At 63.0% G+C, this 56051-nt stretch carries 51 protein-coding genes and 2 pseudogenes (2 of these 53 cut by a window edge); 23 read left to right on the forward strand and 30 right to left on the reverse strand.

Going from position 1 to position 56051, the window contains the following annotated elements; translation table 11 throughout:
• The 4 genes from LOL23_RS10770 to LOL23_RS10785 all read right to left on the reverse strand — a co-directional run.
• Positions 1-605, reverse strand: partial view of an NAD(P)/FAD-dependent oxidoreductase gene (locus LOL23_RS10770; RefSeq protein WP_160981483.1) — the 5' portion only. 517 nt of this gene lie to the left of the window's left edge; only the first 605 of its 1122 coding nucleotides appear in the window; it begins with the start codon at positions 603-605; the stop codon falls past the left edge of the window.
• Between the two features lie 141 nt (positions 606-746).
• Positions 747-1271: a flavin reductase family protein gene (locus LOL23_RS10775; protein ID WP_160981481.1), complete on the reverse strand. Its 525-nt coding sequence runs from the start codon at positions 1269-1271 to the stop codon at positions 747-749.
• Positions 1272-1297: 26 nt separating this feature from the next.
• Positions 1298-1927, reverse strand: coding sequence for a pyridoxamine 5'-phosphate oxidase (pdxH, locus tag LOL23_RS10780; RefSeq protein ID WP_160981479.1), 630 nt, complete (start codon positions 1925-1927; stop codon positions 1298-1300).
• 76 nt (positions 1928-2003) lie between these two features.
• Positions 2004-2642, reverse strand: coding sequence for a gamma-glutamylcyclotransferase (locus LOL23_RS10785; protein WP_160981477.1), 639 nt, complete (start codon positions 2640-2642; stop codon positions 2004-2006).
• Between the two features lie 205 nt (positions 2643-2847).
• On the opposite strand from LOL23_RS10785, the gene LOL23_RS10790 reads away from it, so the two are divergent.
• Positions 2848-3774: a tRNA threonylcarbamoyladenosine dehydratase gene (locus LOL23_RS10790; RefSeq protein ID WP_160981475.1), complete on the forward strand. Its 927-nt coding sequence runs from the start codon at positions 2848-2850 to the stop codon at positions 3772-3774.
• Between the two features lie 113 nt (positions 3775-3887).
• Here LOL23_RS10790 and LOL23_RS10795 read toward each other — a convergent pair whose 3' ends face one another.
• From LOL23_RS10795 to LOL23_RS10805, 4 genes and pseudogenes are all read right to left on the reverse strand, one after another.
• Entirely contained in the window at positions 3888-4547 is a 660-nt protein-coding gene (locus LOL23_RS10795) for an aminotransferase class IV (RefSeq protein ID WP_160981473.1), read from the reverse strand.
• Positions 4548-4806: 259 nt separating this feature from the next.
• Positions 4807-6003, reverse strand: coding sequence for an aminodeoxychorismate synthase component I (gene pabB, locus LOL23_RS10800; protein ID WP_160981471.1), 1197 nt, complete (start codon positions 6001-6003; stop codon positions 4807-4809).
• 7 nt (positions 6004-6010) lie between these two features.
• Positions 6011-7915: pseudogene (locus LOL23_RS19150) on the reverse strand (excinuclease ABC subunit UvrA); the annotation flags it as partial.
• Positions 7916-8004: 89 nt separating this feature from the next.
• A pseudogene (locus LOL23_RS10805) lies at positions 8005-11926 on the reverse strand (excinuclease ABC subunit UvrA); the annotation flags it as partial.
• Between the two features lie 256 nt (positions 11927-12182).
• Here LOL23_RS10805 and LOL23_RS18975 point away from each other — a divergent pair.
• Positions 12183-12311, forward strand: coding sequence for a hypothetical protein (locus LOL23_RS18975; protein WP_017525512.1), 129 nt, complete (start codon positions 12183-12185; stop codon positions 12309-12311).
• Positions 12312-12556: 245 nt separating this feature from the next.
• A complete protein-coding gene (locus tag LOL23_RS10810; protein WP_160981467.1) occupies positions 12557-13489 on the forward strand; it encodes a glycosyltransferase family 2 protein in 933 nt (310 codons plus the stop codon).
• A gap of 112 nt (positions 13490-13601) precedes the next feature.
• Here the strand turns inward: LOL23_RS10810 and LOL23_RS10815 are convergent, their stop codons facing one another.
• A complete protein-coding gene (locus LOL23_RS10815; protein WP_160981466.1) occupies positions 13602-14090 on the reverse strand; it encodes a hypothetical protein in 489 nt (162 codons plus the stop codon).
• Between the two features lie 199 nt (positions 14091-14289).
• On the opposite strand from LOL23_RS10815, the gene ettA reads away from it, so the two are divergent.
• The 3 genes from ettA to LOL23_RS10830 all read left to right on the forward strand — a co-directional run bounded on the left by ettA (position 14290) and on the right by LOL23_RS10830 (position 17081).
• A complete protein-coding gene (ettA, locus tag LOL23_RS10820; protein ID WP_160981464.1) occupies positions 14290-15963 on the forward strand; it encodes an energy-dependent translational throttle protein EttA in 1674 nt (557 codons plus the stop codon).
• Between the two features lie 170 nt (positions 15964-16133).
• Positions 16134-16676 carry an isochorismatase family protein gene (locus LOL23_RS10825; RefSeq protein ID WP_160981462.1) on the forward strand — a complete coding sequence of 181 codons (543 nt, stop codon included), beginning with the start codon at positions 16134-16136 and terminating at the stop codon, positions 16674-16676.
• Positions 16677-16853: 177 nt separating this feature from the next.
• Positions 16854-17081, forward strand: coding sequence for a YMGG-like glycine zipper-containing protein (locus LOL23_RS10830; protein WP_160981460.1), 228 nt, complete (start codon positions 16854-16856; stop codon positions 17079-17081).
• Positions 17082-17395: 314 nt separating this feature from the next.
• Here the strand turns inward: LOL23_RS10830 and minE are convergent, their stop codons facing one another.
• From minE to LOL23_RS10850, 4 genes are all read right to left on the reverse strand, one after another.
• A complete protein-coding gene (minE, locus tag LOL23_RS10835) occupies positions 17396-17659 on the reverse strand; it encodes a cell division topological specificity factor MinE (protein ID WP_160981458.1) in 264 nt (87 codons plus the stop codon).
• Position 17660: 1 nt separating this feature from the next.
• Positions 17661-18476 (reverse strand): septum site-determining protein MinD, encoded by an 816-nt coding sequence (minD, locus tag LOL23_RS10840; protein ID WP_160981456.1) that lies wholly within the window; start codon positions 18474-18476, stop codon positions 17661-17663.
• A gap of 159 nt (positions 18477-18635) precedes the next feature.
• Complete coding sequence (minC, locus tag LOL23_RS10845) at positions 18636-19445, reverse strand: septum site-determining protein MinC (RefSeq protein WP_237173579.1); 810 nt, start codon at positions 19443-19445, stop codon at positions 18636-18638.
• Positions 19446-19514: 69 nt separating this feature from the next.
• Positions 19515-21281: a glutamine--tRNA ligase/YqeY domain fusion protein gene (locus tag LOL23_RS10850; protein WP_237173580.1), complete on the reverse strand. Its 1767-nt coding sequence runs from the start codon at positions 21279-21281 to the stop codon at positions 19515-19517.
• Positions 21282-21426: 145 nt separating this feature from the next.
• Here LOL23_RS10850 and LOL23_RS10855 point away from each other — a divergent pair, with 145 nt between their 5' ends.
• Entirely contained in the window at positions 21427-22767 is a 1341-nt protein-coding gene (locus tag LOL23_RS10855) for a cytochrome ubiquinol oxidase subunit I (protein ID WP_237173581.1), read from the forward strand.
• The gene (locus LOL23_RS10860; RefSeq protein WP_160981449.1) at positions 22764-23891 is read left to right on the forward strand and encodes a cytochrome d ubiquinol oxidase subunit II; all 1128 of its coding nucleotides are present in this window, start codon (positions 22764-22766) and stop codon (positions 23889-23891) included. The genes LOL23_RS10855 and LOL23_RS10860 overlap by 4 nt, the downstream gene beginning before the upstream one ends.
• Here LOL23_RS10860 and LOL23_RS10865 read toward each other — a convergent pair.
• The gene (locus LOL23_RS10865; RefSeq protein WP_237173582.1) at positions 23872-25311 is read right to left on the reverse strand and encodes a HAMP domain-containing sensor histidine kinase; all 1440 of its coding nucleotides are present in this window, start codon (positions 25309-25311) and stop codon (positions 23872-23874) included. The two genes, LOL23_RS10860 and LOL23_RS10865, sit on opposite strands and share 20 nt — an antisense overlap.
• 3 nt (positions 25312-25314) lie before the next feature.
• Positions 25315-26016 (reverse strand): response regulator, encoded by a 702-nt coding sequence (locus LOL23_RS10870; protein ID WP_237173583.1) that lies wholly within the window; start codon positions 26014-26016, stop codon positions 25315-25317.
• A gap of 84 nt (positions 26017-26100) precedes the next feature.
• Between LOL23_RS10870 and LOL23_RS10875 the strand changes: the two genes are divergently transcribed.
• From LOL23_RS10875 to recQ, 3 genes are all read left to right on the forward strand, one after another.
• The gene (locus LOL23_RS10875; protein ID WP_237173584.1) at positions 26101-27888 is read left to right on the forward strand and encodes a ClcB-like voltage-gated chloride channel protein; all 1788 of its coding nucleotides are present in this window, start codon (positions 26101-26103) and stop codon (positions 27886-27888) included.
• A 138-nt stretch (positions 27889-28026) separates the two neighbouring features.
• Positions 28027-29259 (forward strand): fimbria/pilus outer membrane usher protein, encoded by a 1233-nt coding sequence (locus LOL23_RS10880; protein WP_160981443.1) that lies wholly within the window; start codon positions 28027-28029, stop codon positions 29257-29259.
• Positions 29260-29367: 108 nt separating this feature from the next.
• A complete protein-coding gene (gene recQ, locus LOL23_RS10885; protein WP_160981441.1) occupies positions 29368-31191 on the forward strand; it encodes a DNA helicase RecQ in 1824 nt (607 codons plus the stop codon).
• 111 nt (positions 31192-31302) lie between these two features.
• Here the strand turns inward: recQ and ruvB are convergent, their stop codons facing one another.
• Positions 31303-32370, reverse strand: coding sequence for a Holliday junction branch migration DNA helicase RuvB (gene ruvB / locus LOL23_RS10890; RefSeq protein ID WP_160981439.1), 1068 nt, complete (start codon positions 32368-32370; stop codon positions 31303-31305).
• 345 nt (positions 32371-32715) lie between these two features.
• Here ruvB and LOL23_RS10895 point away from each other — a divergent pair, with 345 nt between their 5' ends.
• Entirely contained in the window at positions 32716-33684 is a 969-nt protein-coding gene (locus tag LOL23_RS10895; protein ID WP_237173585.1) for a threo-3-hydroxy-L-aspartate ammonia-lyase, read from the forward strand.
• A gap of 31 nt (positions 33685-33715) precedes the next feature.
• Here the strand turns inward: LOL23_RS10895 and ruvA are convergent, their stop codons facing one another.
• The 6 genes from ruvA to LOL23_RS10925 all read right to left on the reverse strand — a co-directional run bounded on the left by ruvA (position 33716) and on the right by LOL23_RS10925 (position 39087).
• Positions 33716-34297 (reverse strand): Holliday junction branch migration protein RuvA, encoded by a 582-nt coding sequence (gene ruvA, locus LOL23_RS10900; RefSeq protein WP_160981435.1) that lies wholly within the window; start codon positions 34295-34297, stop codon positions 33716-33718.
• A 66-nt stretch (positions 34298-34363) separates the two neighbouring features.
• Positions 34364-34906 carry a crossover junction endodeoxyribonuclease RuvC gene (gene ruvC / locus LOL23_RS10905; RefSeq protein WP_160981433.1) on the reverse strand — a complete coding sequence of 181 codons (543 nt, stop codon included), beginning with the start codon at positions 34904-34906 and terminating at the stop codon, positions 34364-34366.
• Positions 34906-36498, reverse strand: coding sequence for a bifunctional phosphoribosylaminoimidazolecarboxamide formyltransferase/IMP cyclohydrolase (gene purH, locus LOL23_RS10910; RefSeq protein WP_160981431.1), 1593 nt, complete (start codon positions 36496-36498; stop codon positions 34906-34908). Before purH ends, ruvC begins: the two co-directional genes overlap by 1 nt.
• Positions 36499-36531: 33 nt before the next feature.
• Complete coding sequence (locus LOL23_RS10915; protein WP_160981429.1) at positions 36532-36771, reverse strand: helix-turn-helix domain-containing protein; 240 nt, start codon at positions 36769-36771, stop codon at positions 36532-36534.
• Between the two features lie 56 nt (positions 36772-36827).
• Positions 36828-37844 (reverse strand): tRNA dihydrouridine synthase DusB, encoded by a 1017-nt coding sequence (gene dusB / locus LOL23_RS10920; RefSeq protein WP_160981427.1) that lies wholly within the window; start codon positions 37842-37844, stop codon positions 36828-36830.
• Between the two features lie 16 nt (positions 37845-37860).
• Entirely contained in the window at positions 37861-39087 is a 1227-nt protein-coding gene (locus tag LOL23_RS10925; protein WP_237173586.1) for an FAD-dependent monooxygenase, read from the reverse strand.
• A gap of 122 nt (positions 39088-39209) precedes the next feature.
• Here LOL23_RS10925 and LOL23_RS10930 point away from each other — a divergent pair, with 122 nt between their 5' ends.
• The 4 genes from LOL23_RS10930 (at position 39210) to LOL23_RS10945 (ending at position 42881) form a co-directional block, all read left to right on the forward strand.
• Positions 39210-39755 carry a hypothetical protein gene (locus tag LOL23_RS10930; RefSeq protein WP_369414116.1) on the forward strand — a complete coding sequence of 182 codons (546 nt, stop codon included), beginning with the start codon at positions 39210-39212 and terminating at the stop codon, positions 39753-39755.
• A 319-nt stretch (positions 39756-40074) separates the two neighbouring features.
• Entirely contained in the window at positions 40075-40410 is a 336-nt protein-coding gene (locus tag LOL23_RS10935; protein WP_160981608.1) for a hypothetical protein, read from the forward strand.
• A gap of 30 nt (positions 40411-40440) precedes the next feature.
• Positions 40441-41304, forward strand: coding sequence for a cytochrome c oxidase assembly protein (locus LOL23_RS10940; protein WP_160981425.1), 864 nt, complete (start codon positions 40441-40443; stop codon positions 41302-41304).
• 26 nt (positions 41305-41330) lie between these two features.
• The gene (locus LOL23_RS10945) at positions 41331-42881 is read left to right on the forward strand and encodes a M48 family metalloprotease (protein WP_237173587.1); all 1551 of its coding nucleotides are present in this window, start codon (positions 41331-41333) and stop codon (positions 42879-42881) included.
• Positions 42882-43006: 125 nt separating this feature from the next.
• Here LOL23_RS10945 and LOL23_RS10950 read toward each other — a convergent pair whose 3' ends face one another.
• From LOL23_RS10950 to LOL23_RS10965, 4 genes are all read right to left on the reverse strand, one after another.
• Positions 43007-44101 (reverse strand): YheT family hydrolase, encoded by a 1095-nt coding sequence (locus LOL23_RS10950; RefSeq protein WP_160981423.1) that lies wholly within the window; start codon positions 44099-44101, stop codon positions 43007-43009.
• An 8-nt stretch (positions 44102-44109) separates the two neighbouring features.
• The gene (locus tag LOL23_RS10955; protein WP_160981421.1) at positions 44110-44532 is read right to left on the reverse strand and encodes a YybH family protein; all 423 of its coding nucleotides are present in this window, start codon (positions 44530-44532) and stop codon (positions 44110-44112) included.
• A gap of 61 nt (positions 44533-44593) precedes the next feature.
• Positions 44594-44806 carry a zinc-finger domain-containing protein gene (locus LOL23_RS10960; RefSeq protein WP_160981419.1) on the reverse strand — a complete coding sequence of 71 codons (213 nt, stop codon included), beginning with the start codon at positions 44804-44806 and terminating at the stop codon, positions 44594-44596.
• Positions 44807-44850: 44 nt separating this feature from the next.
• Positions 44851-45771 carry a branched-chain amino acid transaminase gene (locus LOL23_RS10965; RefSeq protein ID WP_160981417.1) on the reverse strand — a complete coding sequence of 307 codons (921 nt, stop codon included), beginning with the start codon at positions 45769-45771 and terminating at the stop codon, positions 44851-44853.
• 192 nt (positions 45772-45963) lie between these two features.
• Here LOL23_RS10965 and LOL23_RS10970 point away from each other — a divergent pair, with 192 nt between their 5' ends.
• From LOL23_RS10970 to LOL23_RS10980, 3 genes are all read left to right on the forward strand, one after another.
• Entirely contained in the window at positions 45964-46707 is a 744-nt protein-coding gene (locus LOL23_RS10970; RefSeq protein WP_160981415.1) for an AzlC family ABC transporter permease, read from the forward strand.
• Positions 46704-47033 carry an AzlD domain-containing protein gene (locus tag LOL23_RS10975; RefSeq protein ID WP_160981413.1) on the forward strand — a complete coding sequence of 110 codons (330 nt, stop codon included), beginning with the start codon at positions 46704-46706 and terminating at the stop codon, positions 47031-47033. The genes LOL23_RS10970 and LOL23_RS10975 overlap by 4 nt, the downstream gene beginning before the upstream one ends.
• Before the next feature lie 116 nt (positions 47034-47149).
• Complete coding sequence (locus LOL23_RS10980) at positions 47150-48526, forward strand: DEAD/DEAH box helicase (protein WP_202411795.1); 1377 nt, start codon at positions 47150-47152, stop codon at positions 48524-48526.
• A 126-nt stretch (positions 48527-48652) separates the two neighbouring features.
• On the opposite strand, the gene LOL23_RS10985 is transcribed toward LOL23_RS10980, so the two are convergent.
• On the reverse strand, positions 48653-49045 hold the full coding sequence (locus LOL23_RS10985; RefSeq protein ID WP_237173588.1) for a thioredoxin family protein: 393 nt from the start codon (positions 49043-49045) through the stop codon (positions 48653-48655).
• Positions 49046-49142: 97 nt separating this feature from the next.
• Here LOL23_RS10985 and LOL23_RS10990 point away from each other — a divergent pair, with 97 nt between their 5' ends.
• The 3 genes from LOL23_RS10990 (at position 49143) to LOL23_RS11000 (ending at position 51792) form a co-directional block, all read left to right on the forward strand.
• Complete coding sequence (locus LOL23_RS10990) at positions 49143-49952, forward strand: EI24 domain-containing protein (RefSeq protein ID WP_237173616.1); 810 nt, start codon at positions 49143-49145, stop codon at positions 49950-49952.
• 1 nt (position 49953) lies between these two features.
• Positions 49954-50754, forward strand: a complete 801-nt coding sequence (locus LOL23_RS10995; RefSeq protein ID WP_160981409.1) for a competence/damage-inducible protein A — start codon at positions 49954-49956, stop codon at positions 50752-50754.
• A gap of 315 nt (positions 50755-51069) precedes the next feature.
• Positions 51070-51792, forward strand: coding sequence for an IclR family transcriptional regulator (locus tag LOL23_RS11000; RefSeq protein WP_237173617.1), 723 nt, complete (start codon positions 51070-51072; stop codon positions 51790-51792).
• A 229-nt stretch (positions 51793-52021) separates the two neighbouring features.
• Here LOL23_RS11000 and LOL23_RS11005 read toward each other — a convergent pair whose 3' ends face one another.
• The gene (locus LOL23_RS11005) at positions 52022-53002 is read right to left on the reverse strand and encodes a tripartite tricarboxylate transporter substrate binding protein BugD (protein ID WP_160981405.1); all 981 of its coding nucleotides are present in this window, start codon (positions 53000-53002) and stop codon (positions 52022-52024) included.
• 486 nt (positions 53003-53488) lie between these two features.
• Here LOL23_RS11005 and phaP point away from each other — a divergent pair, with 486 nt between their 5' ends.
• Positions 53489-54061, forward strand: a complete 573-nt coding sequence (gene phaP / locus LOL23_RS11010; protein WP_160981403.1) for a phasin family protein — start codon at positions 53489-53491, stop codon at positions 54059-54061.
• Positions 54062-54300: 239 nt separating this feature from the next.
• Here the strand turns inward: phaP and LOL23_RS11015 are convergent, their stop codons facing one another.
• The gene (locus LOL23_RS11015; RefSeq protein WP_160981393.1) at positions 54301-55338 is read right to left on the reverse strand and encodes a quinone-dependent dihydroorotate dehydrogenase; all 1038 of its coding nucleotides are present in this window, start codon (positions 55336-55338) and stop codon (positions 54301-54303) included.
• Positions 55339-55364: 26 nt separating this feature from the next.
• A protein-coding gene (locus LOL23_RS11020; protein ID WP_160981391.1) for an arginyltransferase crosses the window boundary here: on the reverse strand, positions 55365-56051 show its 3' portion. Its footprint extends 90 nt past the window's final position; only the last 687 of its 777 coding nucleotides appear in the window; the start codon falls outside the window, past its right edge; the stop codon is at positions 55365-55367.

Raw genomic sequence — 56051 nt, forward strand, 5'->3', positions numbered from 1 at the left:
ATGACGCAATTTGCCGTGAGCGTCATGGCTTCGGCGCCAGAGAACGCCAGCTCAAAAGTGCCGTCCGGCAGTACGCGCCCGCTGCTGAAGGCGGTGTGGAACACGCATTGCGCCCCATGGTTTTCGGCGTCGCCCTGCAGGGCCAGCATCAGACCGTGGCTGTCGACGATGCCAGTGGAGGGGGAAACCAGCGCAGCATCGCAGCGCAGGGCAGGCTCGAGTTCACGCGCCTGCGCGCCGCTGATGCGGTACAGATCGTCCACGCCATTCAGACGCGCGCGTTCGGCGATTTTGTCCAGGCCGGCGCTCTGCTCAGGCGTGGCCGCCACGATCAGCTTGCCCAGGCGCTTGTGCGGGATGCCGCGTTCGGCACAGTAGTCGTACAGCATCTGCTTGCCTTCGACGCACAGTCGGGCCTTCAAGCTGCCCTGGGGATAGTAAATGCCTGCGTGGATGACTTCGGAATTTCGGGAGCTGGTGCCGGTGCCGATGGCTTCGGTTTTCTCGACAACCAGCACTTCGCGGCCCGCGAGCGCCAGTTCGCGCGCGATGGCAAGGCCGACAACACCGGCGCCGAGAACCACGCAATCTATATCTGTTGCCATAATATTGATAATGAGCAGTCTGAGCTGAGTCTGAAAAGTTTATAGGGGTTGAAGTGTCTGCGTTCTGAAGGCTCGGAAAGCGCTGCAGTAAAGACGGAAAACCGCTGCAGCGTGCACCGCGCATGGGGTGGACATTGGCGGTTAATGGCTGGACAACGGCTCGCTCGATGGCGTGAGATCGAAATCGCCTGCATGGTACACCAAGGGCTGGCTGAAACCGCGTTCGCAGCGCTCAACCTGCCCGATGAAAACAATGTGGTCGCCCGCTTCGTAGTGTGTGAGGTTGTAGCACTCAAACCAGGCGGCCGTGTCGGGATCGGCGAGCATAAGTGTGCCGCCCGGCGCGCGCTTGAGCGCCAGGCCCTTGAAACGTTCGGCCTGGGGGCCTTGGGCGAAGCGCCGCGCCAGCGCCAGTTGGCTGGCGGCCAGTACGTGCACAACGTAGCGCTGCGCGCCAAGAAAATGCGGCAGCGTCGAGGCTTTGCGCGTGAGTGACCACAACACCAGCGGCGGATCCAGCGACACAGAGTTGAAGGAGCTGATCGTCAGCCCCAGCGGCCGGGCGTCCGGCTGCGATTCAGCGGTGATGACCGTGACACCTGTGGCGAAACGGCCCAGTGCGGACCGAAAGTACAAGGTGTCGAAATCATGGGGGATAACTGGCATGCGCGGTACCGGGTGATGGCCGGGCGTCAGGGCGCGAGGCGCTGCAGTGTCCAGTTGCCCTCATCGCGCCGGAAAGCGATGCGATCGTGCAGCCGCGAGGGGCGGCCTTGCCAGAACTCCATGTAGTCTGGAACAAGCCGGTAGCCGCCCCAGTGGTCGGGCCGGGTGGGGTGCTCGCCCAGAGACACGCTCAGTGATGCAAGGCGTGCCTGGAGTGCTTCGTGCGAAATGGGCTGGCTTTGCGGCGACACCCAGGCACCGATGCGGGAGCCCAGCGGCCGGCTGTTGTAGTATGCGTCGGATTCTTGTGCGCTGACCTTGTCAACCACGCCTTCGATACGCACCTGCCGCTCGAGCGCGGGCCAGAAGAACAGCAGGCTGGCCTTCGGGTTGTCGTCGAGTTCGTGCCCCTTGCGTGACAGATAATTGGTATAGAAGACGAAACCGCTCGGGTCGAAGCCCTTGAGCAACACGATGCGTGCCGAAGGCCGGCCATCGGCCGTGGCAGTGGCCAGCGTCATGGCGGTGGGCTCGGGTACCTGCGCCTGCAAGGCCTCGTCGAGCCAGAGGGAGAACTGATCGAACGGAGTGCTTGCCAGATTGCTTTCGAGCAACTCGAATTTTTCGTACTTCTGGCGGATATCTGCGACGGACATGATAGTGGCGGCAAGTTGTGTCAACGCTATAGTTTACCCGCATGCCGGCCCTGGGGGGCGATAGAGCAACGGTGGGTTACACGGCTGCGTGCAACTGCCTGACAAGTGCCTGCAGCCGCTTGTCGTGGATGTTCGATCGCTGCAGCGCCTGTGCGGTTTCGATTACGTATTCCATACAGGGGCCGTAACTGCCATGGGCGCTGCGCACAATGTGCAGCAGATGCTCATCGGACAGACCGCGTACATAGGCATCTGTATTGCGGTTCATCACAAAAGCCAGCGCTGTGACATGGCCGGCGTCGGTCCGGCAGGTGATCCACTTGGGCAGATAAGCGCCGCTGGGCATTTCGCGTCGCCACAGGGCCTCCATGTCTTCGCGCACCCGTTCGGCGGGGATGCGGAATACGACCCCGCGGCACGAGCCGCCAGTATCCAGCCCAAACACCAGTCCGGGCCGGTCAGGTGTGCCCCGGTTGACGCGTGACCACAGGCATAGCGCGCGGTGATAGCCGTGCAACAGGCCAATGCGTTTTTCGGCGAAGTCGAACTCGGGCCTCCAGATCAGCGAGCCGTAGCCATATACCCAGACATCCTGGTCGGGATCCCACTGCGAAAGTGAGGCCTGGAGTGAAGCGTGGCGCTCGGCGTCGGTGAGCAGACGAAAACTGCCGGCGCAGGGTATGGAAGGCGTAGCTGAAACAGAGATCGTGTCCACGTTGCGAAATACCTCGTTGAAAAGAGGCCTATGCGATAACTGTTGATCACAACCGCCGCCAATATGGCGACACGTTGCTTGAAGACGGGATGTTTTCTATTTTAAGACAGCCGTGCCGCGCGTATCGTTCCCGCGTCAGCAGTGTTGCTTTTTTGCTTATGCCGCGCTGCGAGTCGCATGCGGGGTTGGCAGTAAACTCTGTCCTATGACCGCCCCTGACGCCTTATTTAATACGACCGGCATCGCCGGCGCCGCAAACACTGCTGACATTGAGCGCCGCTTCGGCGGCCTCGAGCGCTTGTATGGCCCCATGGGTGTCGCGCGCCTGCGCGGCGCCCGCATACTGGTGGCCGGCATCGGCGGTGTGGGTTCCTGGTGCGCCGAGGCGCTGGCGCGGTCGGGCATCGGCGGCCTGGCGCTGGCCGATCTCGATCATGTGGCCGAATCCAACGTCAATCGCCAGATCCACGCCCTGACCGAAACGCTTGGCCAAGCCAAGATCCTGGCCATGGCGCAGCGCGTGCACGGCATCAACCCGGCCTGCACCATGCAATTGATTGACGATTTCGTTGAGCCGGGTAATGTTGCCGAACTGTTTGCGGGCGGCATCGACATGGTGATCGATTGCACTGACCAGGCCCAGGCCAAGATCGCAATGATTCTCGAAGCCCGGCGCCAAGGCCTTCCCATCGTGGTGTGTGGCGGGGCGGGCGGCAAGACCAATCCGCTCACCCTGCGGGCCGGAGATCTCTCGCAAGCCGTCAACGATGCTTTGCTGGCCAAGCTGCGCAACACGCTGCGCCGCCAGCATGGTTATCCCAAGGCAGCGCCGGCGGCGGGCAAGGTAAAAAAACGTGTGCCGCGCATGGGGGTGCGGGCCCTCTGGTTCGACCAGCAGGCCGTGTTGCCTGAGCTATGGCTGCGGCCGGTCGAAATCACGGCCCTTGCGGAGGCGCCTGCGCATGATCGCGACGAGCTGGGCCAATTGGCGGCCCATGCGCCACAAGGTGCGGCGCTGCAGGGGCTGTCGTGCGCGGGGTATGGCTCGGCCGTGACGGTCACTGCCACCATGGGTATGGCTGCGGCGCACGAAGCCATTCATTATTTGCTGCATGGGCGTTTTGCGGCATGAAAACACGCGGGACGGCAGCGGGGGCGTTGTCCGTGTGGGCGTTCGGCGTCGGCCAGCAAGCACGATGAAACAGTGAGCAGGCAAGAGCGGAGGCTTGCCTGCGCCTGCAGTGCTCACCGCCAGCGCGTCGTGGCGCGGATGAGGCGTGCGGTCAGCCAGCCGCGCAGGGCATTGGATACACGCAGCGCAGGCGCGTTTTCGAGGTCGTCGCGGCTGATGCGCGCCTCGCGCACCAGGCCCTGGTCCAGCAGGCTCTGGCGCATCACACCCGGCAGCAGGCCGCACGACACCGGCGGCGTCAGCCAGTTGCCTTCATCGTCCTGCACGTAGATGTTCGACCGGCTTCCTTCGCATACCTCACCGTGCGCGTTGCAGAAGATCACGTCGAACACATTGGGGTGTACGGCCAGCCACTCCTGGGCCTCTTCGTACCATGGCCGGTACGTGGACTTGTGGGCGAGATAAAGCTGTTCTGCCTTGCGCGGCCGCGTGTCCAGGCGCAGTTGGACGGGCTCGGGCGTGGGCGGAAGTGGGCCGAATGTCAGGGAGTACACGCCGTTGCGGTCGACCAACAGGCGCAGCCTGTGCGAGGAGGTGGGGTCGAGGCCGGCGGACAGGCGGCCGATGTCCATGAACAGCCGCTCGCCGGGCCAGCGATAGCCAAGCGCCGCACAGGAGGCTTCGAGCCGCTTGCGATGCCAGGGAAGTAGCGGCAACGACGGGCCCGGATCGACCCGCATGGTTTCGATGAGCTGGATGTCCGCGTCGTTCATGGCAGAGGCCTTCCTCGTTATGCGTGAGAGTCCGCTGGGCAGGTATATTTATCATACTGTATCCGCATGGTGGGTACATGCTCGTGTGGTCGTAAGCCGGGGTAATTCCGGGGGCGCTAAGCCTGGGCATTGATGGGCCGATCGACTCGGCCCGCTGTCTGCCGACCTGCAAGCGGTTCTGGCCAAGGCGGCATTTGGATAGCGTGCCGGCTTGCATGCTGCGCGCATGTGCGCCGATCACGATTGCGGGGGCACCTGCTCAATCCACAAAGGCGATGGGTGTGGGCCTGGCGGCCCCCAGCCCCAGCACCCGCGCCTTCCACAGGCACTCTTCCCATTCCTGGGCGGGGTCAGAGTCGTATACGATGCCGCCGCCGACACCCAGCACGCCATGGCCCGGGCGCTCATTCGGCATCTCGATGGTGCGGATGGCGACGTTCAGGGAACAGTCGCCATCGGGCGCCAGCCAGCCAATGCTGCCGCAGTAAATGCCGCGTGGGGCGATCTCCAGTGCCTGGATCTTGCGCATGGCTGCGATCTTCGGCGCGCCTGTGATAGAGCCGCAGGGAAACAGCGCACGCAGCAAGGCCGGCAAGCTGGCGTCAGGCGCACGGGCGCTGATGGTGGAGGTAAGCTGCCATACCGACGGGTAGGCCTCTAGAGAAAAAAGGGCGTCCACGTTGACGGATCCTGGCGTGGCCAGGCGTCCCAAGTCATTGCGCAGCAGGTCGACGATCATCAGGTTTTCGGCGCGGTTCTTGTTGCTGCCAAGCAAGGCCGTGCCCGCCAGCCTGTCCTGCGCGGCGTCGGTATGGCGCGGCGCCGTGCCTTTCATGGGCCTGACGGTGATCCGATCACCGCGGCGTTCGAAGAATAATTCAGGCGAAAGCGAAAGTACCGCGCGGCGCCCGTCCTCGATATAGGCCGCATGTGCCGCGCGATGATGTGCGGCCAGTTGGCGGTACAGATCGCGCGGTGCCATGTCGGTCTGCAGTGCGATCGGAAACGTGAAGTTGGCTTGGTAGAGTTCACCGTTGGCGATGGCGGCGCGCAGCGCATCGACGGCGGCCAGGTACTCGCCCCGCCGCATCAGCGCGTGTGCGCGCAGGTCGAAGGGCGCGGTGTTGGGGGGCGCTTGCCAGGGCGTGGTCTGGCGCGCCGCGCCAAACACCAGGGCGGTAAGGGGGGCAGCGTCGCTGCCTGTGCTGGCGCCCACGTCTGTTGCAGCCGCTGCGGATCGGACTGGTGAGTTCGGCGCCGCCGATGCGGCGGGCTCCAACCATGCACCCAGTTCGTAATCCAGCAGCAGCGCTACCCACAGCCCGCGGCGCTGGGCGGCTTCGATGCGGGCCAGCGCCTCGTCCAGCTCACTGGCTGTGTGGACGGCGATGCGTTCGCGGAAGTCTTCCAGCACCAGTGCACGATCCGCCAAGCGGTCTTCGAAACGACAAAGCATGGTCGGATCAGGCCTCTTCGCGGGCCCTGCGGGCAGCGTTTTCTTTGCGTGCTGCCTCGCCATGCGCCAGAAAGCCAGCCAGCGCCGCACCCGTATGCGACGCGGCTTGGCGTGCCACAATCTCTTCCGGCGCGCCCTGTGCCACCAAGCGCCCGCCGCCGGTGCCGCCTTCGGGGCCAAGGTCCACGACCCAGTCGGCTTCGGCAATGATATCGAGGTTGTGCTCGATCACCACCACCGTGTTGCCCGCGTCCACCAACCGGTGCAGCACGTGGATCAACTTTTCGACATCGGCGCTGGACAGGCCCACTGTGGGCTCGTCGAGCACATACAAGGTATGGGGGGTGCGCGAGGCGCGGCCCGTTTTGATGACGCCATCGGTCAGGCGCGCCTTGGCCAACTCGGTCACAAGCTTGATGCGCTGGGCTTCCCCGCCCGAAAGCGTGGGCGAGGGCTGGCCCAGCGTCAGGTAACCCAGGCCCACATCCTGCATGAGTTGCAGTGGGCGCAATATCTTCGAGTGCGCCGCAAAGAACTCAACCGCGTCGTCTACTTCCATGCGCAGCACCTCGCCAGCGCTGCGTTCGCGCCAGGTCACGGCCAGGGTATCGCGGTTGAAGCGCTCGCCGTTGCAAGCGTCGCACAGCACTTTGACGTCGGGCAGGAAGCTCATTTCGATGGTGCGCATGCCCTGGCCTTCGCAAACCGGGCAGCGGCCATCCCCTGTGTTGAAGGAAAACCGCGTCGACTGCCAGCCGCGCACCCGGGCTTCGCGCGTGCCCGCGAACAGCTTGCGCACGTCGTCCCAGAAGCCGACATAGGTGGCGGGGCAGGAGCGGGGCGTCTTGCCGATGGGGGTCTGGTCCACTTCCAGCACACGGTCGATCTGTTCCCAGCCCTCGATGCTGGTGCAGCCTTGCCAGGCCGGTGCCTGCCGCGTCGATACCGCGCGCGCGAGGTTGTCGAGCAGGACGTCGCGCGCGAGCGTGGACTTGCCCGAGCCGGACACGCCTGTAATGACACTCAGCCGGCCCACCGGTATGCGGGCCTCGGCATTGCGCAAGTTGTGCAGGTGGGCGCCGCGTACAGTGATCATGGGTGCGTCGGCTGCGATGGCGCGCCGCGGCTGCATCGGGTGGGCCAGCGGCTGGCGCAGATAGCGGCCTGTGACAGAGGCCGGGTTGTCCATCACCTCGCGGGCCGTGCCTTGCGCCACTACCATGCCTCCGCGCACGCCCGCGCCGGGCCCGATGTCGATGATGTGGGAGGCGCGCCGTATGGTGTCTTCGTCGTGCTCAACCACCACCAAGGTATTGCCGTGGCCTTCGAGCGTCGACAACGCGTTGAGCAGAATCTGGTTGTCGCGTGCATGCAGGCCGATGGTGGGCTCATCCAGCACATAACAGACACCCTGCAGGTTGGAACCCAGTTGGGCTGCCAGGCGGATGCGCTGCGCTTCGCCGCCCGACAGTGTGGGCGCCGCGCGATCCAGCGCCAGATACCCGAGCCCGACTTCCTGCATGAAGTTCAGGCGCCCGCGAATCTCGGCCAGAATGTCGCGCGCAATCTCGGCCTCGCGGCCGCGGCTTACCAAGCCGGTGAAGAAGGACTGCGCTTCCGAGACTGGCATGGCGGCAAACTCGGCAATCGAGCGGTCGCGCCAGCGGAAAGCCCGCGAGATGGGGTTCAGACGCTCGCCATGGCAGGTGCGGCATACTTCCGTGCTGCCCTCGTACCAGGCATTCCAGGTGCTTTCTTCGCCTGTCTGCTGCTCGTCGAAGCCGCTCAGTTGAAGGCCGGTGCCAAAGCAGCTGATGCACCAGCCGTGCTTGGAATTGTACGAGAACATGCGCGGATCGGGTTCGGGGAAACTCATGCCACAACCGGGGCAGGCGCGCTTCACGGAAAACTGCCGTTCGCTGGCCGCGTCGACCAGGCCAGCCTCGCGTCGCGCCTGTAGCGGCACGCTGCTGCCGTCGGTCAGGTCGATCAGTAGTGTCATGGTGCCCTGGCCGTGTTCCAGGGCGCTGCGAACGGCTTCGCGCAGTGAGGCCTCGTCGCCCGCGTCCACAATCAAGTCCGCAATCGGCAGTTCGATGGTGTGCTCGCGGTAGCGGTCCAGGCGCGGCCAGGGCGAGACCGGAATGAACGCGCCATCGACCCTCAGGTGGCTGAAGCCCTTGCCCGCAGCCCATTTGGCCAGGTCGGTGTAATACCCCTTGCGCGCCGTCACCAAAGGCGCCACAACGCCGATGTGGCGGCCCTTGTAGTCGCGCAGGATCTGGGCCACGATCTGTTCGGGTTTCTGCGGTTCGACCGGCACATTGCAGTTGGGGCACATCTGTGTGCCCAGCTTCACGTACAGCAGGCGCAGGAAGTGATGGATCTCGGTCATCGTGGCCACGGTGGACTTGCGCCCACCACGGCTGGTGCGCTGTTCTATTGCCACAGTGGGGGGGATGCCATAGATGGCGTCCACATCGGGTTTGCCCGCCGGCTGCACAATGGCGCGCGCATAAGCGTTGAGCGACTCCAGATAGCGCCGCTGCCCCTCATTGAAGAGGATGTCGAACGCCAATGTGGATTTGCCCGAGCCCGATACGCCTGTCACCACGGTAAAGGTATCGCGCGGGATGCTGACGTTGATGCCTTTCAGGTTGTGCTCGCGCGCGTTGACGATATCGATGCTGTGCATGCCCGCGCGCCGCCGCCGCATTACGCTCTGCAAGGGTGTGCCGGCTGTGTCGGCATACTCGTGCACGGGTTCGGCGAGCGCGCGCGCTTGCTGCGACTTGTCTTCATAGACGATGGCGGTGGTGTACTCGGCCAGCGCGCGGCCGGTATGCGAGCCGGGGTTGTGCATCAGTTCGCCTGGCGTACCTGCGCCGATCAGTGCGCCGCCCTGGTCGCCCCCTTCGGGGCCCAAGTCGATCAGCCAATCCGCCGCGCGTATCACATCCAGGTTGTGTTCGATCACCAGCAGCGAATGGCCGGCCCCCAGCAATTTGCGGAAGGCGCGCATCAGTTTGGCCACGTCGTCGAAGTGCAGGCCGGTGGTAGGCTCGTCAAACAGGAACAGGCTGCCCTTTTTGGCCACCTTGGCCGACGAGATGCCGCTGCGCGCCGCAGCGGCCAAGTGCCCGGCCAGCTTGAGGCGCTGCGCTTCGCCGCCAGACAGCGTGGGTACGGGCTGGCCCAGGCGCACGTACTCCAGGCCCACGTCGGCCAGGGGCGCCAGCGCCCACTGCACGTCACGCAGGCCCTGGAAAAATTCCAGCGCCTCGGTCACCGTCATCTCCAGCACCTCGTCAATCGACGCGCTGCGACCCAGATGCTCCACGCGCACTTCGAGAATCTCGGGCCGGAAGCGCTTTCCGTCGCAGTCCGGGCAGCGCAGATAGACGTCGGACAGAAACTGCATTTCCACATGCTCGAAGCCCGTGCCGCCGCAGGTTGGGCAGCGCCCGTCACCGGTGTTGAAACTGAACGTGCCGGGCGTATAGCCGCGTTCTTTCGAGACGGTGGCGTTGGCGAACAGTTTGCGGATGGGGTCGAACGCACCCACATAACTCGCCGGATTGGATCGGGCCGTCTTGCCGATCGGCGTCTGGTCCACCATCACCACGTCGGCGAGCTGTTCCGCGCCCAGCAGGCGGTCGAAGGCGCCCGGCGCCTCGGTTGGCCGGCCTTGCAGCTTGAGCATCGCGGGGTAGAGAACATCCTGGATCAGTGTCGACTTGCCCGATCCCGACACGCCGGTTATACACACCAGCCGCCCGAGCGGTATCGAGACGGAGATATTCTTGAGATTGTTGGCACGCACCCCTTCCAGCAGCAGGCGCGGCGTGCTGGCAGAAACGGGCATGGGGCGCGGCGCTTCCACGCGCAGGCGGCCGCCCAGATAATTGCCAGTGAGCGTGTCGGCATTGCGCAGTTGCTCGGGCGTGCCATCGAACACGATGCGACCACCGCGCTCGCCCGGCCCTGGGCCGATGTCCATGATGCGGTCGGCCGCGATCATCACCTGCGGATCGTGTTCTACCACGACCAGCGTATTGCCGTTGGCGCGCAAGCGGTGCATGGCTTCCACTACACGGTGCATGTCACGCGGGTGCAGGCCGATAGAGGGTTCGTCCAGCACGAACAGTGTGTTTACCAGCGAGGTGCCCAGCGCCGTGGTGAGGTTGATGCGCTGCACTTCGCCGCCCGACAGGGTGCGGCTCTGGCGGTCGAGCGACAGATAGCCCAGGCCGACGTCACAGAGGAACTTCAGCCGCGTGCGTACTTCGGTGAGCAGCAGGTCCAGCGCAGCGTCGAGTGCGGCTCCAAACGTAATGTCGGTAAAGTAGTCGCGCACACGGCTGATGGGCAGTCGCATCAGGTCGTGGATGCCCAGGCCGGGCAGGGCATTGAGCTGCTCGCGTGTCCAGTCGGCGTGCACGGGCATGAAGCGCGGGTAGCTGCCTGCGGCATTCGCGTCATCGCCTGCGTCTTCCTGTGCTGCGGTGGCGTCGCCCAATCGCCAGAGCGTGGCATCGGGCTTGAGGCGCGAGCCGCCGCAGGTGGGGCAGGGCGTATAGCTGCGGTATTTGGACAGCAGTACGCGTACATGCATTTTGTAGGCGCGCGATTCCAGCCAATCGAAAAAACGCTGTGCGCCGTACCATTGGGTTTTCCAGGCTTGCGGGCCGCCTTTCCAGTCGGGCGTGCCGCCGATCACCCATTGCTTTTCATCGTGGCTCAGGTCTTTCCAGGGCGTGTCCAGGCGCACGCCCGCCTTGGGTGCATAGCGTTCGAGTTCGTCCTGGCATTCTTTGTAGCTGGCGGTCTGCCAAGGCTTGATGGCACCCTGGCGCAAGGTCTTGGTTTCGTCCGGAACCACCAGGCCGTAATCGATCCCCATCACGCGTCCGAATCCGCGGCACGACTCACAGGCACCCAGCGGCGAATTAAAGGAAAACGTGCTGGGCAGCGGCGTGGTGTATTCAATGTCGCAGTGCGCGCAATGCAGGCGATTGCTGAAGCGCCACACTGTTTCGTCGGCGTCGACGCCCGTGCCCGCTCCAGTACCTGCACCGGAATGTGTGCTGTCCCCCGAACTATTGACGGAGCCTGAGCCAACCGCCAGCGGTGCGTCGCCGCGCGCTTGCGCGGAGTCGGCGGGCGGTGCATCGGGGATCACGTAGATGGAGATATGCCCGTCGCCCTGCTTGAGCGCAGTGTCCAAGGCCTCCATTACCCGTTCGGGCTCGGCCGAGCTGTAGCGGAAGCGATCCTGGATGACGTGCAGCACGCGGAGCTTTTCAGCCTTGGGCGTCTTGGCCTTGGCTTTGCCTTTACCCTTTGGTGTGGGCGGCGTCTGTAGCCGCGTTTCCTCATGATGGATGCGCGTGTAGCCCTGCTGGTCCAGGAAGCCACGCACTTCCTCCTCGGTGAAGTTGGCCGGGATGACGACCGGAAAGGTAATCACCAGGCGTGGGTCGCCGGGTTGGCTGCGCGTCGCGATCTGCTGCTGGATACTTTGCGCGTTGTCCCGCTGCACGCGGCGGCCGCAGCAGCGGCAGTACAGCCGGCCCAGCCTTGCATAAAGCAGCTTGAGGTGGTCGTTCAGCTCCGTCATCGTGCCCACGGTGCTGCGCGAATTGCGCACCGGATTGACCTGGTCGATGGCGATGGCCGGCAATATGCCTTCGATACGCTCGACCTGGGGCTTGTCCATGCGGTCGAGAAACTGCCGCGCATAGGGGGAGAATGTTTCAACGTAGCGGCGCTGGCCTTCGGCGTATAAGGTATCGAAGGCCAGCGAGCTTTTGCCTGACCCCGACACGCCGGTGATCACCAGCAATTGGCCGGTATTGATATCGACATCGAGGTTCTTGAGGTTGTTCTGGCGGGCGCCAACAATACGGATCTGGGAGGTCATGGCGTAATCATAATCTTTCTGTCGCTACTGTTAGTAGGTGATGAACCGCCGCCCCGTACACCCCGCAACGATGCGCCAGCCCTGCGCTGCCATTACCGGCACCGCGTCGGTTGGCCATGTGTACGGGAAACCACGTTGCCCTTTGGTATGCGGGCGATTTTGTGTGTTCGGGTATTTTCAAGGTAAAATGCCAGGTTTAGTGGATTTTTACGGGCCTGCACCTTCGCCGGCCTGGCACGCAGACCGGAGATTCAACATGGCAGAAATCAAACGCAACCGCCGCAACACCCTCGAACGCCGTTGCCTGGGCAAGGCCTTCAAGCGCCTGTTCGTCAACTCGCCCAAGGGTGTGTTCAAAATGCTCGAAAAGGTAAAGCGCGCCTGAGCATGTCGGCCTCATGCGGCGTATGGCGCCGCATCGCGCAGCCGCGTTATGTTTCCTGATGTAACGTTGGCAAAAAATCCGCAGCAATCGCAGCTGCGGATTTTTTTTGTCCTATCATCGGGTCGTCGGCGCGTTACGGTCCTGCTTTAGGCCATTTGCCGGCGTCCGCAATGGCTACTGATGTGATGGCGTACTGTTTTCCTGCTCTATATACCTATAACGTACAAGATAAGAAAGATAAGACTATGTCAGGCTGGCGTCATTTGTTTTCGGTGATCACGCCCACCTACAACCGGGCACATACGCTGGAGCGCGTCTATCTATCGCTGCGTGAGCAATCCTACCAGGACTTCGAATGGGTCATCATCGATGATGGCTCGACCGACGACACGCGCGAGCGGGTTGCGGTCTGGCAGCAGGAAGCAAGCTTCCCGATCTATTACGCCTGGCAGGTCAACCAGCACAAGAAGACTGCTTTCAACCGCGGCATCGAGCGCGCCAGCGGCGAACTGGTGGTGGTCGTGGACAGCGATGACAGCCTGGACGCCAACGCGTTGTACAGCATGGCCACTGCATGGAAGGAAATCCCGGTGGGCGAACGCGACCGTTATGTGGCGATTACAGGCCTGTGCGCGCGGCCCGACGGGCATATCGTGGGCGATATGTTTCCACAGGATATCTTTGATGCCACCTCGCTGGACATGACCTTCAAATATGACGTGCGGGGCGAGAAATTCGGCTGCCTGCGCACCGATGTGCTGCGCCAGTTTCCATTTCCCGAAGAAATCGAGGGGTTTGTGCCTGAAAGCCTGGTGTGGCGGGCCATCGCCCGTGCCGGCTACCTTACGCGTTTCGTGAACCAGGTGTTCAGGGTGTATCACCACAGCGCGGACTCGCTGTCCGCCCAGGGCAGGCAAAGCCAACAGCATGCGATGGGTATGTGGCTGCTGGCGCGCGACACGGTGGTCGAGTGCCTGCCGTGGTTTCGCTATAAGCCCCAGGCCTTCTTGATGGCGGCCGCGCGCTATACGCGTTTTGCACTGCATATGCGCCATACACGCCGGCCGCCGCCGGACGGCTACGATCTGCACGGAATGGGAGCCAGGCTGCTGGTGGCCGCGATGTGGCCGGTGGGGGTGCTGCTGTATGTGCGCGACCGTGCACGCGCCGCGCGCTAAAGGGGCGATGTTGCCCGCTCGCGCCTGGCTGTGCGTGGGGTGCGGCGCGAAGCTACACCCCGAACCCTGAGCCTCGGGCCCGGAAGGGGCCAGGCGGGGATCAGGTGCTCACTCAATACTGTGTGCCCGGATCGTCTGGCGGATCTGGCTCCTCGTCGTCGTCATCATCGTCGTCATCGTCGGGTTGGATGAGATCTTCGTTCATGACGAAGGGCAGGATATCCTGCAAATTATTGGTCCAGGCAACTTCGTCGCCCGCTTGGTCGACCTTGATGTAGCGGGCGTCTTCGAGGTCGGAAAGCTGGATGGCCCAAAGATATTCGCAGGTGTAGGTTTCGTTGCCGGCGTCGGGCAGGCCGCCGTGGTGGCCAAGCAGCCGGGCATTTTTGCCGCCGGCCTCGACGGTGACGTAGTCGGCCGGGTCGTCCTGCACGTCGAGTGGGACGGCAAACAGCACCCACTCGTAGCCGGTTTCGTCGGGCTCCATGACTTCGGCAAGCACCGGCTTGCCCATATAGGCGCTCAGCGCGTCGGCCGTCTGCCCGAGCAGTTCGAGCTCTTCGGGCGTGAAGACCAGGGGGGAGTTGTCAGTGGCGGCCATGGCAATATCGGTGCGGGTCGTATTGCCGACATTCTACACGGCGCGCCAGCGGCGCCGGTGGTTTTGCGGCCAGATTGCAGCCCGATCGCAGCCGGCACATTCAAGTTTTGCGGCCCAGTCGCCGGGCCCGGGCTTAATTTACGTTCCCGGCCTACAATCAGTGGTTTGTCGTCCACCTCTTTGATTGAACCGGTTTGCAATGGCCCAATACGTATATTCCATGCATCGCGTCGGCAAAATCGTGCCGCCCAAGCGGCAGATCCTGCGCGATATCTCGCTGTCTTTCTTTCCTGGCGCCAAAATCGGCGTGTTGGGCCTGAATGGTTCGGGCAAATCCACCCTGCTCAAGATCATGGCGGGTGTCGACAAGGAAATCGAAGGCGAAGCCGTGCCCATGGCCGGCATCAAAATCGGCTATCTGCCGCAAGAGCCGCAGCTCAACGCCGAGCACACCGTGCGCCAAGCGGTCGAAGAAGGCCTGGGCGACGTCTTTGCCGCTCGCAAGCGTCTGGATGAAGTGTATGCGGCCTATGCCGAACCGGATGCCGATTTTGACCAGCTCGCCGCCGAGCAGGCCGAGTTGGAGGCCACCATTGCCGCCGCCGCGTCCAGCGGCGCCGACGACATCGACCACCAGATGGAGATTGCCGCCGACGCACTTCGCCTGCCGCCCTGGGATGCCGTCATCGGCCCGTTGTCAGGGGGCGAAAAGCGTCGCGTGGCGCTGTGCCGCCTGCTGCTGTCCAAACCCGACATGCTGCTTCTGGATGAACCCACCAACCACCTGGATGCCGAAAGCGTCGAGTGGCTCGAAGTCTTCCTGCGCAAGTTCCCGGGCACGGTAGTGGCGGTGACCCACGACCGTTACTTCCTTGATAACGCGGCAGAGTGGATTCTCGAACTCGACCGCGGCCATGGCATCCCCTGGAAGGGCAACTACAGCTCCTGGCTCGAGCAGAAAGAAGACCGTCTCAAGCAGGAAGAGGCGTCCGAGTCAGCCCGCCAGCGCACCATCAAGAAAGAACTGGAATGGGTGCGCCAGAATCCCAAGGGCCGTCAGGCCAAGGCCAAGGCGCGCCTGGCGCGATTCGAGGAACTGTCCTCTCACGAATACCAGAAGCGCAACGAAACCCAGGAGATTTTCATTCCCGTGGCCGAACGGCTGGGCAACGAAGTCATCGAGTTCGACAATGTGTCCAAGGGCTATGGCGATCGCCTGCTGATCGACGGGCTCAGCTTCAAGGTGCCGGCGGGCGCCATTGTCGGCATCATCGGCCCCAACGGCGCGGGTAAGTCCACGCTGTTCCGCATGATTGCCGGCAAAGAGCAGCCCGATTCAGGCGCCGTCAAGATCGGCCAGACAGTGAAGCTGGCGTATGTAGACCAGTCGCGCGAGTCCTTGCCCGATGGCAAGACGGTGTTCGATGCCATCTCTGACGGCGCCGACTTGCTTACGGTGGGCCGTTTCGAGATGGCCTCGCGCGCCTACCTGGGCCGTTTCAACTTCAAGGGGGGCGACCAGAACAAGCAGGTGGGTATGCTCTCAGGCGGTGAGCGCGGGCGCCTGCACCTGGCCAAAACATTGATTGCCGGCGGCAATGTGCTGCTGCTGGACGAGCCATCCAACGATCTGGACGTCGAAACCCTGCGGGCGCTCGAAGATGCCTTGCTGGAGTTTGCCGGCTGTGTGATGGTCATCAGCCATGATCGCTGGTTCCTTGATCGTATTGCCACGCATATACTGGCCTTCGAGGGGGATTCCCAGGCTGTGTTCTTCGACGGCAACTATCAGGAATACGAGGAAGACAAGCGCAAACGCCTGGGCGAAGAGGGCGCCAAGCCCCATCGCCTGCGCTATAAAGCGCTGAAGTAAGCGGGCAACTGCCAGGCTGCCGTGCGTGCCCGGCCATTTGGGCCCAAGGGTCGCCGTGGGGTGCGTGAGGCCGGCATCGCGCTGCCCGGCCGCTGCTTATCGGCCGGGTCATAGCGGCGGCCCGTTGTGTGTATTGGGCGGCGGCGTCAGCCATAAAGCGGGAGACTAAAATGGGTATTCTGAACGCACACGATTCCATGGTCCTGATGGTCGACATGCAGTCGGCGCTGCTGGCCGCCATCCACGATGCCGATGCTCTGGTGGCGCGGGCCGAGCGCCTGCTCAAGGCCGCCCAGCTGGTGGGTGTACCCGTCATCGCCACCGAGCATTGCGCCGACAAGATCGGGCACACGCATCCGCTGCTCCGGGCGCAGGCCGACCACGTCATCCACAAGACGCATTTCGATGCCACGCGTGAACACCATTTTCTGCCCGAGATCCCCACCGGACGCCATCATGTGTTGTTGATCGGCACCGAGGCGCATGTGTGCGTGTTACAAACCGGGCTGGGGCTGGCGCGTCTGGGCCTGAAGCCATACCTGGTCACTGATTGCATCGGCTCGCGCCAGCCGTCGTGCCATGCCGCTGCCTGCGAGCGGTGGGCCGACAATGGCCTGGAGCGTGTCTGTGCAGAGATGGTGATGTTCGAATGGTTGGTCACGCCCAGCCACCCGCAATTCCGCGATATGCTTGCGCTGGTCAAGGCGGGTTAGGTGGCCGGCGCGTCGCCATCAGCAATTTTCAGGCCTGCGTGATACATCTGTTGCGCCCGCTCACAAGCGCATCCGGGTTTTGTTTGATTTGGCACCGGCCATTCGGGTAACGTGACGACAACGGCTGGGCGGCGCACGCGATACGCGCCGAGGCCGCATCAGAAGGAGAATCAAGATATGAAACTGGCAACGATAAGCAAATTTAGTGCTGTGGGTATTCTGGCTGTAGCGTTGGCAGGCTGCTCGTCCTGGGACAGCATGAGCCATCGCCAGCGTAGCACGGTGACGGGTGCCGGTATCGGTGGCCTGGCCGGGGCGGTGCTGACGGGTGGCGGTGTGCTGGGTACGATCGGCGGCGCAGCCGTCGGTGGTGTGATCGGCGACCAGATCGGCAAGAATCGCTGATACCCACGCAAGGCACAGGCGCCGCGCCTGTTTCCGCGATGAAACACGCGGCGCACATTATCCGTAGCCAAACCGGCGCCGTTACAACGGCGCCGGTTTTCGTTTTAACCCCTCGCGCTGTCACCGCGTCCGGGTGCGCAAACAGACGCTGATGCAGCAATACCCAAAACAATCACAATAACAATAGCCCGCTGCGCACCACACCTTAAATGTTGGATCGGTGTCCAACTTTTTGGGGTATGGTTCGCAGCGGGCTGTTTTTGTTGCGGGCTGCGCAAACGCTGGTGTGTAGACGGGCCTGCGTCAGTCCTGCATCAGTCTTTGGTTTCGGGCTGGGGCATCTCGATCTTGACTTCGAGAATTTCCAGCGAATCTTGGCGGTCGAGGTTGACCTTGATGTCGTCTGGGTTGATTTTGACGTAGCGTGAGATCACTTCGACGAGTTCTTTCTGCAGGCGCGGCAGGTAATCGGGCGTGACGCCCGTGCCGCGTTCGTTGATCAGGATTAGTTGCAGGCGGTCGCGTGCGACGCTGGCGGACGTTTTCTTCTGGCCGCGAAAGAAAGACAGGAGGGACATGTTATTTCCCTCCGAACAGGCGCTTGAACAGGCCGGGTTTTTCGTAGTCGACGAAACGCAGCGGTTTTTCTTCGCCGAGATAACGTGCCACGACATCCTGGTAAGCTTGAGCGACTTCGGTTTCACGCAGGTGAATGGCCGGGATGCCTTGGTTGGACGCTTGCAGCACGGATTCGGATTCTGGAATCACGCCAATCAGCTTGATGCGCAGGATGTCTTCAATATCTTTCAGCGAAAGCATCTCGCCATCGGCCACGCGCTTGGGGTTATAGCGGGTGAGCAGCAGGCTTTCCTGGATCGGCTCTTCGCCCTTTTCGGCGCGGCGCGACTTGGCGGAAAGAATGCCGAGGATGCGGTCGGAGTCGCGCACCGACGACACCTCGGGGTTGGTGACAACGACGGCGTCGTCGGCAAAGTAAGCGGCCATCAGCGCGCCAGTTTCGATACCCGCCGGCGAATCGCAGACGATATAGTCGAAATCCATGGCGGCGAGGTCTTCGAGCACCTTGCCCACGCCTTCGCGGGTGAGTGCGTCTTTGTCGCGTGTTTGCGAGGCAGGCAGAATGAACAGGTTTTCAAGCTGCTTGTCGCGGATCAGGGCCTGGTTGAGCGAGGCTTCGCCCTGGATAACGTTGACAAAATCATAAACGACGCGGCGTTCGCAGCCCATGATCAGATCGAGGTTGCGCAGGCCGACGTCGAAGTCGATGACAACCGTTTTATGGCCCCGCATGGCAAGGCCTGCGGAAAAACTTGCGCTGGTGGTTGTTTTGCCCACCCCGCCTTTGCCGGAAGTCACCACAACAATTCGCGCCATGACAATAAATATCCTTAATGGTTATTCTGAAAAATCACGTAATCGTAATGCATAACCACAGCATGGTTGATGGTGTATGCATGAAATTAAAAAATTCTGGCAAGAATACAGAAACTGTTACGTCTGCACCGGCCGGCAACCTGCACCCGCCGGCAAGGGTCAATCGAGCGGATTGATCTGCAGCCTGTCGTCATCGAGCTGGATGATGGCGGGCCGATTTTGCAGGGTTTTATCCATGCGGGTTTCAAGCACGCGGTATACGCCTGCGATGGCCAGCAGTTCGGGATCGAGCTGCGTGGTGAAAATGCGTGCCGAGGTGTCACCCCGGGCGCCCGCCATGGCCTTGCCGCGCAGAGGCCCGTATACGTGGATGTTGCCGTCGGCAATGACCTCGGCGCCTTGGCTCACCACACCGATCACGATCAGGTCTGTGTTGCGGGCATAGATGCGCTGCCCCGACCGCAGAGGGCGATTGATCACCATGGCGGCGGGGGCCAACTGGGGCGCCGCCGGCTCGTGGGCTGCCGCCGCGGCTGGCGCCTCAGCAGGCTCGGCCTGCGCCTGTGTCTGGGCTTGGGCCTGTGCCGGTGCAACCACCGGCATGTCGGCCTCAGACGCTGGCTCGGCCTTCGGGCGCTGCACTGGATTGGCCAGGTCGACGGCGGGCAGGCCCGCAGCCTGCGCGGCCAGCAGGCAGTCGCCTTCGGCAACAACGCCGACCGGATGCAGGCGGTGGCCCTTCAGGCTGGCGAGCAGGGCCGCCCAGTCGATCGTGCCTTCTACCTGGCTGGCATCTACCACGACCGGTTCGTTTTCAAAGAATGCGCCGGCGTCTTTCATGCGGGTATCGAGCGCCGCGATGAGCGCTGCGGCGTCCGCGCTGTGCAGGACCACGCGCACGGCATACAGCGTGGCACTCTTGAAGTCGAGCGCGGCGGGGTTCTTGCGGGGCGATGAGGATTCTTTCACTGCGTGTGTCACTCTGGAGACAACAAAAAATACATTACAAAAAACCGGCTCGCGGGAGCCGGCGCTGGATCAAGCCTTTTGTACCCAGGAATCGCGCAGCGTGACCGCGCGATTGATGACCGGTTTGGCGGCGGTGGAGACTTCGCGATCGGCTACGAAGTAGCCCAAGCGCTCGAACTGCCAGGTATTGCCAGGCTCGGCGACGACGCCGGGTTCCAGCCAGGCGTGGATAACCTTGCAGGAATCGGGGTTGATGGCGTCCAGGAAGTTCTTGTTGCCGCTATCGGGGCGCGGATCGAGGAACAGGCGGTCGTACAGGCGCACTTCGGCTGGCACAGCGTGGGCCGTGCTGACCCAGGTGATATTGCCCTTTACCTTGACGCTGTCTGCGCCGGGCGTGCCGCTTTTGGTGCCCGGCAGGTATTCGGCGTGAACCTCGACGACATTGCCCTGATCATCTTTTACACAACCCGTGCAGCGCACCACATAGCCATATTTGAGGCGCACAGTGTTGCCCGGGAAGAGGCGGAAATACTTTTTGGGCGGATCTTCGCGGAAATCGTCTCGCTCGATCAGCAGATTGCGCGAGAAGGGGAATTCGCGCTGCCCGGCGGCTGGGTCGTGCGGGTTGCGCGGCGCGTGGCAGTTTTCGGTTTGCCCCTCGGGGTAGTTGGTGATGACCAGGCGGATGGGGTCGAGCACCGCCACCGCGCGTGGCGCGACGGGATCAAGGTCGTCGCGCAGGGCCTGTTCGAGTTCGTTGTAGTCGATGCGCGAATCGGCCTTGGAAACACCCAGGCGGTCGCAGAACAGGCGGATGGACGACGGTGTATAGCCGCGGCGGCGCAGGCCCACGAGGGTGGGCATGCGCGGGTCGTCCCAGCCGCTGACGCGACCCTCTCGCACGAGCTGAAGCAGCTTGCGCTTGCTGGTGACCACATAGGTGAGATTCAGGCGCGCGAACTCATACTGGCGCGGCAGAGGGCGGGCCAGTTGGCCCAGATCGGCTAGATGGTTCAGGATCCAGTCGTAGAAAGGCCGCTGGTCTTCGAACTCGAGTGTGCAGATGCTGTGTGTGATGCCTTCGAGTGCGTCTTCGACCGGGTGGGCCCAACTGTACATGGGGTAGATGCACCACTGATCGCCCGTGCGATGGTGCGGCGTGTGACGGATGCGATACAGCACCGGGTCGCGCATATTGATGTTGGGTGAGCCCATGTCAATCTTGGCGCGCAGCGCCATGGCGCCGTCAGGATGCTTGCCGTCGCGCATCTCGCGCAGCAGGCGCAGGGATTCGTCGACCGGGCGGTCGCGCCAGGGCGAGTTGCTGCCTTTTTCGGTGAGCGTGCCGCGGGTGGCGCGCATTTCGTCGGCACTTTGCTCGTCGACATAGGCTAGGCCGGCGCCAATCAGCGCCTCGGCGAACTGATACATGAAGCCGAAGTAGTCGCTGGCGAAGTAGCAGTTGTTTTCTTCGCCCCGATGCCAGTCGAAGCCCAGCCATTTCACCATGTCGATGATGGCGTGCACGTATTCGTCTTCTTCTTTTTCGGGATTGGTGTCATCGAAACGCAGATGGCAGACGCCGCCGTAGTCGCGCGCAAGGCCGAAATTCAGGCAGATGCTCTTGGCGTGGCCGATATGCAGGTAGCCATTGGGCTCGGGCGGGAACCGTGTGCGGATGCGCGCCGGGTCTGCCTGGCCCTGGGCCTGGACGGAGGCGGGGCCAGGCCGGCCTGCCCAGCGCTTATCGGCATAGCTGCCCTGCGCGAGGTCGTTGTCGATGATGGTGCGCAGGAAATTCGAGACGGGAGCAGGAGTGGACGGGGATGTCATACCGGTGAAAAGAATACTTCGGGTGCAAAGTAAGCATTTTGCCACGTTCGTGAATTTTTGCCCCCTGTTCGCGCCCCTATGCAATTTTGCAGTCAAGCGTGGCGGGTGCACCCACAAGCCCGCGTCTGGCTCTACACTACGGCCCATGACGCAAGCGACCCTCTGGCTTTCACAAATCCAGTTCTATGCCAGCCTGGCTTTTCTGGCTGTATTCCTCATGATGGAACTCGGCCTGGGCGGCTTGCTGGCTTATTTTCGCATCCGGTCACTGGCCGAGCCGGCCGGCCCCTGGATGGCCGCTTACCGTTTCTGGGTGCGGGTGTTCGCCCTGGCCTTTGTCCTCAGTTTTGCCGCAGGGCTGCCGGTGCTGCTGCAACTGGGCAGCCTGTGGCCGGCATTGATGAGCAAGATCGGCGACGTGGCCGGCCCGCTGCTGGCGGCGGCGCTCACTACGGTATTCGTGTTCAAGTCGTGTTTCATGGGGGCGATGCTGTTTGGCGAGAGGCGCTTGTCGGGGCGCGCGCATGCGGCGGTGGTCGTTATGGTGGCTGTGGGTACCGCCCTCATGTCATTCTGGCTGCTGGCGTTGCTGTCGTGGATGCATGCGCCCGAGGGCGCCGTGCTCGTGGGCGAGCAATATCATGTCATCGATTGGGAAAATGTCATTTTCAACCCGGCATTGCCTTGGTATGCGGGTCTGTTTGCCGGCACAGCGGCGCTGGTGGCCGCGTTTCTTGTCATGGGGGTCGTGGCGGCGCAGTCGCTGCGCAGGCCGGCCGAGCCCAGCGAACGGCTGGCGTTTCGCAGCGCCGTCTGGCTGGCGTTGGCGGCCATTGTCCTTCAAGTGGCTTGCACAGCGGGGGGCGGGTTGATAATGGCGCGCTATCAGCCGGCCAAGGCCGCCGCCACGGCGGCGTATTGGCAAAGCGGCACACAACCCGATCTGATCATTGCCGGATGGCCCGACGCCGCTTCGTCCACTAATCGCGGCACGTTGCGATGGCGGCATGCGGGCGGGCGGTGGCTGGGGCGCGACAGCCATGGCACGTTACTGGGGCTGGATAGGTTCGCCGGCATGGCGCCACCCGTGGCGGCTACATTCTGGCTGTATCGAATCGCCTTGCTGGCCGGCATGCTGCTGGCGCTTGCCGCGGGCCTCACCTGGCTTGAAGTGCGCCGTGGCGGCTATGATCCCGCCGCGTTGTCTCCCGGATGGCGCAAGCTCTTGATGGCGCTGGTTTTTGGGCCATGGGCCATGGCGCTGGCAGGCATCGCGTATACCTTGGTTGGCGCGTATCCCTTTGCAGTGGCGGGCACGATTACCATCGCTGAAATCGCCGGCTCGGCCTCTCACAGGGTGGTGGCCGGCGGTTTGTTTGCCTATGCAGTACTTTATATGCTGTTTATTGCCGGCTTTCTGCGCATGCTCTGGCATACGGCGCGCCATGGCGTCGTGCCGGTGGCTCGTCACAGGGGGCGTGCATGATAGATGCGCTCGCAAGTTTCCTGGGTTTTGGCGCCAACGATCCAGCCTTCTGGATGCCGCTGGTCTTCGTGGCGCTTCTGTTTATTACCATTGTTGCCGCCACCATACTCGACGGTTTCGATATCGGCGTCGGCTGCCTGGTGCTGTTCGCGCCACCGCATCTGCGTCCGCGCATGCTGTCACTCCTGGGGCCATGGCGCGACGCCAACGAATTCTGGCTGCTGCTGGGGCTGGGCTTGTTTCTTACCGCCTTCCCCGGCGCCTGGGGGCCGGTCATGGGCCAGTTGTATCTGCCTCTGTGCATGTTGGCCGTGGGGGTCATGCTGCGCTCAGTATCGTTCGAAATGCGCCTAAGGGCGCCGGCCGCCATGCAACGCTATTGGCTGGCCGGGTTTGCCGCCGGCTCGCTGCTTACCGCCGTGTCTCACGGCTTTGTGCTGGCGCGTATCGTGGTGTCTTATCGTACCGAGGCCGGCTACCTCTGGTTTGCGCTGTTTCTGGGCATATGCGCACTTGCAGCTTATTGCCTGCTTGGCGCCGCCTGGCTCATCATGCGAGTGGACGGCGAGCTGCGCGTTCGTGCCGTGGCTTGCGGGCGCCATGCGGTGCGCTGGACAGCCGCCGGGGCGGCGGGCGTGATGGTGGTGCTGGCCTTCGCGAACAGCGGTGTGTTCCTGAAATGGAGCAACGCCACCCCTCCGCTGGCCGTGCCTGTCATTGGTGCTGTGCTGCTGGTCTGCTTTGTGTCAACTGAAATGTGCCTGCAGCGCATGGTCTTGAGCAGCTACCGCAATACGGCGCTGCCTTTTGTTATGACGCTGGTGGTGTTTCTGGTGATGCTGGGCGGGGTGGGCTACAGTTTCTTTCCCTATCTGGTACTCGATGACCTGACCATCTGGGATGCCGCTGCGTCGGTGCAGTCGCAGCGCCTGGTGCTGTCCTGCGTGGCAATCGCGATGCCGGTTGCGCTGATCTTCAATCTGCGTGTGTACTGGCACATGTTCGGCCTGTCGCGCCCACCTGAGATGCCCGCCTTCCGGCCGCGCAAGCCTCTCGCAATGCTCCGGGCGCCGGCTGCGCCTGTGGCCGAGGCGTTCGAACCGGTTAGCCGCGACGGCGACTGACTGCTGCTCTTGGCCCCTTGCCAAGGCTCAGCGGCAGCGAAACACACACTTCCAGGCCGCCGGTTGCTGCTTCGCCCAACGTCAGTTCGCCGCCATGGGCACCCACGATGGCCTGGGCCAATGCCAGCCCCAGGCCTACTGAGCCCGTTAGGGTGCGCGCATCGTCAAGCCGCGAGAATGGCCGCAGTGCCTCGGTGCGGCGTTCGGCGCTGATGCCTTTGCCGTGGTCACTCACTGTCACCACAGCGCGGCCATTATCCTCGCGCAATGCAATGTCAACGGGTGGTGCGCCATGATTCAGGGCGTTGGTGATCAGGTTGTCCAGCAATCGGCCCAGGGCAGCCTTGTCTGCGCTGACGCGCAGGGGGCGCACCGCCCCGCGCGCAAGCCGGACCGGGCTGCCGGCGCTTTCCCATGCAAATACTTGTTCTTCGATCCACGTGTTCAGCATCAGTGGCGCAAAATTGTATGAGCCGGGGTCCGTGCCGCGTACAAAACCGATGAATTGATCCACCATCCGCTGCATGTCCTGCAGGTCTTTGCGCATGCCTTCCTGGAAGGTAGGGTCGTTGGCCATCTCGATGCGCAGCCACATGCGTGAGAGCGGGCCTTTCAGGTCGTGCGGGAGGCCGGCAAGCATGGTGCGCTGGACGGTGTTGTTTTCTTCCAGTGTGTCCAGCATGGCGTTGAAGCGCTCACCTAGTATGCGGGTTTCGCGCGGGCCTGAGGGTTTGACCCGCTCCGGGCGCCCGGCCGCATACTGGTCGGCCGCGTTGGCCAGACGGGTCAGCGGGCGCGTGATGTTCCATGAAAACGCCGCTGAAATCAACAGCAGCAGGCCCATACCCGCCAGCCACACCACAATCACAGGGGTTGAGACGGGGGGGGCGATGCGGTCCAGCGGGATGACCAGCCATTCGCGTGGCCGCTCGGCATCGTTGGCGACAGCGTCGGGCAGCAAAGAAATATACAGGCGGGGCGTGGGCCCGCGCGACAAGGCCACCCGGGTGTCATCGTTCAGGCGGCGGTTCAGGGCGCCGACAAAATCACGCAGGTTGTCGCGGATGTCATTGGCTGTTGGCGGTGGGCGCCGGTGCGGAGGACGATAGCGTTCAAGATTGGCATTGGCGGGCAGCGTTCGCGACCACAAATGCCATTCGTTCTGCGACGCCTGACGCACGAAGTCGCCACGCTCCTCGGCGGGGATCGTGGCCAGCGAAGCGCGCAGGGTACGGATGGTGGTGGCGGTAAGCTCCACCGCGACATCTTCGGTGAACTTTTTGCGGTAATAGGTGGCGGTGCCAAAGGTGGCGGCCTGCACCAGCAGGATGGTGCCCAGCGTGAGCAGCACCATGCGCGCATTGAGCGAGCGCGGCAGCACCGCGCGCACCACAGACCGGAACAGTGAACGGAAGGACATGAATCAGGGCGAGAACCGGTAGCCTACGCCCCAGACCGTCTGGATCCAGCGCGGTTGCTTCGGGTCTTCTTCGATGGCGCGCCGCAGACGCAGGATGGCGATGTCGATGGCACGATCATTGCGCTCCCCGTCGTCATCGTCGCGCGCAAGCGCCAGCAGGCGGTCGCGCGAGAGTGGTTTGCCGGGGTTGGCGACCAGCGCCTCGAGCAGGTTGACCTCGCCCCCGGTGAGCTTGATGACGTCTTCACCCCTGTATAGCTGCCGCGTTGCCGGGTCGAAGACGAAGGGGCCGAAGGCAACGGGCTTGTCTTTGTTGAGTGCCGACGCCCCTTTTTTGCGGCGCAGGACGGCTTCGATGCGGGCCAGCAGTTCGCGCGGGTCGAAGGGTTTGCCCAGGTAGTCGTCGGCGCCGGCCTCCAGGCCGATCACCCGATCCACGGTTTCGTCCCGCGCGGTCAGTAAAATAACGGGGATGTCTTCGCCTTGCTGGCGCAGGCGCCGGCACGCCTCGGCGCCGTCGCCGTCGGGGAGCATGCGGTCGAGTACGATCAGATCCGGCGAGTAGCGCTGAATGCGCGTAGGCAGATCGCTGGCGTCGGGCGCAAGCAGGGTGTCATACTGATGCCGGTTCAGGTAATCGGCAAGCAGTTGGCGCAATGCTGGGTCGTCATCGACCACCAGTACTTTTATAAGAGGGGTTTCCATAGTGTTCAAGTGTGCCCCGCCTCGGCAGGCTCAGGCAAGCGCGTGGAAACAGATTGAAATAGATACACAGCTTAGGGAACACTGATGATACGCAAGCGCGTACAAAACGTGCGGCGCCAGCTCGCGGGCTACTCGTGGTTGTCCGACCTGCCCGCCATGCTTTGCTGGGCGGCCATCGTGGGTACGTTGGGGGCGTTGTCCACTATTGCCTTCCATGAGGGCATGCATGCGCTGCTGTATGTATACAGCGGGCAAGGTAAGTCCATTGTAACGGCCGTTCGCGGGCTGGGCTGGGAGGGCCGGCTGCTGTTGCCGGTGGCCGGCGGCCTCGTGGCGGGTTGCCTGCTCTGGGTGGCCGGGCGGGTCGGCACCCGTTCAAATTCCGACTATATGGAAGCTGTTGCCATTGGCGACGGGCGGTTGTCGGTGCGGCAAGGGTTGCTGCGCTCCCTGTCATCGCTGATCACTGTGGTGTCGGGCGGCTCCATCGGCCGCGAAGGTGCTATGGTGCACCTGGGGGCGCTGGGCGCCTCGTGCATAGGGCGGTTCACGTATTTCAGTACTGCGCGGCTGCGCCTGTTGGTGGCCTGTGGGGCGGCGGCCGGTGTGGCTGCAGCCTATGGCGCGCCGATCGCCGGTGCGCTGTTCGTGGCCGAGATCGTGCTGGGCACGATGACGATGCAGTCTTTCGGCCCGCTGATGATGGCGGCGGCCACGTCCAATATTGTCATGCGCGCATCGGGCTACTACCACACCATCTATGTCATGCCTGATATCCCGCAGATTCCGGCGGCGCAGGTGCTGCCCTTTGTGTTTCTGGGGGTCGTCACTGGCCTCGGGGCGCCGCTGTTCCTCAAGTTCATCGATACCGTCAAGGGCGTATTCAAGCGGTCGGGGCTGCCTCTGCCGCTGCGCATGGCTCTGGGCGGGCTGCTGCTGGGCGCTGTCCTCGTTTTCATGCCGCAGGTCGCCGGCAACGGCTACAGCGTCGTGGTCGGTTTTCTGCATCAATCCTTCACCTGGCAGGCCATTGCGTTGGTGCTGGTCTGCAAGATTCTGGCCACTGCGCTTACGGTGGGTTCGGGTGCAGTCGGTGGGGTGTTCACCCCCGCGCTGTTTGTTGGCGGCGCGGTCGGCACGCTGTTCGGCATGGGGATGAACCTGTTCTGGCCCGAGGCGCAGTTGCCGATGTACATCTATACCTTGGTTGGCATGGGCAGCTTTCTGGGCGCGGCAACCAGCGCGCCGTTAATGGCCATCCTCATGATTTTTGAGATGACGCTCAGCTACCAAATCGTGTTGCCGCTGATGTTGGCCGGTGTAGTGGCCTATTTCATCTCGCGCGCGGTGGCCGAGGTGGCGATGTACGACGTCACGATCGTGCGCGAGCGCGACAAGTTATTGCGCCTGAAGCTCAGGCAGACACTGATCCGCGATCTGGTTCGCCCCGCCGACACGGTGGTCAAGACGTCGGCACCGCTCAGCGAGGCCGTGCGCTTGTTCATCGAGTACCCGGTGCGCTACCTTTACGTGGTCAATGACGACAACGTGTTCCAGGGCGTGATCGCTCAGGGCGACCTTACGGGTTTGCTGGTGGGCGAGGGTGACCTGGCCAGCAAGCTTGCCGGCGACGTGCTTCGGCGCGATTACGTCAAAACGCTGAACGCGGATATGTCGCTGGATCAGGCCCAGGAATACTTCGTTGAGTTTCGCGGCGAGCGCCTGCCGGTGGTCAGCGGCGACGAGCAGCCCAAGCTGCTGGGTGTCGTTTACAAGTCGGCTGTACTTGAGCGCTACAGTGCCCTGAAGCGGTCCATGGATGCCAGCGCGGAGGCTATGTTCGACTTCGCCTCGAGCCGGCGAGAACGCTAAGCGTCTGCCTCGCGCCGCCGGTCGGGGCGGCGCGGCTGGCGGCATGCCAACGCAGCACGAGGGGCGTAGCAGGCAATATACACTTGGCAGCACGCATTTCCCGATACGCATTTCGCATTTCGCATTGTCAGGTTTTTTATGTTTGTGCGCAGCTTGGGTTCTTGGTTCGTCGGTTGTGTTGCGCTGGCCCTCACCGGCCAGGCGGGCGACATACGGGCGCAACCGCTGCCGGGTGAAGGCAGCCCAAGCGGTAATCAGGGCTGGCACAGCTGGGCCAACGCCACGACGTACCCGGTGGCGCCGACCGACATGGTCACAGTGCGCGCCTTGCCGCCCCTGCCGCTGGATGTGGGTTCGCGATCGTCCGATCCAATTGAACAGGCGCTGGCGCAGGATGATGGTGCCAGCTATGGCGCCTCCGCACCTGGTTTGCCGCTGGCGGGGGCGGAGCCTTATACCGCGCCGCCCCGTACTGGCCCGGCCGTCATCCCGGATCGTTACACCTGGGCGTATATCGCTAAACCGAGGCCGGTACAGCCATTGTCGAGATCGTCTCCCGGGCTGCGTGGGGTGAGAGCCAGGCTCAACGACGGGCGGGCGGTGCCGCGTACGCTGCCCTGGACGACCGGCGCGCGCAATTGGTCCATGACAACCGAAGGCGGCACGCTGATCTCCGTGGGCAGCCAGTCCATCGGCGACCCGCAGTGGGCGCGCAATGCAACGCTGGGCGGCGTGCGTGTCAGCGAGCGGGCCGCGCCGGGCGCTGCGGATACGTGGCGCTATTCAGTGGCGCTGGGGGCCATCGACACTGCGCCAGGCCGGCAATCGGGCGATCTGGCTTTCGGCTCGCAGGCGGGTTATGCCCTGCTGGGCTATGATGTCAGTGCTTCGCTTTCGCTCGAAACGCAAATCGAGGCGGCGCCTCAACTGCTTTCCACCGGCACAGGGGGTACGCTGCGTACCGAATGGGGCGCATGGACGGCCGGCGTGGCGCGGGCCAGCGGCAGTCTGTATCAGGGCTGGCGCTACCAGGCGGGGTATTCTGTCAATGTGCTGGACGATATCGCCCTGAGCTGGCTGGGCGAAGCCACTACGGCCGGGTTCAGCGACCTGTCCTCATACGAAACGGGGGCGGCGCAGGGGTCCGCCAGCCGCCAGCAGTGGTCCGCCACCGTACCTGTACAGGGCTGGGGCGACGTCACCGGCAGCTATGAACGCACCATGCTCGCTTCAGGCGATCTGCGAGAGCGCTTCGGCTATACCCAGCAGTTCTGGTACAGCCCCAATCTGCGCATCGGGCTGCAGGCGCGCACCGAGCCATCAGGCGGCAACTACGATGTAAGCATCCGTTTTTCTGTTCCTGTTTTTTGATTACGTATCCCCGGCACGATCAACCGAATCGGTTTAAACAGCCCCATTGCCCAGCCTAAACCCTCCGGTTTTTTTACTCAACCCCTTCCTGTTTTCCGCACACTCCGCATGACCGCCACCTCACTGGAAACCCTACAGCATGTCTTCGGCTACGATTCCTTCCGTGGTGACCAACAGGCCATTATCGATCATGTCGTGGAGGGTGGGGATGCGCTGGTGCTCATGCCCACCGGCGGCGGCAAGTCGCTGTGCTACCAGATCCCGGCGTTGGTGCGCCCCGGAACGGGCATCGTCATCTCGCCGCTGATCGCGTTAATGCAGGATCAGGTCGATGCGCTGCAGGAGCTGGGCGTGCGGGCGGCTTACCTGAACTCGTCGCAAGACTGGCGCGCCGCACGCGAGGTCGAGCGGGCGTATATGGCGGGCGAACTCGATCTGCTGTACGTTGCGCCTGAGCGCCTGCTCACAGACCGCTGCATGGAGCTTTTGTCGCAGGGGCGCATTGCTTTGTTCGCCATCGACGAGGCGCACTGTGTGTCGCAGTGGGGCCACGATTTTCGCCCCGAGTACCTGGGCCTTTCGGTGCTGCACGAGCGTTGGCCCGAGGTGCCCCGTATCGCCCTGACGGCAACGGCCACTGCGGCCACCCGGCGCGAGATTGCTGAAAGGCTCATGCTCAACGCTGCGCCGCATTTCGTGGCCAGCTTCGACCGGCCCAACATCCGCTACCGCATCATCGAGAAAAATGAAGTGCGCAAGCAACTGCTGGCCTTCATCCAGGCCGAGCACGCGGGCGACTGCGGCATCGTGTATTGCTTGTCGCGCGCGCGGGTCGAGGAAACCGCCGATTTCCTCACCCAGCACGGCATACCGGCGCTGCCCTATCACGCCGGGTTGGATGTGGCGGTGCGCACCCGCAACCAGGCATGTTTCCTGCGCGAAGAGGGGATGGTGATGGTGGCCACCATTGCCTTCGGCATGGGGGTCAATAAACCCGATGTGCGTTTTGTTGCCCATATTGATCTGCCCAAGTCGGTGGAAGGCTACTATCAGGAAACCGGCCGGGCGGGGCGCGATGGCCAGCCCGCTACGGCATGGCTGGCCTACGGCCTGCAGGATGTGGTGCAGCAGCGCCGCATGATCGACCAGTCGGAGGGCGACGAGGTGTTTCGCCGGCGTCTGGCGTCGCATTTGGACGCCATGCTTGGGCTGTGTGAAACCGTCTCCTGCCGGCGTCAGCGGCTGCTGGCATATTTCGGCCAGTCGATTGAACCCTGCGGCAATTGCGACACCTGCCTGGAGCCGCCCCAGGCCTGGGATGGCACAGTGGCGGCGCAAAAAATCATGTCGGCCGTGTACCGGCTGTGGCGTGAGCGCGGCCAGCGCTTCGGCGCCGCACACTTGATCGATATCCTGCGTGGCAAGTCGACCGACCGCATCAAAGAATACGGTCACGACACGCTCAGCGTCTTCGGTATTGGCGAGGATTTGTCCGAAAATGCCTGGCGAGGCGTGTTGCGGCAATTGCTTGCGCAAAGCCTGCTGGCGGTCGACGGCGAGGGATATGGCACGCTCGCGCTTACCGAAGGAAGCCGATCGGTGCTCAAGGGCGAGCAGCGGCTGATGTTTCGCCGCGAAGCCGAAAAGAAAGCGCGTGGCGGGCGGTCGGCGTCGGCGCGCGGCAAAGAGGCGCCGGCCGCATTGCCGGGCGAAGCACAGTTGCGCTTTGAGGCCCTGCGCGCCTGGCGTGCCGAGGTTGCCAAAGGGCACGGCGTGCCCGCCTACGTCATTTTCCACGATGCCACCCTTCGCGAAATTGCTGTGGCCCAGCCCGGCTCGTTGAACGACCTGGCGGGCATCAGCGGCGTGGGTGCGCGCAAGCTCGATGCCTACGGCGAAGATCTCCTGCGCTGCGTGCGTAACGGTGTTTAGCGCACGTTGATGGTGCCTTCGGGCGAGGTGCGGTGATGTGGCGGAAAAACGGGCGCCACGCCATGCGTGGTTGAGGCGGACGCGGTGCCGCGCGCCTGCTGGGGGCGGATGCTAGGTGAACAGATCTGGCGTATTGCCCGACGACGCCGGCGGCGCGAGGCCTAAGTGGCGCCACGTGGTTTGCGTGGCCATGCGGCCGCGCGGCGTACGCTGCAGATAGCCGTGCTGGATCAGGTAGGGTTCGATTACGTCTTCGATGGTGTCGCGCTCTTCGCCGATGGCGGCGGCCAGGCTGTCCACGCCCACGGGCCCGCCATCGAACTTATGGATGATGGCTTCGAGCAGCTTGCGGTCCATGAGATCCAGCCCTTGCGGGTCAACTTCCAGCATGGCGAGTGCGGCGTTGGCCACGTCGACGTCCACGCGGCCGCCAGCCTTGACTTCGGCATAGTCGCGCACGCGCCGCAGCAGGCGATTAGCGATGCGCGGCGTGCCGCGTGCCCGGCGTGCGATCTCGGCCGCACCGTCGGGCGTGATGCCGGCGTTCAGCAGCCCCGCGCTGCGCGAGACAATGTGGGTGAGATCTTGTGCGTTGTAGAACTCGAGCCGCGAAACAATGCCGAAACGATCGCGCAGCGGATTAGTGAGCATACCGGCCCGCGTGGTGGCGCCTACCAGCGTAAAAGGTTGCAGGTCGAGCTTGACGCTGCGCGCGGCAGGCCCTTCGCCGATCATGATGTCGATCTGGAAGTCTTCAAGCGCGGGGTAGAGGATTTCTTCGACGACAGGCGACAGACGATGGATTTCGTCGATGAACAGGACATCGTTGCGCTCGAGGTTGGTGAGTAGGGCGGCCAGGTCGCCCGGGCGTTCGAGCACGGGGCCGGACGTTTGGCGCAGTTGCACGCCCATTTCGTGGGCGATGATGTGAGCGAGTGTGGTTTTGCCCAAGCCGGGCGGGCCGAACAGCAGCACGTGGTCCAGTGCCTCTTGGCGTTGACGCGCGGCCTGGATGAAGATTTGTAGTTGGTCGCGCACCCGCTGCTGGCCGACATAGTCGCTGAGTTCGCGGGGCCGTAGCGCGCGTTCGATGGACGCTTCGTTGGGCGACGCGCTCTGCGGTGCGACGATGCGTTCCGGCGCGGGCGTGCTAGACAGCGAATCAGAGTGTATGGCCATGGTGTACAGGACGGGACGGCTGCGGCGCGGCATGCCACATGGGGCAAAGTGCGCGTGCACCGGGTGTGCGTGATGCTGAATAAATTTACAGTGTGATGGTAACTCAAGCCGCGCTGGCTTGCACCCACACCAGCGTAAAGCCTTCGATTGGACGGTCAGCCCAAGTCGTGCGTCCACCATGCACCTGCGCCAGCGTGCAGCCTCTACCAACTGCGGTCGTGGCCGCGCTGACGAAAGGTGTGAGGTACGCATGCATTGTGGCGATTCGGAGGATTCCGCCGCGGATGTTGCATAATCGGATAATCCCGTCATGCTTTCCACCTCTCTCGCGAAGGACGCCTTCCCATGCCCAGTACTCTGCCCACCTACGACGATGTTGCCCGTGCCGCGGAGCGGCTGGAAGGGGTGGCGCACCGCACGCCGGTGATGACATCCCGCACGCTGGATGAGCGCTTGGGCGCCCAGGTGTTCTTCAAGTGCGAAAACCTGCAGCGCATGGGCGCGTTCAAATTTCGTGGTGGCTATAACGCCGTGTTCAACCTGACGCCCGAGCAGCGGCGTGCGGGCGTGGTGGCGTTTTCATCGGGCAATCACGCCCAGGCGGTGGCGCTGGCCGCGCGGCTGCTGGGGGTATCCGCCACCATTGTGATGCCGTCCGACGCGCCGCGCGCCAAGAAGCAGGCTACCCAGGGCTATGGCGCCACCGTGGTTGAATACGACCGTGCCACTGAAGACCGGGAGGCGGTTGCTCGCGCGCTGGTGGAAAAGGAAGGGCGCGCATTGATCCCGCCCTTCGATCACCCGGACGTGATTGCCGGGCAGGGCACGGCAGTGAAAGAATTGCTCGAAGACGTGGGTGGGCTTGATGTGCTGCTTACGCCCCTGGGCGGCGGCGGGCTGCTGTCGGGCTCCTTGCTGTCCGCCCATGCCATCAGCCCCGATTGCGCCGTTTATGGCGTCGAGCCCGAAGCGGGCTCGGACGGCCAGCAGTCGTTCCGCAGCGGCAGCGTCGTGCGTATCGGCCCGCCGGATTCGATCGCCGATGGCGCGCTGACACAGGCGCTGGGCAAGATTACGTTCCCCATCATCCGCAGCCACGCCCGCGATATCCTGACGGTGCAGGACGCGCAGTTGGTCAAGGCCATGCGGTTTTTTGCCGAGCGCATGAAAATCGTGGTTGAACCCACCGGCTGCCTGGGCGCGGCTGCTGTCATGGACAGTGCCATCCCGCTCAAGGGCCTGCGCGTGGGTGTGGTGCTCAGCGGCGGCAATATGGACTTGGCGACGTACGCCCGCTTTTTGCAGGCCGATTGAGGGCTTCGGAAAGGCCACGGTGCCGCAGGGTTCAGCCCACGCGTGAAAGGGATTTCAACGCCAGGCGTATCCCATCTGACACGCCGGTGCCTTCTGGCACCTTTTTGAGCGCCGCCTGCGATTCGCTGGCAGAATAGCCCAGCGCCAGCAAGGCATTGAGGATGTCGTCGCGGCCGCTGCCGACACTGGTACCCGGTGTGCTGGGCAGGTCTGCGCCCAGCTTGCCGCGCAATTCGAGCAGCAGGCGTTCGGCGGTTTTTTTGCCGATGCCGGGCACGCGCGTCAGGCGGCCGGTTTCCTGCTCGGTGATGGCGACGGCCAGCTCGTCTACCGACATCCCCGACAGCACGGCCAGCGCGGTGCGGGCGCCGATGCCGGTGACCTTGATCAGTGCGCGAAATGCGCTGCGTTCTTTGTTCGACAAAAAGCCATACAAAGTATGGGCGTCTTCCCGCACCGCAAGATGGGTGTACAGGGTGACGCGACCGCCCGTCTCGGGCAGATCGTACAGCGTGCTCATGGGCACGTCGATTTCATAGCCCACGCCGCCCACGTCTATGCAGACGACCGGCGGTGTTTTTTCGAGCAATGTTCCAGTAATGCGTCCAATCATGGGGCGGATCCTGTTGGCGGAATCAGTTCGGAAGAATCAGGGTGCGATGTTCGGCCATCTTGCGGGTTAGCTCGTCAGCCGCCCGTTACGCACGCGCCCTTGAGAGCCGGCCAACTGGCCCGTTTGCCGCAGGCGGTCGGACAGCGGCGCGAAATGGGCGTGGCAGATGGCGCAGGCCAGGGCGTCGGCCGAGTCTGGCGCTGGCGTGCCGTCCAGCGACAGAAGGTGCCGCACCATAGCCTGCACCTGCTCCTTGGCGGCGTGCCCATTGCCCACCACCGACTTCTTGATCTGCAGCGCCGTGTACTCATGCACGTCGAGCAGACTGTCGGCGAGCGCGCACAGTGCCGCGCCGCGTGCCTGGCCCAGCAGCAGGGTGGAGGTGGGGTTGGCGTTGACGAACACCTTTTCCAGCGCGGCCACGGTTGGCCGGGTGTTTTGTACGACTTCGCGGATGTTGTCGAGAATGATCTTCAGACGCCCGGCCAATGGCTGGTCGGGCGGCACCACAATGGTGCCGCTGCTGACATAGCGCAGGCGAGTGCCCTGGACATCGATGACGCCAAAGCCGGTCCGGCGCAGGCCGGGATCGATGCCCAGGATACGCATTAGTGGCGGAAGTGGCGCATGCCCGTGAACACCATGGCGACGCCACGCTCGTTGGCTGCTGCGATCACCTCGTCGTCGCGGATGCTGCCGCCTGGCTGGATGACGCAGCGTGCACCAGCGTCCACCACCACGTCGAGCCCGTCGCGGAAGGGAAAGAAGGCGTCGGATGCCACGGCCGAACCGGCCAGCGTCAGGCCCGCGTTCTCGGCCTTGATGGAGGCGATGCGGGCCGAGTCGACGCGGCTCATCTGGCCTGCGCCCACCCCCAGCGTCATGCCGTCGCCGCAGAACACGATGGCATTGGATTTGACATACTTGGCCACCTTCCAGGCAAAGCGCAGGTCGCGCATCTGTTCGGCGGTGGGGGCAAGATCGGTGACCACCTTGAATTCGCTGTCGGCCAGCAGGTGCGCATCTGGATCCTGTATCAGCCATCCGCCGCCTACACGCTTGACGTCAAAGGCGTTCTGGGCGTCGCCCTGGGGGATCTCCAGCACGCGGACGTTCTTCTTGGCGGCAAAGATAGCCAGCGCCTCGGACGAGTAGCCCGGGGCCAGCAACACTTCAACGAACTGCTTGCTGATGGCCTCGGCCGCGGCGGCGTCCACCGGGCGGTTGAAGGCGATGATGCCGCCGAAGGCGGAGGTGGGGTCGGTCTTGAAAGCCTTTTGGTAGGCCGCCAGGGGGGATTCTGCCACAGCGACGCCGCAGGGGTTGGCGTGCTTGACGATCACGCAGGCGCTTTCCTGGAAGCTGCGTACGCACTCCCATGCGGCATCAGCGTCGGCAATGTTGTTGTAGGAGAGTTCTTTGCCCTGCAACTGGCGGTAGCTGCCCAGCAGGCCGGGGCGCACCGGTTGGTCGACATAAAAGGCCGCGCCCTGGTGCGGGTTTTCGCCATAACGCAAAGCCTGCTGCCGGGTGGCTTGGATGGTGAGCACGCGCGGCCAGGCTTCGCGTGCTGGCTCGGCTTCTTGTGCTGGCTCGGCTTCGATGAGGCTGGTGAGGTAGGTGGCGATGGCGCCGTCGTAAGCTGCGGTGTGGGCATAGGTTTTTGCCGCCAGTTCCAGGCGCAGTGCATATGAGGGCATGCCCGCCGGGCCGTCGATATCGGCCAGTACGCGGCGGTAATCGGCCGGATCGATCACCACCGCAACGCCACCCTCGGCTGTGCCGTGGTTCTTGGCGGCCGCGCGCAGCATTGCCGGGCCGCCGATATCGATGTTTTCGACCGCGTCAGCAAAGGTGCAGCCGGGTTTGGCAATGGTTTCGCGAAAGGGGTACAGGTTGACCACCAGCAAGTCGATGCGGTCGATGCCGTGTTCTTCGATGGTGCGCATATGCTCGGCGCTGTCGCGGCGCGCCAACAGGCCGCCGTGGATTTTCGGGTGTAGCGTCTTGACGCGGCCGTCGAGAATCTCTGGCGAACCGGTGTGCGCGGCTACTTCAGTAACCTGCAGGCCGGCCTGAGCCAGCAATTTGGCGGTGCCGCCAGTCGAGAGCAGGCGCACGCCGCGTTGCGCCAAGGCCTGGGCGAATTCGACGATGCCGGTTTTGTCGGAAACCGAAATCAGGGCAGTCTGGATTTTCATGGGCAGGGAAACGTAGAATGGGTATGTAAAAAATCAGGGTTGCAGGTTATGGGCAAGCAGCTTCTTGCGCAGCGTGCTGCGGGTTATGCCGAGCATTTCGGCGGCCTTGGATTGGTTGCCGCGGGATTGTTCCAGCGCGATCTGCAGCACCGGACGCTCGACGCAATTCACGACCATAGCCAGCATGTCGCGCGGTTCGGATTCGCCCAGATCGGCCAGGTAGCGTTCAAGTTGATCGCGGACGGATTGTTCAAGCGGGTTGGGAGTACTCATGATTCTTGGCGGTTGAGGACGTTATGTGTTTGTTTTATTGAGTTTGTTTTATTGAATCAGTGGGGCAATGCAGGGGTGGCCGCCGTGATCGGCTGGTCGAGCGGCTGGCGGCCGAACCATTCCTCGATGGCCCGGGACTGCGCATGCGTTGTGTCGATCTGGTTGATGCGCGGCAGGAATTCTCTTGCTTGCGGAATATCAGCCAGATACCAGCCAATATGCTTGCGCGCGGATCGTACACCAGTGAATTCGCCGTAGAACTGATAGTGGTCTTCGAGGTGGTCCAGCAGGCAGTCGCGCAACTCGCCATATGTGGGGGGCGGTAGATGGGTGCCGGTGGACAGGTAATGGTTGATCTCGCGAAAGATCCAGGGCCTGCCCTGCGCCGCGCGCCCGATCATGATGGCATCGGCGCCTGTGTAGTCTAGTACAAAACGGGCTTTCTCGGGGCTGTCGATGTCTCCATTGGCAACCACCGGGATATCAAGCGCCCGTTTCACCTCCCGCAGGGTGTCGTATTCGGCGACGCCCTGGTACAAGTCGCAACGGGTGCGGCCGTGTAGGATGAGGGCAGCGATGCCGATGTCTTGCGCCATCAGGCCGATGTGTACGGCGTTGCGCGTGTTGTGGTCCCAGCCGGTGCGGGTTTTGAGGGTAACAGGTACGCCCAACGGGCGGCAGGCCTGGACGACGGCGCGCAGGATGTCGGCCACGCGTTTTTCATCGCGCAGAAGGGCGGAGCCGGAAGCCACGTTACAGACCTTTTTGACCGGACACCCCATATTGATGTCAATGATGCGGGCCCCCTTGCCAATGTTGAATACGGCGGCCTCGGCCATCATGGACGGGTCTGACCCGGCGATCTGCACGGCGATCGGGTCGATCTCGCCATCGTGGTTCAGGCGGCGTGAGGTCTTGACGCTATCCCACAGGCGCGGGTTGCTGGCTGCCATTTCGGACACGGCATAGCCCGCCCCCAGTGCCTTGCAAAGCTTGCGGTAGGGGCGATCAGTGACGCCCGCCATGGGTGCCACAAAGACGGGGTTGGAAAAAGACCAGGAGCCGATGCGCATCGGACGATTTTAACCTTTATGCGCGCAGGCCTTGCAGCAGGTGGCGGGCGAGCGGTGTGCGCAGGGCAGGGATGACATCCATGCCCAGCAGCGCCAGGCCCGCCGCGTGCTCCACCAGCGGGTTGCCCGTCGCAAAGATGCGGGGCAGGAAGTCTGTAACAGCCATCGTCAGCCAGCGGTCGGGCCGACGGCGGGTGGCGAATTCGGCCAGCAGCGGCGCCGGGTCGATGCTGGGCTGTGCCATCCACGGCCGCAAGGCAATGGCCAGTTGCGCGGCGTCCCGCAAGCCCAGGTTGAGCCCCTGGCCAGCCACCGGGTGCAGGGTTTGCGCGGCGTTTCCGATGGCAACACTGCGGGCGCCGTTCAGTGTCGGGCCGGCATGCAGGCTTAGGGGGAACACGTGCCGCTCGCCCAGGTTGGATAGCGCACCCATGCGGTCGCCGAAGGCGTCGTGCAGGCGCTGCTCGAATTCGGCTTGTGACAGTTGCCGCAGTTGCTCCGCCAGTTCTGGCGGGTTGCACCAGACCAGGCTGTAGATACCCGGGCCAGCGGGGTGCGGCAACAGAGCCAAAGGCCCATGCCGGGTAAAACGTTCGAATGCCCAGCCCGCCTGCGGGCGCGCGGCCCTGACTGTGGCCAACAAGGCGTGCTGGCCATATTCGCGCTCGAGCCCCCTGGGCCGCGCGCCGTCCGAGCGCACCGTGACGATTGCTTCAGGTGCGGTGTCTTCGTCGGACAGGGTGACACCGCTGCGCCCCAGGGCGGCACGAAGGGCTGCCACGACAGCGTCATACCCCGCCACACATCCCAGCCGGGGCACACCCAGCTCCTTGTGCTGGATTAGCGTTCGGCCCAGCCGGCCTTGTTGGGAGACGTGCACCGTCAGGATATCTGAGGCGTTGGCGGGTGCGGCGCCGAGTTGGTCCAGCAATGCGCGGCTACCCTGGTTGAGCGCCAAGGTACGCGGATCCGGCGCGAACTGTGGCCCACTGGAAACGTTACGTTGGGTATTGCCTGCGCGCGCATTGCTGGCCGCCTTGGGTGCGTTTACGCTACCTGGATCCTGGAACGCCGGGGGAATGGCCTTACCGGATGGTACGGGCGGGCGCTGCGCGGTATTTGACGCCAGCCCGCGCCCCAGCACCAGGATGCGCTCGGGGTGGGGGGCGCGGCGGGCCAGTAATAGGGCAAGTGTGCAGCCGACCGGGCCGGCGCCGCTGATGGCAATATCGTACGTGGGCATGGGGATCGTGCATCCGGCTGTCGCCAGCGCCATAAAGGGCTGTCGGGCGGCCTGTGGTTGTCTACAATGCCTGATTTTAAGACGACCGGCGCGCAGCCGCGCCGATTTTCCCAGAGGTTTGCATGAATCAGCCCCCATTGCGAGACGACGGCCCCTCTGACCTCGTCGGCGACACTGAAGAAGATGCGCCTGCGAACGGCCAGCCAGCCGGGCCTGCTCTCAAGGCCTGGTCCGATACCGCTGGCGGGCGTCCGCCTTTTCGCGGCAAGGTTGCCGCCGCATGGTTGGCGGCCCTTTTTGGGGTGTTCAGCCTGCATTGGTGGTATCTGGGCCGGCGCCATGCCTGGGCAGCCACGTTGGCTGGGGCGCTGATGCTGGTATTTTCGCGTTTCTATCCCGTTTGGTGGGATAGCCCCCCATTTCTGCTGCTCATTATTCCCATCTCTGCCGGCTTCATTGAGTCGCTCGTTCTGGCGCTCAAGCCCGATGAGTGGTTCGATGCCCGTTACAACCCCGGCTCCGCCCGTCACAACCGCACCGGCTGGGACGCGGTGCTGGTGGCGATATTTTCCACTTTCGTAGGCGCTATGGTGCTCATGTTCGGCATCGCCCTGATCGTCATCCACGCCTATACCGAAATGGGCTGGCTGGAAGGCCTCAAGCTTTAGGGCTGCAAAATTGCGACATAAGGGTTGTCCCTGACAGATCTGCCAGTTACAATACGCGCGTGTTCATAACTAAAGGAGCTCCGTGGTGAATTCCGACCCCGGCGATAGTAGTCGATCTTACGTCGGCTTTGTAATCTCCAGGCGCGCCTCCGCTTAAGGCAGCTCCCCGGCCGCGCCCCTGGTACCAGTGGGCGTGGTAGTTCCAAGAATACTCTCCTGTATTCGAACTCCCGCCATTCCATTGTTCTGAATCCGCCTATCCCTGTGTGTGGCGGATTCGGCGCCGTGCATGCGGCGTGTTCAATTCATGGAGGGCGTCATGCGTTTCTTCGATCTGTTTATGCGTCGCGTCGGTGTGCGTCCGGCTCCCGCGCGCGTCCCCAACCCGGTATCCCGGTTTACTGTTGTCTGTCCGCGTCATCTGATGGCTGACGTGCGCCGGCAGATCTACTTGGATTTCGAGGCTGCCGGCCTGCGTGTGTCGGGCTTGCGGGTCGACAACGCCCGGCAACACGACATGGCGCGCGCTTGTGTCACGGTAGATTGTCCGCCTGACAAGCGCGGTGTGTTGATGTCTCAAGCCCGCCAACTGCGGGCGTTTCCCGGTGTGCAGCAGGTGCATTGGGGTGACCGGAGCCTGTGTGCAGTAAACTAGGGCGCATTGGCGCTCACCGGATTTTCCTTCATGGATTTAATTGACTGGCTCAAGCCCTGGGAGTTTTCCCCCACGCTGCTGCTGATGTTTTTTTTCGGTAGCTGGCTGTTCGTGCGGGGCGTTCGGGTGCATCGGGTCGGCAAAATCCGGCAGGGCTTGTTCTGGGCGGGTATGGTCATCCTGTATCTGTCGCTGCACACCCACCTCGACTACTACGCCGAGCGCATGTTCTTTATCCACCGGGTGCAGCACTTGGTGCTGCACCACCTCGGGCCCCTGCTCATCATGGGCGCTTATCCGGGGCAGGTCATGCGTGCGGGGTTGCCCATGTCGTGGCGTATACGCCTGCGCGACTTCCGGGCCACCACCACCGGCCGCGCCGTCGAAGCCGTGCTAACCAACCGGTTTCTGGTTCCGTTTCTATTCGTGATTCTGGTGGTGGGCTTTTTATTGCCCACAGTGCAGTTCTACTCCATGCTTGATTGGCGCCTGTACCGTTTCATGAACTGGTCTGTCGTCATCAGCGGTTTCATGTACTGGAATCTGATCCTCGATCGCCGTCCGAGCCCGCCTGCTGCGCTGTCGCCAGGAGGGCGCGTGATTTCGCCCATCGTTACTATGGTGCCTCAGATGATTGTCGGCGCCATTATCACCTTCACCGAACACGACCTTTACCCTATCTTTGACCTTTGCGGCCGTGCCATACCCGGCATGTCCGCAGTCACCGATCAGGCTATCGGCGGCCTCACCATGTGGGTACTGGCTGGCTTTGTCGAAGTATTCGGCCTGCTGTACGCCTTGTCCACGCTGATGCGGCTATCGGCAAAAAATCGCCTGCCTGCCGGGCGCAGCCCCAGGGGCGCGCGCGGCGGCGTGATTGCACCCATTTCCTGAGCATCACGGGCGGGGTACGGCACGTCATGATTACACTCCCACTTGGCTTGCTGGCTGTGCGGTCGTCGGCGCGCATCGTTGAGTCGCTGGCCGGCTCAGTCCGGCCTGCTGTCTTGGCCCTTGCAGTGGTGTTCGCGGTGAGTGGGTCGCCCTCAGCCGTGGCGCAGCCGGTTGGCCTGCCAAGTATGGGCCCCGCCTCAGGGGCCGAGCTCTCCCCATCGCTGGAGCGCACCCTGGGTGATGCCATCATGGAGCAGGGCAGGCGCGATCCCACCTACGTGTCGGATGCCGACGTCAACCAGTACCTGACCAGCCTTGGCCGCAAGCTGGCTGCCTATTCTCCAACCGCCCTTTCGCAGCAGATTACGGTATTTGCCGTCAAGGATCCGCAAATCAACGCTTTTGCCATGCCGGGCGGGTATATCGGGGTGAATACCGGGCTGGTGGTACAGGCTGAATCGGAATCCGAGCTTGCCTCGGTCGTAGCGCACGAAATCAGCCACGTCGCGCAGCGCCATATTGCGCGCGGCATGACACAGCAGAACCAAACCAACCATGCGATGGTTGCGGCGATTGCCGGGGCGCTGCTGGCTGCCTTGTCGGGCAGCGGCGACCTGGCCATGGGCGTGGCCGCATTCGGCCAAGCGGCTGCGGTCGATCGCCAACTGGGGTTTTCGCGGCAGGCCGAACAGGAAGCCGATCGCGCGGGCTTCGAGATGATGACCAAGGCGGGCTACGATGCGCATGGCATGGTACGCATGTTCGAACGGTTGAACAATGCTGCTCGCCTGAACGAAGGACGGGGTGGGGGCTATGCCAGCACCCACCCGCTGTCCCTCCAGCGACTGTCCGACATTCAGTCCCGGTTGTCTCGCACCGCTGGCGCAGGAGGGGGCAGCAGCAGCGATGGCTTCTGGTATGTGCGGGCCAAGATGCGGGTTCTACAGGCAGGTTCGGGCGCGTCGCAGCGCGGTGCGCTCGAAGCGCTTAGGCGTGAGGCTAGCCAGGCTTCCGGCGCACAGCAAGGCGCCGCATGGTACGGCCTGGCTTACGCGGCTTGGCAGAAACGCGACTATACCCAGGCGGCGGACGCCCTGGGCAAGGCTCGGGCTGGCGGGCATGCTTCGTCCCAGATTGCCAGCTTGGCTATCGAGCTGGCAGCTGCGCAGGGTGATACGGCCCAGGCTGATGCCTTGGCCGCCGAGGCGTGGCGCAAGTGGCCAGACAGCCAGGGTATTGCGCTGGCCAGGGTCGAATCCCTGCAGAAAACGGGCCGCGACATGCAGGCGCTGCAGGTGCTGGACGAACTCACTCGGCGCTGGCCCGACATGGCGCGGCTATATCAACTGCGGGCCCAAGGGCAGGAGCGCCTCGGGCGCAAGGTCGAGGCCCGCAAGAGCATGGCGACATATTACGAGCTGACAGGGGCGCTGCCCACGGCGGTCGAGCAGCTTACCCAGGCGCGTGGCATGACCAATGATTTCTATGCGCAGTCGGAACTCGACGTGCGCATCCGCACATTGAAAGAAAAGCTGGAGTCCGACCGGGTGCTGCTGGAGCGCTTCAAGAAGAGCTAGGTACGGGGCTGCCCTCGGAACTGGCTTTGGCAACGGTTTGGGGTGTGGCTGAGTGTCGGCCCGGGTTGCGACCGCAAAGGCGGCTGCAGCGAAGGCTGATGAGGGCCGCGGTGTTGGCCCCTGAGTCAGCTGCGGCTATCGAAATAGCGCGCCAGGCGCGCCGGCAGCCAACCGAGGTTGCCAGGGAATCCGCCCGTTACAAACCCCGCATGCCCGCCGTCGGAAGGCTGATGCAGCAGCACGCGCGTCGAGCATTCTTGCGCTGTGGGCAGCGATGATGCGGGAACGAAAGGATCGTTGCGCGCGTTCAGCACCAGCGTGGGTACCTCGATAGCGGCCAGGAGCGGCTTGCTGGCCGCCCGGGTCCAGTAATCGAGCGCATTCTTGTAGCCATGCATGGGCGCCGTGTAAGCGTCGTCGAATTCGCGCAGCGTGCGCGCGTGTGTCAGCCGGAGCATGTCGATGCTGGCGGGGAAGCGCCTGGCCTTTTCTTGGACCTTGGCCTTCATGCTGCGCAGAAAGTAATGCGAATACAGCGACTTGCCGAGCCGGGTTTCGGAGAGGTGGCGGCCGCAGGCAGCCAGGTCGAGCGGCACCGAGATGCCGGCCGCTGCATGGATAAGTGTGCCGGCGGCGGCGCCCTGTTCGCCAATGTATTTGAGCATGGCGTTGCCGCCCATGGAGACCCCCACCGCATGCCAGCGCGCGCCCGGCACCCGTTCGCGCACCACCTGCAGCATATAGGCGATATCGGCGGAGTCTCCGGAATAGTAAGCACGCGCCATGCGGTTAGGGAACCCGGAGCAACTGCGGAAGTGGGCGATGACAACCACCCAGCCGCGCGCGCGGAAATGCTGCGCGATCGCTTGGGCGTAATGGCTGCGGCTGCTGCCCTCCAGCCCGTGGAAGAGAATGAGACCTGGGGTGCCCGCCAGCGAGGACACAGCGGCCCAGTCTTCGGGCTGCATCCAGCGCCGCGCGGCCGTATGTGCCAGACGCGGATCGGGCGTGGTCATGCTGCCATTGGCCAGGCGGTCGGAAAATATGCCCGGTGCCGTCCAGTCGAAATCGAGAAAGTCGCCGTCGGGTGTATCGACGCGCTCGCGCACGAAGGCAATGCGGTGGTAGCGGGCCACCAAGGCGCCGTACAAGGTCTGCAAATGACTGCCGGGCAGCCAAGGAGGGCACGGGCAGGGGCTGGAATCGGTCTGCGCTGTCACGTAGGCCTTTAGTGCAGAGTGTCAGGAAAGTCTTGCAAATCGAACAGGCCTGCTTCCCGCGGTGCGTGCGATGCGTGATGCAGCACCATCTTCCAACCCGACGGCCCCTTGTTGAAGACGTTGGTGGTGTAGCAATGCGCCGTGTGCTCGCCGTTCATGGTTTGCACGGTGAGCTGTTCGAGCAGTACGTGCACAGATGTCATGACGCTGGTCATGATCATGGGCCGCAGCGGCAGGATGGAGACCGGCCCATTGGCGAAAATCTGCTGCCATGCGCTCTGCATGGCGTCGTGCCCCACCGCCCGCATGCCGCCGGGATGGATACAGACGACCTCGTCTTCGTCCGCCCATACATTCATCATCAGCGTGAGATCTGCTCGTCTGAGCGCTTCGTAAAAGGCCTGTTCAGCTTCCTGGGGCGTGGTAAACATGTGCGGGGGCAGTGATGAGAGGAGAAGCGCCGTGCGCGGTTGCGCACGGCCGTGGCGCAGGTTAGTGGCCGAGGACTTTCTCGCCTTCCTTGAGCTGATAGATGGCGCCGCAATACGGGCATTTGGTCTTGCCCGTTTTGACGACTTCGATGTAGACGCGTGGGTGCATGCTCCATAACGGCGCCTTCGGGCCTGGACAGTAAACGGGTAGGTCTTTGGCTTCGACGTAAATGGTTTCGTCTTTGGGGATGGCGTTTTCGGGGGCGCTGCTCATGGTCGGCGTGATCCTGCAAATTATCGGGTAGGGGCGGGCAAGGTTTAGACCTTGGTCAGCCAGTGATGGTAGCTGGCGTTCTTGCCGTTGACGATGTCAAAGAACTCCTGCTGGATTTTTTCGGTGATGGGGCCGCGCGAGCCCTTGCCGACCTGACGCCCGTCAATGTCGCGGATGGGCGTGACTTCGGCGGCGGTGCCTGAGAAGAAGGCTTCGTCGGCGATGTAGAGGTCGTCGCGCGTGATGCGTTTGGTGCGCAGCGGGATGCTGAGGTTGCGCGCGATGGCGTGGATGGTGTCGCGTGTGATGCCCGTGAGCGCTGAGGCGATTTCGGGTTCGCACAGCACACCGTCGCGCACCATGAAGATGTTTTCGCCTGAGCCTTCGGCCACAAAGCCTTCGGTGTCGAGCAGGATGGCTTCGTCGTAGCCGTGGTCGAGTGCTTCGGCATTGGCCAGGATGGAGTTTGCGTACGTGCTGGCGACCTTGGCGCGCGGCATGGTGACGTTGACGTGCTGGCGCGCGTAGGACGAAATTTTGACGCGTATGCCCTGCTGCAGGGCGGATTCGCCCAGGTAGGCGCCCCACGGCCAGGCGGCGATGGCGACGTGCACCGATGCGCCCTTGGGCGACACGCCCATTTTTTCGGAACCGTAGAACACCAGCGGCCTGATGTAGCAGGACTCGAGCTTGTTGGCGCGCACGACTTCCAGTTGGGCCTGGTTGATGGTTTCCTGGTCGTACGGAATGGGCATCTGGTAGATGTGGGCCGAATCGAACAGGCGTCGGGTGTGATCCCGCAGGCGGAAGATGGCTGTGCCCAGTGTGCCGTTATAGGCTCGCACCCCTTCGAAGACGGACAGGCCATAGTGCAGAGAGTGCGTCAGCACGTGGGTGGTTGCCTCGCGCCAGGGCACGAGCTTGCCGTCAAACCAGATGAAACCATCGCGATCGGACATGGACATGGTGGGCTCCAGCGCAACTCTGAATGAGGATGATGCGATTGTACCAAGCGTGCGCAGCATACAATAGCGGGCGCAATGGCCCGCGGGCAGGCGCGGTGCAGCGGCGGGTTTTTGTCGCAGCGGCCGGCCTGTGGGCCATTCAATCGTCGTCCGGCAGCGTTTACCAAGTAATCTTTTCCAGGCGTTCATCCCTTGCGTCAGATTCGATATCCCAATTGGTGGCCTGATGCCGCCCTGCAGCAAAGTTTTCTTGCCGGGTTTGCCGATGTGCGTGCGGCGCTCATTGCGAGCGGCGTATGGGGCTTTGTCACCGGCATCGCCATGGTCAAGGCGGGCCTGAGCGAAAGCGCCGCCAGTGTCATCACGCTGCTGGTGTACGCGGGCTCCGCCCAGCTCACGTCCTTGCCGCTGATCGCCTCTTCGTCGCCGCTGTGGCTGATCTTTCTGGCGGCTATGGTGGTCAATCTGCGTTTTGTGATTTTCGGCGCCGCGCTCCAGCCATATTTTCGACATCTTTCCTGGCGGCAGCGTCTGGCGCTTGGCTATGTGTCCAGCGATATTTCCTTCGTCGTGTTCATGGGCCGTTACGGGGACACGTCAGGCCAGGCCACCGCGTCCCAACTGTGGTACTACCTGGGCATCGTTGTGCCGGGCTGGCTGTGCTGGAACGCCTTTTCCCTGCTTGGTGTATTCGCGGGCGGGTTCGTGCCGGCCGCGTGGTCGCTCGATTTTGCCGCCATACTTGCTTTGCTCGCCATTATTATTCCGCTGGTCCGTACCCGCCCTATGCTGATGTGTCTGCTGGTTGCCGCCTCGATTGCATGGGTGGGGCAACTGCTGCCGCTGCGCCTGGGCCTGCTGGCGGCGGTGGTCGGCGGCGTGCTGGCGGGGGTGTTCACCGATCAGTTGCAGCGGCGCACGGGGCGGCAGCCATGAGTGACGCCCTATACATTGCAGGTGCCATTGCCGCCCTGGTTCTGTGCAGCTTCCTGACCCGCGCGGGTTATTTCTTGTGGGGCGACCACTTTCAATTGTCCGACGGCGTGCGCAAGGCCCTGCGGTATGCGCCGACCGCCGCGCTCGTAGGGATCGTGGTGCCCGAGGTGCTGCCGTGGCAGGCGGGCGCGGGGCCGGTGTTCGATGTCAAGGTGCTTGCGGCTGCGGTTGCTGTGCTCGTCTTCCTGCGTACCGGCAATGCAGTGCACGTCATCGTGGCCGGTATGGTGGCTTTCTGGGTGCTGCGGGCCCTGATCCCTATCTGAACGCGCGGTCAGCGTCTGCTTTTCACGACATCTTGCCCCAATACGGGGCAATACCAGCTTGCAAAATGCTGATACTTGTGGCTGGAATTGTGTGCGACGGGTAAAATGGAAAGCTTATGAAAGAACAGACCTCTTCTGATACCGCCGCCGCAACCTTTGTCGATATCGGCCTGCACCCTGGCATCCTGCAAGCTGTTACCGAAACAGGGTATGTTTCTCCCACGCCTATTCAAGCCCAGGCTATCCCCAAGGTGCTAGATGGGCGGGACGTCATGGGCGCGGCCCAGACGGGCACGGGCAAGACAGCGGCATTCACGCTGCCCATCCTGCATCGTCTGATGCAGTTTGCCAATACCAGCGCGTCGCCGGCCCGCCATCCAGTGCGGGCACTCATCCTCACCCCCACGCGCGAGCTCGCCGACCAAGTCGCCGCAAACGTAGCCATCTACAGCAAGCATGTGCCGCTGCGCTCGGCTGTGGTGTTCGGCGGGGTAGACATCGGCCCGCAGCGCGAAGCACTGCGCCGTGGCTGCGAAGTGCTCATCGCTACGCCGGGTCGTCTGCTTGATCACGTCGAGCAGAAAAACGTCAACCTGGGCCAGGTGGGTATTCTGGTACTCGACGAAGCCGACCGAATGCTGGACATGGGCTTTTTGCCCGATCTGGACCGCATCGTGCGATTGCTGCCGGCCAAGCGTCAGGGCTTGCTGTTCTCGGCCACGTTCAGCAACGAAATCCGCAAGCTGGGCCGTACGTATCTAAGCAACCCGGTCGAAATCGAGGTGGCTGCGCGCAACGCCACGGCCGACACGGTCACGCAAATCGCCTATCCGCTGCAAGGCTCGCAAAAGCGTGCCGCGGTGGTGCATCTGGTCAAATCGCGCGGGTTCAATCAGGTGATTGTGTTCTCGAACACCAAAATCGGCACCAGCCGCCTTGCGCGCGAACTTGTCCGCGACGGTGTGCGTGCCGAGTCCATTCACGGCGACAAGACCCAGCTCGACCGTATGAAGGCACTTGAAGCGTTCAAGGCCGGCGAACTCGAAGTACTGGTGGCGACCGATGTGGCAGCCCGTGGGCTCGACGTGGCGGGTGTGCCTTGCGTCATCAACTACGATCTGCCGTATAACGCCGAAGACTATGTTCACCGCATCGGCCGCACCGGCCGCGCCGGCAACAAGGGTGAGGCCATCGCATTCTTCACGCCTGACGAAGAGCGTTACCTGTTGGACATCGAAAAACTTATCAAGGCCAGTATCCCGCGCGGTACGCTGGATCTCCCGGCACCAGGCCGCCGCCCGGTCACGGGTGGGCGTGGTGAGCGCCGCGGCCACGGCGGCTACGGCTATTCCGCGTCTGCCGCGCCGGTCGATGATTTTTTTCTCAAGCCCTATGTGCCGTCGCCTGCGGCCACGTCGGCCGAGCGTAAACAGCCTGCGCCGGCGTCCCCGGCCAAGCGGTCTGTCGGTGTATTGCTGGGTGGTGGCCGCTAGCGATTGCAGCGCGCCGCATCGTAGCCCTTATTGGCTGGCATTGCCCCAAACGCTTTGCGGCGTGGCCAGGCTTGGCCGCGCCGGTTCGATGCGCGAGCCTTGGTGAGCCGACTGACAAGATGTTAATCAGTTTGCCGCATCAGGCAACATGCTTGCTAGTTGAGCAGGCCCCTGCGCCACGGGGGGCGTGTCTTGGTCGTAGCGTTCGATCAACTGCTCCAGGTGGCTGATATGCGGCAATAGGGTGCCGAAGAAAGCATTGCCGGCTTGGTTCTGGATAAGCAGCGTGGGAAAGTTTTCGATTTCTTCATCGTCCAGCAGTTCGGGCAGCTCTTCGACATCGATCCACACGAACGTATGCTGCGGCCAGCGCTGTGCCAGCGCGTCGAAGGCCGGGCGGTACTGGTTGCACGTGCCGCACCAAGCGGCGCAATAACAGGCAACCACCAGGCCTTCGGGGTTGTCGGTCAGGCGGGCGGCCAGCGCCGGCGAGTCGTGCTGCGGGTTGAAAACGGTCATGCGGGGTATCCGGGGTAGGTCGGTCGGGGTGTCGTTGCCGGAACGGAATGCGACTATGATAGGTCCTATTGCCATTCCGGGCGAATCCATGAGTGAAATGAGTCAATCTGCCGCTGTCCGATCCACTCGGCGCAATCTTACCGGTGCGCCAGCTGTCTTCCAGGCCTTCAAGCGGGCCGCCGTCTCGCAGATCCAGCCCAAAATGCTGGGCGCTATTCTGCTTCCTTTCTTCATCGCCTTTCTGGGCGCCGTTGTGTTGCTGTGGGCATTCTGGACGCCGCTGACCGAGTGGCTCAACGTCCAGGCCAGCCAGTGGGACATGGTCAACGAATTTGACCAGTGGCTGCTGGCGGTGGGCCTATTTTCCATCAAGCTGTATCTCATCCCTATGCTGGCTGTTGGCATTCTATTGCCCATTTCCGGCATCCTCGGGCTGGTGATCGCCGCCGTCTTTGTCATGCCTATTGTGCTGGGCCATCTAGACCGTCGCGATTACCCCGGCCTGAAGCGCCAGGGCCGCTATTCCATGGCCGTGAGCGGCTGGAATGCGGTCTGGGTGGGTGGGCTGTTTGCCCTGGGCTGGCTGCTTACCATGCCTTTGTGGCTGATACCGCCGCTGCCAGTGCTGCTACCCATTTTGTGGTGGGCCTTCGCGTTCAAGCGCATGCTCAGTGTCGATGCTATCGTCGAACACGCCAGCACTCAAGAGCGGCGCATTCTCTTGCGCCAGCACCGGCGTGAGCTCTGGCTCATCGGCGGTATCCTGGCCGTCATCAATTTGTTTCCGCCGGCCTGGCTGGTGCTGCCGGTGTTTTCCGCGCTCGTGTTTGCGCATTTCAGCCTGGAAGCGCTGCGCCAGTTGCGCGCACAAGACATCATCGATGTTCAAGCCGTGAGGGTGACCTGACATGCCCGAAACCCGCACTATTCGCCTGATTGTCGTTGGCGACGAGATCCTGTCCGGCCGCCGCCAGGACAAGCATTTTTCCAAGCTCATCGAGCTGTTGTCGCAGCGCGGCATGCAACTGGGTGGTGCGCAGTTCGTATCGGACGATCGCGCCACCATTGCCGCCGAGCTTGTCCGCAGCTTCGCTACGCCCGATATCGTCTTTTGTTGTGGGGGCATTGGGGCCACGCCTGATGATCAAACCCGTCAGGCTGCCGCCCAGGCGCTGGGCGTGCCGCTGGCGCTACATCCCGAGGCCGAGCGCCTGATCGCCGAGCGCTGCGCGGACAACGCGCGCCGCGGCCAGGGTAGCGCCGATATGTCGCTGCCCGAGAACCAGCAGCGCCTGCAAATGGGGGTGTTTCCGCAAGGGGCTGAGATCGTGCCCAATCCCTATAACAAGATCCCGGGTTTTTTTATCAACGATCACACCTTTATGCCGGGCTTTCCCGTCATGGCTTGGCCGATGATGGAATGGACGCTGGACAACCGCTATCGCCACTTGCAGCATCAAGTCACACGGGTCGAGCATTCCTTCCTGGCCTTCGAACTGCCAGAGTCCCGGATCATCCCGACACTCGAGGCGCTCGAGGCCCGCTGGCCCGGTGTCAAGGCCTTCAGCTTGCCCAGCGTGGGTGGCAGTGGGCGTCCGCACATCGACCTCGGCGTAAAGGGCGAGCCCGAAGCAGCGGCTCAGGCACTGGCGTTCCTGCGCGACGAAGTGTTGCGCCTGGGCGGGGTGCTCACCCCGCCGCAATCATGATGCCTTCGCAGCGTGACACTGCGGGGTTCACGCAGCGACGCCCAAGGGTGGCAAGCTCGACGCGGCGCTGAGGAGACACGCCCGAGGCATCGTTCTCGGGTATCCTCAGGCGCGCGTTCCGGCACAGCAGCCAGAAGGGTAGAGTCGTGACAAAAACAAAAAACACTTGCCAAACGGCCGCGATTTCCCATAATATGGAATTGTTGCATTGCATCAATGACGACTATGCCACGAACTTCCGTGCTCCCGGCGGCCCCCAATGGGCAGGCCGCTCTCAACGACACGCATATCACCATACAGGTGCTCGAGCGTGCCATGCTTTTGCTCGACGTCCTGGCCACTCGGCCTGATCCCGTACCGCTAAAAGACTTGGCTGCGGCAACAGGCCTGCATACGTCCACGACACACCGCATTCTCAACGATCTGGTTGTCGGCCGCTATGTCGAACGCGTTGACAGCGGCCTGTATCAATTGGGTATGCGGCTGCTCGAGCTGGGGTCCTTGGTCAAGGGCAGGCTCAATGTCCGCGAAGTAGCTGTCAACCACATGCGCGAACTGCATAAGCTTACCGGCCAAACCGTCAATCTGTCGCTCCAGCAAGGCGACGAGATTGTCTACATCGAGCGGGCCTGGAGCGAGCGATCAGGCATGCAGGTGGTGCGGGCCATTGGTGGGCGGGCACCGCTGCATCTCACGTCAACCGGCAAGCTGTTTCTGTCGGTCTGGGATGCGCGGCAGGTGCGCGCGTACGCCATGCGCACCGGCCTTGCAGGCACTACTCGAAACAGCATCACCGAAACCTCCCAGCTCGACCGCGAATTGGCACTGGTACGTCGCCTGGGATACTCGCGCGACAACGAAGAGCTCGAACTGGGTGTGCGCTGTATTGCCGCGGGCATCTACGACGACACTGGCAAGCTGCAGGCGGGCCTGTCGCTGTCGGCGCCGGCCGAGCGTATGCGCGACGAATGGATCCCCATCCTGATGCAGACGGCGGCGCATATTTCCGAAGAGTTAGGCTACGAAGCCACGCATTGACCGGCGGCCGCCGTTTTGACGGCCTCTGGCTTGCCTTGCCGTTCATATCGCCTTTGGTGCCCATGGTCGTGGGCCTGCCTTGCGGTAGGTCTCCCGCCTAGTGCCGGCACCAAAAAACGCCCCGAAAGCCGGATAACAAACCGGCTTTCGGGGCGTTATTGCGTGGGCCGCCGCCTGTGCCTGTGTATGCCTGCGCCGGAGACGCTCGGCGCAAGAAGAGCCATCAGCCTTACTGGGGCTGGATGCCCGCCTGCTTGAACAGCTCGGCCCACTGCGGCACTTGCTGCTTGACTTTCGCCTCAAGTGCCTGGGGTGTCGCTTCGTCGGCCAGCACGCGTGCGCCCAGCGCCGCCATGCGATCGTTGAAGGCCTTGTCTTTCAGGCCTGCCTGCAGCGCGGCACCGAGCTTATCAAGCGCCGGCTTGGGGGTGCCCTTGGGGGCCCACATGCCGTGCCAGATGCCGACTTCAAAGCCGTCGTAGCCCGATTCCTGCATGGTGGGCAAGTCGGGTAGAGTAGGCACGCGCTGCTTGCTGGTAACCGCGTAGGCCTTGACCGTGCCCGCCTTGATATGCTGGGTTGTATTGGTGGTTTGATCGCAGAGAAGGTCTACCTGTTTGCCCAGCAGGTCGTTCATGGCCGGGCCGGTGCCCTTGTAGGGGATGGTCAGAAGATCGACGCCGATGGCCTTGGAGAACATGGTGCCGCACAGATGGCTGGCGGCGCCAATGCCGGCGTTGGCCAACGTGACCTTGTCTTTATTGGCTTTGACGTATTCGATCAGCTCTTTGATGTTGTTGGCGGGGAAGTCGGCCCGAGCAATGATCGTCATCGGCACGTCGACCACCAGGCCAATGGGCTCGAAACTGGTGTTGGGATCGTAGCCGGGGTTTTTGTACAGCGAAGGGGCGGTGGAAAAGCCGATGTGCATCAGCAGAATGCTGTAGCCGTCCGGCTTGGCGCGTGCCACCTGGCTGGTGCCGATCGTACCGCCCGCGCCGGCCTTGTTTTCGACTACGACAGTTTCGCCCAGCGTGGGGCGCATGGCCTCGCCCAGGGAGCGTGCGACGTTGTCGGTAGGCCCGCCTGCCGAGAACGGTACAACCATATTGATGGGCCGTTCCGGGTAGTCGGCCGCCTGTGCCGGAGCCGCGCCTATCATTGCAGTAAAAAACAGGGCGGAACCGAACGTCAGGGTGAAGGGTTTCATGGTGTCTCCATTACTGTGGTTCAAGGGCCGTTGCATGCTTCCATCCTGTTGAGGGAGCGGCGACAGCCGGAGCGGATGCTAGGGGAAAAGACCCGTCGGCGTCTATACGGGATTGTCTGTATGCGGCGGCACGAACCGCATGAATGCTGGCTTGGCCGGCCGTGATGGCCATCAGTTCCGGGGATCAGCCTGGGGTTAATGTCTGGTGTCATAAAAATGTCTGATCGTCGCGCTACGCTGGTCAGAAAAACAATAAACAGAGCAGGATGCTGCGACGCAACAAAATGCTTGACATCAGGCCGCAGCACTGTAGAATATCAATTGTGCAATGCAGCATATGTAGGCCTCAATCGTTCGGTGAGGGTCTGATGTCCAGGCCCAGCTCGCGCGCCGAGCCTACGCTTCCTTTTTAATTATTGGTTAGAACCTCGTTTCAACCCTTATCTGTCCGCCCCCCCGGCGGCGCACTCTTGCAAGGAAATCATCATGAGCGCAATCCCCGAACAGATCCTGAATGGCCACAAGATTTCGTTGAACAATCTGCTGGCTGCCCAAGGCGCCATGTTCACCGGCTTCGAAAAGCTGATCGACCTGAACCTTAAAGTCATCAAGGCTTCGCTGGACGAAGCCACCGAAAAGACCCAACAGGCCATCGAACTCAAAGACCCCCAGGAAGCGCTTGCCTTTACCTCGGCCCTCGCTCAGCCTACCGCTGAAAAGGCCCTGGCCTACAGCAAGCATGTCTACGACATCCTGAATGGCGTCCAAGTCGATCTGGCCAAACTGGCCGAAGATCAGATCGCCCGCAATCAACAGCAGGTCAGCGAAGTATTGGACGAGTACGCCAAGAACGCGCCTACCGGCTCCGAAGGCGCTATTGCCCTGGTAAAGACGTCTGTGGCCACCGCCCAGAACGCCTACGACACCGCTGTCAAGGCCGCCCGTCAGGCTGCCGACGCGGCTGAGTCCAATATTGCCGCCGCCGCCAAGGTTGCCTCTGACGCCGCCGCCGCCGCGTCCAAGGCAGCGCCGCGCGCTGCGCGCCGCACCACCGCCTAAGGCAAGCGCCTGGCGCGCTGGCTGCCGCACAACACGGCGGCAGCCAGCGGTTTAAGCTTTACCACACCCGCCCACTTAATCTACCCCCTGAAGCTAGGCATGGCGCCAGCTTCAGGGGGTAGATTAAGTGGGCGGGCTGGCGTTCAGGCCGGGCGATATCGACACCGGGCGCAGGTGGCGCTATGCGCGCCATGCGGTGTGCAGGCCTGCATGGTACGGCCCAGGCTTCAATTTGCCGTTTACGACAGCGCGCGCACGCACTCCTGGATGAGCTCCGGGCCGCGATAGATCAGGCCAGTGTATAGCTGGACGGCGTTGGCGCCGGCCTGGATTTTTTCACGGGCCTGCTTGCCCGATACGATGCCGCCTACTCCGATGATGGGGAAGCCGGGCCCGAGCTGGGCACGCAGGCGGGCAATGACGACTAGCGAGCGCTCATGTACTGGCGGGCCAGAGAGCCCGCCGGCTTCGTTGGCGTAGGGCAGGCCTTGCACGGCATCGCGCGATAGTGTGGTATTGGTGGCAATGACACCGTCCATCTCGTATTTTGTCAGCGCGTCGGCGATGGCATCGATCTGGTGTGTTTCCAGATCCGGTGCGATCTTGACCACGAGCGGCACCCGGCGCCCGTGCTGTGCCTGCAGTGCGGTGCGCTTGTCGCGCAAGGCGGCCAGCAAAGCCGAGAGCTCGTCCTGCCCTTGCAGTGCGCGCAGGTTCTTGGTGTTGGGCGACGATATATTCACGGTGACGTAGTCGGCGTAAGGGTAGACGCCTTCCAGGCCGGTCAGGTAGTCATCCACCGCCTGTTCGATGGGCGTGGCGGCGTTCTTGCCGATATTCAGGCCGAGTATGCCCCCCTGGCTGCGCCATTGGCTGCGCCGGACGTTGTCGATGAACGCGGACAGGCCCTGATTGTTGAAACCCATGCGATTGATGAGCGCCTGTTCGCGCGGCAGGCGGAACATGCGCGGGCGCGGATTGCCGGCTTGTGGCTTGGGGGTGACGGTACCGACTTCGACGAAGCCAAAGCCCAGGTTGGCCAGGGCATCGATGTATTCGCCATTTTTGTCCAGGCCCGCGGCCAGCCCGACAGGATTGCGCAGCGCGAGCCCCATGAGCGTAATTGGCTTTTGAGGGTGCGAGGAGAGCAAGCCGCGCGTCAGGCGGCAATCGTAGGCGCGCTTGAGGGCGGCCAGTGTGAGTTCGTGTGCCTTTTCGGCGTCAAGCGTAAACAGGGCCTGGCGCGCCAGGCCGTAGGTATTGAATAACAGTGACATGGGGTATGAGCGGAGAGGGGCGGTGTTTATATTGATTGAGCACTTGCACCCGCGCGTTGCGCAGTTTGCGCGATGCTGAGGTCGACCCAATTGCCATCTTGCAATATCTGCGCGGGGCGATATTGCGATTTGTATGCCATTTTACGGCTTTGCGCGATCCAGTATCCCAGGTACAGCCAGGGCAGGCCCAATGTGCGGCAGTGATTGATCTGCCATAGCACGCCATACGTGCCCAGCCCGCCGGCTGCGTCCGGATCAAAAAACGTATAGACCGACGAAAGGCCATTGTCGAGTATATCGACGATGGATACCATACGCAGTTCGCCGCCGGGCTGGCGGAACTCGATCAGGCGCGTATCTACACGGCTGGTCAGCAGGAACTGGGTGTACTGTACGTGGCTGTCTTCGTCCATGCCCGCGCCAGGGTGGCGTGCGGCCTGGTAACGCTGGTAGAGATCGAAGTGCTCGGCATTCCAGTGCAGCGGCATTTCGCGCGCGACCAGGTCGCCATGAAGGCGGGCGCTGCGCCGCTGCGAACGGTTGGGATGGAAGCGCGCCACGTTGACGCGGATAGGCAGGCAGGCCTGGCAGTGATCACAATGCGGACGGTAGGTGAACAGGCCGCTGCGCCGGAAGCCTTGGTTGACCAGGCCCGAGTAGACATGGCTGTCGATGAGGTGTGTGGGCGCTGCCACTTGCGACCGCGCATCGAA

The organism is Paracandidimonas lactea (genome assembly GCF_021653995.1).
GTDB classification, from domain to species: Bacteria; Pseudomonadota; Gammaproteobacteria; order Burkholderiales; family Burkholderiaceae_B; genus Allopusillimonas; species Allopusillimonas lactea.

Coding starts and splice junctions, on each gene's coding strand:
- LOL23_RS10880 (WP_160981443.1), top strand. CDS start 28,027: ATGTTTGTGCGCAGCTTGGGTTCTTGGTTCGTCGGTTGTGTTGCGCTG.
- LOL23_RS10850 (WP_237173580.1), bottom strand. CDS start 21,281: ATGACATCCCCGTCCACTCCTGCTCCCGTCTCGAATTTCCTGCGCACC.
- LOL23_RS10945 (WP_237173587.1), top strand. CDS start 41,331: ATGATTACACTCCCACTTGGCTTGCTGGCTGTGCGGTCGTCGGCGCGC.
- LOL23_RS10810 (WP_160981467.1), top strand. CDS start 12,557: ATGTCAGGCTGGCGTCATTTGTTTTCGGTGATCACGCCCACCTACAAC.
- ruvA (WP_160981435.1), bottom strand. CDS start 34,297: ATGATTGGACGCATTACTGGAACATTGCTCGAAAAAACACCGCCGGTC.
- LOL23_RS10825 (WP_160981462.1), top strand. CDS start 16,134: ATGGGTATTCTGAACGCACACGATTCCATGGTCCTGATGGTCGACATG.
- LOL23_RS10915 (WP_160981429.1), bottom strand. CDS start 36,771: ATGAGTACTCCCAACCCGCTTGAACAATCCGTCCGCGATCAACTTGAA.
- pdxH (WP_160981479.1), bottom strand. CDS start 1,927: ATGTCCGTCGCAGATATCCGCCAGAAGTACGAAAAATTCGAGTTGCTC.
- recQ (WP_160981441.1), top strand. CDS start 29,368: ATGACCGCCACCTCACTGGAAACCCTACAGCATGTCTTCGGCTACGAT.
- LOL23_RS10990 (WP_237173616.1), top strand. CDS start 49,143: ATGAGTCAATCTGCCGCTGTCCGATCCACTCGGCGCAATCTTACCGGT.
- LOL23_RS10925 (WP_237173586.1), bottom strand. CDS start 39,087: ATGCCCACGTACGATATTGCCATCAGCGGCGCCGGCCCGGTCGGCTGC.
- LOL23_RS10975 (WP_160981413.1), top strand. CDS start 46,704: ATGAGTGACGCCCTATACATTGCAGGTGCCATTGCCGCCCTGGTTCTG.
- LOL23_RS11015 (WP_160981393.1), bottom strand. CDS start 55,338: ATGTCACTGTTATTCAATACCTACGGCCTGGCGCGCCAGGCCCTGTTT.
- minD (WP_160981456.1), bottom strand. CDS start 18,476: ATGGCGCGAATTGTTGTGGTGACTTCCGGCAAAGGCGGGGTGGGCAAA.
- LOL23_RS10960 (WP_160981419.1), bottom strand. CDS start 44,806: ATGAGCAGCGCCCCCGAAAACGCCATCCCCAAAGACGAAACCATTTAC.
- LOL23_RS10865 (WP_237173582.1), bottom strand. CDS start 25,311: ATGTCCTTCCGTTCACTGTTCCGGTCTGTGGTGCGCGCGGTGCTGCCG.
- LOL23_RS10955 (WP_160981421.1), bottom strand. CDS start 44,532: ATGTTTACCACGCCCCAGGAAGCTGAACAGGCCTTTTACGAAGCGCTC.
- purH (WP_160981431.1), bottom strand. CDS start 36,498: ATGAAAATCCAGACTGCCCTGATTTCGGTTTCCGACAAAACCGGCATC.
- LOL23_RS10985 (WP_237173588.1), bottom strand. CDS start 49,045: ATGACCGTTTTCAACCCGCAGCACGACTCGCCGGCGCTGGCCGCCCGC.
- LOL23_RS10930 (WP_369414116.1), top strand. CDS start 39,210: ATGAATCAGCCCCCATTGCGAGACGACGGCCCCTCTGACCTCGTCGGC.
- LOL23_RS10895 (WP_237173585.1), top strand. CDS start 32,716: ATGCCCAGTACTCTGCCCACCTACGACGATGTTGCCCGTGCCGCGGAG.
- LOL23_RS10830 (WP_160981460.1), top strand. CDS start 16,854: ATGAAACTGGCAACGATAAGCAAATTTAGTGCTGTGGGTATTCTGGCT.
- LOL23_RS10935 (WP_160981608.1), top strand. CDS start 40,075: ATGCGTTTCTTCGATCTGTTTATGCGTCGCGTCGGTGTGCGTCCGGCT.
- LOL23_RS10775 (WP_160981481.1), bottom strand. CDS start 1,271: ATGCCAGTTATCCCCCATGATTTCGACACCTTGTACTTTCGGTCCGCA.
- dusB (WP_160981427.1), bottom strand. CDS start 37,844: ATGCGCATCGGCTCCTGGTCTTTTTCCAACCCCGTCTTTGTGGCACCC.
- ruvB (WP_160981439.1), bottom strand. CDS start 32,370: ATGGCCATACACTCTGATTCGCTGTCTAGCACGCCCGCGCCGGAACGC.
- LOL23_RS18975 (WP_017525512.1), top strand. CDS start 12,183: ATGGCAGAAATCAAACGCAACCGCCGCAACACCCTCGAACGCCGTTGC.
- ettA (WP_160981464.1), top strand. CDS start 14,290: ATGGCCCAATACGTATATTCCATGCATCGCGTCGGCAAAATCGTGCCG.
- LOL23_RS10875 (WP_237173584.1), top strand. CDS start 26,101: ATGATACGCAAGCGCGTACAAAACGTGCGGCGCCAGCTCGCGGGCTAC.
- pabB (WP_160981471.1), bottom strand. CDS start 6,003: ATGCTTTGTCGTTTCGAAGACCGCTTGGCGGATCGTGCACTGGTGCTG.
- ruvC (WP_160981433.1), bottom strand. CDS start 34,906: ATGCGTATCCTGGGCATCGATCCCGGCCTGCGCCGGACCGGCTTTGGC.
- LOL23_RS11000 (WP_237173617.1), top strand. CDS start 51,070: ATGCTTTTGCTCGACGTCCTGGCCACTCGGCCTGATCCCGTACCGCTA.
- minE (WP_160981458.1), bottom strand. CDS start 17,659: ATGTCCCTCCTGTCTTTCTTTCGCGGCCAGAAGAAAACGTCCGCCAGC.
- LOL23_RS10815 (WP_160981466.1), bottom strand. CDS start 14,090: ATGGCCGCCACTGACAACTCCCCCCTGGTCTTCACGCCCGAAGAGCTC.
- LOL23_RS11005 (WP_160981405.1), bottom strand. CDS start 53,002: ATGAAACCCTTCACCCTGACGTTCGGTTCCGCCCTGTTTTTTACTGCA.
- LOL23_RS10795 (WP_160981473.1), bottom strand. CDS start 4,547: ATGAACGACGCGGACATCCAGCTCATCGAAACCATGCGGGTCGATCCG.
- LOL23_RS10860 (WP_160981449.1), top strand. CDS start 22,764: ATGATAGATGCGCTCGCAAGTTTCCTGGGTTTTGGCGCCAACGATCCA.
- LOL23_RS10790 (WP_160981475.1), top strand. CDS start 2,848: ATGACCGCCCCTGACGCCTTATTTAATACGACCGGCATCGCCGGCGCC.
- LOL23_RS10995 (WP_160981409.1), top strand. CDS start 49,954: ATGCCCGAAACCCGCACTATTCGCCTGATTGTCGTTGGCGACGAGATC.
- LOL23_RS10940 (WP_160981425.1), top strand. CDS start 40,441: ATGGATTTAATTGACTGGCTCAAGCCCTGGGAGTTTTCCCCCACGCTG.
- phaP (WP_160981403.1), top strand. CDS start 53,489: ATGAGCGCAATCCCCGAACAGATCCTGAATGGCCACAAGATTTCGTTG.
- LOL23_RS10870 (WP_237173583.1), bottom strand. CDS start 26,016: ATGGAAACCCCTCTTATAAAAGTACTGGTGGTCGATGACGACCCAGCA.
- LOL23_RS10855 (WP_237173581.1), top strand. CDS start 21,427: ATGACGCAAGCGACCCTCTGGCTTTCACAAATCCAGTTCTATGCCAGC.
- LOL23_RS10980 (WP_202411795.1), top strand. CDS start 47,150: ATGAAAGAACAGACCTCTTCTGATACCGCCGCCGCAACCTTTGTCGAT.
- LOL23_RS10965 (WP_160981417.1), bottom strand. CDS start 45,771: ATGTCCATGTCCGATCGCGATGGTTTCATCTGGTTTGACGGCAAGCTC.